The following is a 56406-nucleotide window of genomic DNA, read 5'->3' as shown; positions in this document are numbered from 1 at the left end:
AGCGACCTCCCCGTCGAGCACCGGAACAAGATCCCGAAGATCTCCGACGGCATCCAGTCCCTCAACCAGCTGAACGGCCTCTACCAGCTGGAGCAGCTGCACCAGGTGACCGACCTCGCCGCCCCCGTCACCGGACTGCTGCCCGCCATCGAGTACTGAGCCGTCCGGCGGCGGCCCCGACCGGTGCCGGGCCGTCGCACACCGGGCAGACTCCTCGCCCCTTCGCCCCTTCGCCCCTCGTCCCTCGCCGTGTGCGTCGCAGAGAGGCCCGGTGATGATCCGGTGGTCATCGGCCCCGCCCGGATGCGCGCGCGGGCGGTCCGGGCGAGGCTGAGGGCATGTCGGAACACCCCGCAGTACTCGTGCATCCGCCGCGCGGCGACGGCGGCCGGCGCGTGACGGTCCACGGCGAGCCGGTCGGCACCGCCATGAACCTCCCGGACATCGTCGAGTTCCTGCGTCGCGCCGGGCTGGAGTTCGACGAGAACGAGGTCACGGTGTCACCGCTCATCGAGTGGCGCGGCGGAGGTTCCTCGTACTGGGGGCCGGAGCCGGGACACTGACGTGAGCGCACGGGCCCCCTGCACGCCATCCGCGCAGGGGGCCCGTACTCACATCAGCAGATGCTCTGCGTGCTGTTGACCAGCGTGTTGTTGCGGAACGTCGTGTTGGTGCCGCACGGACTCTCCCTGATCGCGGAGTTCGTCACCGTCAGGTTCTGGACGACGATGTCCGAGTTGTTGGGGAACTCCGAGCGCGCGGCCAGCCGGATCTCCCCGCCACCCGTGACGCTGCCGCCCTGCGCGGCGAGGTTCACGTTGTAGCAGTTCTCGATCAGGATCGCGTTGTTGCCGGTGTTGGAGAGCGTGACCCGGTCGATGGTCGCGCCGCCGCTCTCCGAGACACAGAAGACGCCCCGGCCGCCACCGCGCGCGACGACCTCGCCGACCCGGACGTTGGTCGCGTAGCTGCTGCCGATCCGGCCGTTGCGGTTGGCCATCCGGAAGGCCGCGTAGCCGGTGCCGGTGCCCGCCCCGTCCGCGTCCACCTTGGTGACGGTGGCGTTGATCGTCTGGTTCAGCAGCAGGCCCGACTCGCCCACGTTGCGTGCGGTGACCGTACCGATGGTGATGCCGTCGACCCCGTACGTCTCCACGGCGTGGCTGCTCGCCCCGGACACGTACACGTTGTCGATACGGACGTTGCGGGTCCACTGGCTGGTGTCGCCGCGGTTGTCGATGCGGACGCCGAGACCGGCCGACAGGCGCATGTCGATCTGGCCGAGGACCACGTTGGTGACGTTGCGCATGAAGATGCCGTAGAGCGGGGCTCCGGTGACGTTCAGGTGCTGGACCTCGATGTCCTGTACGCCGCGTGCGTAGACCGGCGCCTGGTCGCCCGAGCCGGAACCGGTGACGTTGATGGTGCCGCACACGTCGAGCACGGTGTAGCTCGGCAGGGAGACCCTGGAGCCGGCGCCGATGCTGCCCGAGCCGCGTACGACGACCCGTTCCTTCGACGTGCGGCCCGCCGTGAGGCTGCTGACGGCCGCCTGCATCGCGGCCCGCATGTCGGTTCCGGTGTAGACGACGCCGGTCCCGCGCCGGGCGGTCCACGTACTGCCGCTGAGCGTGGCCTCGGCCTGGTACGAGCCCTCCCCGCACGCTGCCGCCGGGGCGGCGCTCGCGGGCGCCGCGGTCGCCGGGGCGGTGAGCAGGGCCGCCGCCGTGACCAGGGTCGTCGCGCAGGCGGCCAGGACACCTGTGCGCCTGAGGCGGGGTGGGTGGGGCGGGCGGGGCGGACGGGGCCGTGGGGTCGAGCGAGTGAGGTGAGGTGCGGCTCTGCGTCCCATCTCGTCTTCTCCTGTGTGGGGGTGGATAGCAAGCGTTTTCTACTGTGGGGTGCGGTGAGTGTGGCAAGGGCTTTCTGGGGCGTCAAGGGGCTTGTGGGGGAAGGGAATCGGTCACATCTCGCGGCATACGAGGAAGTCGAGCAGCGCTCGCAGATCGTGGGTGCTGTGGGTGGTGCGGGTCGTGCGGGTGGTGTCGCTGGTTCGGGGCAGGTCGTTCAAGCAGGCTTCGACGGCGGCGATGTGGCTGCGGGCCTCCGCCGTCGCTGCCGCGCGCCCGCCGGCGTCCTCGATCAGGGCCGCGGCGCGCCGGGCGTCCGCCGGGTCGAGGGAGCCGGCGGAGTTCAGGAGGCGGGCTAGCGGCCCGGCGGCCGGAGTGCCGAGAGCGGCCAGTACCGGGAACGTCTTCTTGCCCCTCAGCAGATCCGCGTGGACCGGCTTGCCCGTCACGGCAGGATCGCCCCAGATGCCCAGGAGATCGTCGACCACCTGGAAGGCGACGCCCAGATGACGGCCCGCGCGGTCGAGTGCGGCGACCGTCTCGCGAGGGGCGTCGGCGAGTACGGCGCCCAGGGCGGTCGCGCAGCCCAGCAGCGCGCCGGTCTTGTGTTCCGCCATCGCGCGGTACTCGTCCGGGCGGACCGCCTCCGGGCCGGTCCATGGCCGGCTCTCGAAGAGCAGGTCGTCGGCCTGGCCGCGTACGAGGTCGTTGAGCGCGGTGGACAGGTGGCGCACGGCTGCCGGGATGTCGGTGCCGGGGGTGGCGGCGAGGGTCTCCACCGCGAGGGCGAACAGGGCGTCGCCCGCTAGGACGGCAGGGCCCGTGCCGTACGCCTTCCAGGCGGTGGGGCGCCCGCGCCGGGTCGGGTCGCCGTCCATGATGTCGTCGTGGAGCAGGGAGAAGGTGTGCACCAGTTCCACGGCGACGGCCGCGGTCACTCCGGTGCTCCGTGGGGCCCCGGCGGCCTCCGCGCCCAGCACGGCGAGGGCCTGCCGCAGCCCCTTGCCGCCCGCGGGCACGGACACGGGTGCGCCGCCCGGCTCGCACCAGCCGAGGGAATAGGCGGCCATCTCGCCCACCCAGGGATGCAGCCGCGCGATCGCTTCGGCCAGCGCGGGGCGTACGAGGGCACGGCTGTGCTCCAGCAAGTGGGACGCGCGTTCGCCTGCGCGCTGGCCTGCGGCGGGCCGGGCGGGGGAGAGCGCGGAGGACGTCGTGGTCATCGCCGGTTCCCCGCGTCGGTCCGGTCGGGCATGGGCGCGGCGGCGCGCCGGGTGTCCGGGGGAGTTGCGTGCGCGGGTACGCGGACGAGGGGCGGCGGGGTGTCCGCGCCTGAGCAGGACTCGGGCGCGGCGGCCTGGCCCGACACGCCCGGTGAAGCACCGGGCCCGGTCCGGGCGCCCGCACCAGTGCCGGACTTCGCCTCGGCTCCGGCCTTGGCCCCGGCCTCGGCCTCGGCCTCGGCCTCGGCCTCGACTCCGGCCTTGGCTCCGGTTCCGGTCCTGGGCGCGGACCGGGACTTGGCCCCGGCCTCCGCCCTGGACCCGGCCCCGGCCTTGGCCTCGGCCCCGGCCCTGGACTCGGACCGGGACTCGGCCCCGGCCTCGGCTTCGGTCCTGGGCGCGGACTGGGACTTGGTCTCGGCCTCGGCCTTGACCCTGGACTCGGTCCCGGCCCTGGACTCGGTCCCGGCCCTGGACCCGGTCCCGGCCTCGGTCCTGGACCGGGACCTGGACTTGGTCCCGGCCTCGGCCCCGGCTCCGGCCCCCGCACGGGACTCCGCACGGGACTCGGTCTCATCTCCGCCCCCGTCCCCGTCCGCGCCCCCGTCCCGGTCCCCGTCCCCGCCCCCGGGCTCGATGCCCAGTTCGGTCTGGGTCCGGGACACCATGTGGTGGGCGTGGCGGAGGCCCAGCTGGTTCAACGTCCGGGCCAGGGCGGCCAGTTCGGTGGCCGTTTCGGTCAGGTCGTGGCCCAGGCGGGCGCGGGACTTGGCCAGGCCGAGCCGGGAGAGCGCCTCCCCGCGGGGCTCGCTCATCTCCCGGAACTCCGAGAGGGCCAGTTCGTAGAGGTCCCGGGCCTGCGCGTAACGCCCGGCGCGGTACAGGACGTTGCCGCGCATCTTGTGGTTGTACGCCAGCGCGCTGGACAGGTTCATCTCGCGGCACGTCACCTCGGCCTCGGAGAGCAGCGCGAGCGCGCGGTCCGCGTCCCCGTCGCGCACGGACACGATGTCGGCGAGCCCGCGCAGCGCCCACGCGTGACCACGCCGGTCGTCCGCCCGCCCGGCGATCTCCGCGGCCTCCTCGAACATCGCGTACGCCGTGTCGTACGAACCGGTGTTGCGGTGCATCTGCGCGATGCCCTCCAGGGCCCACACCGTGTGCCGCGCCTCGCCGCGTTTGCGCGCCTCCGCCAGCAGTTGCTTCGTGCAGCGCGCCGACCGCCGCGTAGTCGCCCTGGATACGGCCGGTCTCCGCCATCCCAGCCAGCGAGTAGCCGCGTACGACGATGTCACCGCCGCGTTCGCCGAGTTCGGCCGCGAGCCCCAGCAGCCGCCAGGCCAGCGGGAACGCGCCGCGCTGGCGGGCCAGCGTGCCGCCGCTCCACAGAGCCCACGCCATCGCGGCCGTGTCCTTCGCCTCGCGGGCCGCGCGGTAACTCGCCTTCCACGCCCGGTCGGCGTCGCCCACCTGCCCGAGCCGCCGGTGCGCCTCCGCGACCGCGAGGCCCGAGCGGGCCGCCTCTCCGCGCGCCCCGGCCCGCTCGGCCGCCCGCAACTGCTCGGTGCCCGCGGCCAGTACGTCGACCAGCGAGGAGTTCACGGACAGGGTGGTGAGCGCGCCTTGGTACTCGGGCGCGAATGCCTTGCCGTACATGGGTGCCTTTCGGTCCGCCGGGTGAGGTGGGCGCGGTGGGCGCGACGGACCTGGCTATACACAGCATGTATACATGCTGTGTATAGTGCCCCGGTTCCTCGCCTCGATCACTGTCCTGGGGTTGGCGGGTCACCGGCGCCGCCGCGCCACCTCGTTGTGGATCAGGACGAGGATCGCGGCGGCGGGGTTGCCTCTGAGGCGCACATCACAGCGTGGGGCGGTCGGGCGGGCGGCGCTCAGTCGGCGGTCGACAGCCCTCGCGCGTAGGCGGCCTGGCCCACGTGCTGCAGGTCGTCGGAGAGCACGCTGACCAGGCGGGCGCCCAGGGTGACGGCCGGGGTCCAGTTCTCGTCGACGATACGGTCCAGGTCCTCCGCGCGCAGACCGCTCAACGCCCGCAGGGTCTGCTCGTGCACGGCGTCGTAGTAGCCGGTCAGGAGGTCGCCCGAGTCCACCCGGACCTCGCCGACCTGCCGCGCGTCATGCCCGTACCCCGTGTCGTCCTCGGAGAGCGGCAGTGCGAAGCGGTCCGCCCAACCGCCCGAAAGCCAGACCTGCTTGAGGCCGAAGGCGTCGGCGACGTGGTCGTCCTGGACGCGGGCGAGATGCCAGATCAGCCAGGAGATCGAGTTGGCCGTGCCGCCGGGCCGGGCGTTGAGCTCGTCGGGGGAGAGGCCGACGACGGCGGCGTGCACCTCGTCCTTGATGCGTCCGTAGGCTTCGACCAGAACGTCCTGGGCGTGCATAGGTTCCTCCGGGCTCTTCTTCCGTGGACATGCGTCCCGCCCAGTGTCCCCCGTGGTGCTGCGGAGCGCCTCAGTGCCTGCCGGACCAGGACCCGGCGTACGGCCCGGAGAAGGGCTCCTCGCAGAGCTTGAACACGGGCTCGTGGCGCACCGGATCCGCCGACGTGGTGAGCTGGACGCGGTCGCCGGTGCGGATCGCGACGAGCGGCCCCGAGACCCGGCCCCTGACGGTGAACCCCTCCGCCATCTCGACGAGCGACACATTGCGCGCGCCGGGCGTGTTGCGCTGTACGACGGTCGCGTGGCGGATGACGCCGAGTCCCGCGCTGCGCTCCGTCCGCAGATCACTGCCCGCGCAGACAGGGCAGAGCAGCCGGTGGAACGTACTGGTCCCGCACCAGCGGCAGCGCTGGTAGAGGAGCCCCTCCTCGGCGGGTCCGGCAGCCGTCGCCGCCCCTGTCCCCGCAGCCGTCTCCGGGTCGAGTAGGCCCGTCGTGGTCCCGCTTCCTCGGTGGAACACGATGTCATCTCCCTGCGCCTGGCCGGAATCTGAAGGTGCGCGCAATGCCGCGCACAGCCTTAGGATATGGCACGCAGTGCCACGTGTATAGGCACTCAGTACCCTCAATTGGCGAGGAAATCAGGCGGGATCGCGGCCCAGGGTGGTCTCGATCTCCTGGACGACCCGCCACAGCGGGGCGCCGCGCCGGGACACGACGACGACCACGTCGTCGTCCTTGCCGCCGCCCCAGGCCCCGTTCCCGCCCCCGTTCCCGTCCGCTCCGGGCCCCCGCTCCGGGCCGTCCGTCGCCCGCTCCGGCCCGAACACCCCCTGGACGTGGGCGAGGGCGTGGTCCACCTCCGCGCTCGCGTCGCCGCGGCCGTCCGAACGCAGCCAGGAACGCAGCCCGTTGTTGTGTGCGGCGACCACGGCCGCGGCGATGACGTCGGCCCGCAGTGTCCCGTCCGGCCGGCCCGCGAAACGTCCGCGCAGATACTCGGCCAGCGCCCGCTCGTACCGCCAGACCACCGAGAGTTCGTACGTCCGCAGCCCCGGGACCTTTCTGGTGAGGCGGTAGCGCTGGACGGAGAACGCAGGGTTCTCGGCGTACATGCGCAGCACCAGGCGTGCGGCGTCGCAGACGCGCTCCACGGGTTCGTGCGTGGGGCCGCTCCCGCCGAGGAAGGCGGTCATCCGGGCCAGGCAGCCCTCGTGGTCGGGGAAGACCACGTCCTCCTTGGAGGGGAAGTACCGGAAGAAGGACCGGCGTCCGACACCCGCGAGCGCCACGATGTCGTCGACGGTGGTCTGCTCGTACCCCCGCTCCACGAACAGCTGGAACGCCGCCGCCACGAGGGACTCCCGCATCGGCGGCTTCGGGTTGCTCACGTCGGCCGCCCGGTCGGGACGGGGTGCCTCGCTCATGGTGGGGAACCTAGCACCGCGGGAGAGGCCGATGGCACTCAGTGTGCTCCGGATGGGGAACCGAGTGCCATCGCGCTTCGGGGGTGGGCGACCGGTTCAGTGGGCCTGGCGTGCGCCGTGTCTCTCCACGAGTGCCTGGGTGAGCACGCGGACGCCCCGGGCGAGGTGGTTCAGCTGCGTCAGCTCGGCCGCGTACAGCTTGATCGTGTGCTCGATCACGGACTCCGGCATCCCCATGGCGGGCAGCTCGGCCCGTGCGCTGTGCAGTGCGGTGCGCACGACGCGGATCTCCTGCTGGAGCTGGATCTGCGCGTGGCGGGCCAGCAGGACGGGCTGACGGATCAGCAGCGGATAGCTGGCGTAGCGGGTCGGTACCAGCTCGCGCAGCCATTTGGCCGCCGATCGTTCCCAGTCGCGGCTGCCGGGCGTCTTGACCTGACAGGGCCAGTCCGTGCTGATGGGCGAGTACGTCAGGGACATGGGGATCGCTTCCGAGATGGCCGGCGGGCGGTTCTGGTCGTTCTTGGCGGCCCCGGCCCAGGGGATTGACCGGGGCCGCCACGGGCGTGCGTGAGCGGTGCCCGTTCCTGCGCCCGGGGGCGGCGCGAGGCGGGTGCGCCGTGGTCCCGGGCGACCGGGACCCCACCGGATCCCGATCAGCGAGAAGTATTCATATATACCGTCTGGTAAGCAAGGGTATGTAAAAATTCATGTGCCTGTACGGCTGAATTTCGCCTTGCGGGATGCTGGCGTCATATGCCAGTACGGGGCCCGGGAGGGCCGCGGAGATCAGTCCTTGAGGAAGAAGACGTGCTCGTCCGCGACCTGCTCGTAGTCCTCAAGACGGGCCTGCGTACGCTCGGGATCGGCGTCGGTCATCGCCTGGAGCAGAGCCGCGGACAGGACGACGGGCGCGGCGTACGAGTCGAAGACCAGCCGCGCCCCGGTACCGGTCGCGAAGACGACGTCGGCCTCGTCGGCCAGCGGCCCGAGCCCCAGATCGGTGACCAGGGCGACGCGCAGACCGGCCCGCCGGGCGACCCGCATGGCTGTCAGCGTCTCGTGCGCGTGCCGGGGCATGGTGAAGGCCAGCACCCAGGTGCCGCCCGCCTCGCGCGACTGCAGCAGGGCGTCGTAGGCGACGCTCCCGCCCCGGGTCACCAGCCGGACGTCGGGGTGGATGCGCCGGGCGGCGTACGCGAAGTATTCGGCCAGCGAGCCGGAGATGCGCAGTCCGAGGACGGTGAGCGGTGCGGACCGCGACAGCGCGCGGCCGGTCTCGATGACCTGCTCAGGATCGGCGAAGTCGCGGCGCAGGTTCTCCAGGTTGTCGATCTCCGCGTCGACGGCGGCCTGCAGCTCGTTGGGCCGGGCCTCCTCGTCGGCGTCGGGTGAGCCGGCGAGCTTGCTGAGCGCGATCGACTGGAGGCGTTCCCGCAGGGCGGGGTAGCCGCTGAAGCCGACCGCGGTGGCGAAACGGGTCACCGAGGGCTGGCTCACGCCCACGCGCTCCGCGAGATCCGTGATCGAAAGGAAGGCCGCTTCGGTGATGTGCTCGATCAGGTACTGGGCGATGCGCCGCTGTCCCGGGGAGAGCCGGGGGCCGTCGAACAGGGCTCGCAGCCGGGTCGTGGGAGCGGCTTCCGCCTCCGTGACCGGTTTCCCCGAGCTGATCGCGGACGCCTGCGCGCGGGCCTGCTGCGGCGATGGCACCGGTGCGCCTCCTTCGTGTCCCACTGAGGTTCAACATAGCCCACACCCCGCGACGGACGACCTGCCCTTGAGAGGGGCGCGGGGAACGGCGCGGTCTTCTGTCTTCGAGGGGCGCGGGGAACGGTGCAGTTCTTTGTCTTTCAGGGGCGCGGGGAACGGCGCGACAAGCCACGACGCACCCGCACATACACACGCACCCAACCCACTGCTCATTACGGGAACGCACCCCTGGCATGATCGTGCCCATGGCTGAACGCGTGATCGCCGCATGTGACGGGGCGTCGAAAGGAAACCCGGGCCCCGCAGGCTGGGCCTGGGTCGTGGGGGACGGCACGGGAACCCCCACCGAATGGGAGGCGGGCCCTCTCGGCACCGCAACCAACAACGTCGCCGAACTGACCGCCCTGGAAAGGCTGTTGACGGCCGTGGACCCGGGCGTGCCGCTGGAGATCCGGATGGACTCCCAGTACGCGATGAAGGCCGTCACCACCTGGCTCCCGGGCTGGAAACGCAAGGGCTGGAAGACGTCCGCGGGCAAGCCCGTGGCCAACCAGGAACTCGTCGTACGCATCGACGAGTTGCTCGACGGCCGCTCGGTGGAGTTCCGGTACGTGCCCGCGCACCAGGTCGACGGCGACCCCCTCAACGACTTCGCGGACCGCGCGGCGAGCCAGGCCGCCTTCGTCCAGAAGCCCGCGGGCAGCGAGCAGGGCTCTCCGGAGCCGCCGAAGTCCCCGGCCGCCAAGAAGGCGGCCCCGAAAACGGCCTCCGCGAAGAAGCGCACCTCCTCCGTGTCCTCGGCGGCAGCCTCCTCCTCGCGCACGCTCAAGGCCAAGTTCCCCGGCCGGTGCCGCTGCGGCCGCTCGTACGCGGCGGGCGAGACCATCGCGAAGAACCCCGACGGCTGGGGCCACCCGGAGTGCCGTACAGAGGCCCAGTAGCGTCCCCGGAAGCCGCCCTGACTCGCCCTGACACGCCGCCGACCTGCCCGTTTCCGCCCCGGATGCGAAACCCGGCACCTGCGGTGACCCTGGATACGTAGGGGTGAACCGATCAGGAGGATGACTCATGTCCGTTATGGACAAGATCAAGGGCATGCTTAAGGGCCACCCGGAGCAGACGAGCAAGGGCGTCGACAAGGCCGGCGACTACGTCGACGGCAAGACCGGGGGCAAGTACAGCGGTCAGGTCGACACCGCCCAGGACAGGTTGAAGGACCAGTTCGGGTCGGGTCGGGACGAGAATCCGCCGCGGTCCTGACACCGCGGCAGAGCGCACGACGGGCCGGTCCCCTCAGGGGCCGGCCCGTCGTCCTGTCCACTGCTCTACGAGGTCAGCGCCCCGGGGCCGCCGAGGGGTGGCAGACGACCGTGGGCCCCGCCAGCATCCCGCCGGTGTAGAGGCTCTGGCCCCGCGGAGTCCAGTACCCCAGCTTCGAGACGACGCTCGTGCAGGCGTCCGCGACCCTGGCACGGACGACCACCGTGGACGGGTGGCCGGGCTGGAGGTCGGTCAGGGCGCAGTCCAGCGCGTACATGCTGCGGGCCGTCGACGGATGGCGGCCGGTGAGCGGGTTGACGCAGCGGGCGTCGGACGTGGTCAGCTCCACTCCCGACGCCTCCTCCCCGATGAGCCCGAACCGGGCGCTTCCGTCCCCGGCGTCGCTGTCGCGCGAGACGGTGTACGTCAGCGTGGCCGACGAGCGCGGTCGCAGTGTGTGCCGGTCGACCTCGATGCGGTGGGTGGCGACGGGCTTCGGGTCGGTGAGCGTCAGCGTGGTGCGGACCGTCCCCCGCAGGTCCACACCGGCGGGCGACGAGCGGACCTGCACCGTGCCGCTGACCTCGTACGTTCCTGGCCCCGGGGTCTCCCGGCCGCCGGGCAGCGGGCCCGTGGCGACGGTCCGGCCGTCCCGCCGCAGGGTCCAGGTCCCCGAGGTCAGACAGGCGTACCGGACGGTGGTGCCGGAGCGCCGGCAGGTGGCCGGGGCCGACAGTGACGTGCCCGCGCCTCCGCCGTTCGCGCAGAGACTGACGGAGGCCCGCTGTCCGCCGGGGCCCTTCAGGGTGCCGGCGGGTGAGCAGACGGTCGCGGCGGCCACCGCGGGTGGCGGTTCCGGTGCCCGGTGCGGCGGTGCAGCCGGTGCTCCCACCGCGGTCCAGCCGGTGACGGCCAGTACGGCCGCCGCGGTCAGCGACAGGGGTGTCCTGCGGAACCTGCGGAATGGGGGGCGTACCGGCACGGAATCTTCTCTCTCGTCGGGGCGGCGAGCGGCCGGTGCCGTTCGCGGGTGTCGAGGAGAGGATGCGGAACGCCGGGGAGCCCGGACGGTTCCCACGCCGGGCGGGACGGGTCAGGGCCGGTACGCGTCGCCCGGATGGGCCAGGTCGTACGGGCGTGGGTACACGGCGGGCCGATAGGCGGTGAAGCGGGCCGGAGTGGTCGGATCGGCCTGCGCGGCACGCGAGTTGAGGGCCGCCGCCCCCGTGTCGCCCCAGCGGCCCGTGTCGACCCGGTGCTCCAGCGTGCCGAGCGCGGCGAGCTGTTCGGCGGGGCTGAAGGTGCAGTGGCCCGCGTTGTCGACGTACGCCTGGCGGAGCAGGTGCCGGGAGCCGCCCGCGGTGGCGGCCCGCAGATAGGCGCTCTCCGTCTGCACGGGGACGAGGGCGTCGCCGGTGGTGTGGAGGGTGAGCTGCGGCTTCGTGAGCCTGCCGGTGAAGGCGCTGGTCCGGCTCATCCAGTCGACCGCGGGCCTGTCGGCCTTGAGACGCGGGGTCTCGTTCAGTGTCCTGAGGTCGTCCGTGAGGGAGCGCCCCGCGGCCTTGTACAGGCCCTTGACCTCCTCGTACGCCGAGGACGCTCGGAGCATTCTCGTGTAGTCGACGCCGGTGTTCCAGGACGAGTTGCCGCCCGCCAGTGTCTCCGTGTCCTGCCGCCAGCTGAAGGCCGCCGTCGCGAGGAGCCCCCGGACGGCGGTGTACTGGTTGGCCTGCTGGGCGGCCCAGTCGGTGGGGGCCGGGCGGCTCTGGGAGGGGTCGTTCCAGCCGGGGATGTTGTGCAGGGCCGCCGCGAGGGCGATACGGGCGCGGCCGGCCGCGGAGTTCTGCGCCTCGGCGACGACCCCGCTCAACGCGCCGGCGGCGGCCGTGGCGGTCGCCCGGTCCGGGAAGCCGGCCAAGGGGATGGCGGCGTCGGGCGCGAGGAGGGCCTTCAGGGCGAAGACCGGGTCGAGGGTGTTGTTCCAGTTGGCCACCCCGCCGTGGACGAGACCGCAGACGGACAGGGTGCCGTCGACGCGGCCCGCGTGGCGCTCGGCGATCCGCGTGGTGACGAGCCCGCCGTAGGACTGGCCCCAGGCGAGGGTCCGCCGGGCCGCCCCGAACCGTTCGGTGAAGGCGTCGAGCGTCGCCAGCTGGTCCGGCACCGCATGCTCCACCGCCCACCCGGTGGTGGCGTACGACGAGCCGATGAGCGCGTACCCGTCCTTGAGGAGAAGGCCGCGGGTGGCGGCGTCGGTGACGTTCTGGGCCGGGTTGGGCGCGCCCCTGGGCCGGAAGCCGTGGCTGAAGAGGAGGACGGTGCCGTTCCAGCCGGCGGGCACGTCCATGACGTACGTCGCGCCGGAGGCGAGGGTGCCTTCCACGTGCGCGTCTTCCGCGCGCACGCCCTGTGCGCCCATGTCCTCCGCGGTGACGGACGCGGTGACGGAGCCGGCCGGGGTCGCGGTCGCCAGCAGCAGGACGGCGACCGGGAGGAGGAGGCGGCGTTGCATGACGGGATCCCTTCCGGGGCGGGGGAGGGGGCAGGGACTGGATGACCCCAGTGAAGTTAGGCAAGCACCTGTCGACCGTCAACAATCTGCGCAACATCAATGCGTGCCGTGCGGGGCGGGAAACTGTTCGTGACTCGGCGCCCGCCCCGTAGCCATGAGGGGCGGGCGCCTGACGGTCGTGCTCGGGCAAGTGATCAGGAGCCGGTGATCAGGAACCGGTGGGGCAGGTGTTCCGGTACTCGCTGATCTGGGTGCTCGTCGCGGGCGCCGGGCACAGGAACCTGTCGTAGCGCACGTCCTCGTCGACGAAGCGCTTCAGCCAGGCGATGCCGTACTTCGCGATCGTCACGTCGGAACCGAGTGCCACGTTGTGGTCGGCGCCCCGGAGTTCCAGGTAGGCCTTCTCCGGCGCGGCGGTGAGGCTGTTGTAGAACACCTCCGCGTGCGAGCCGGGCGAGGCGATCGCGTCGTTCTCAGCACCGATGATCATCGTGGGCACCCGGTCGGTCTGCCAGGTCTTGTCGTTGCTCCAGGGCATCAGCGGCACGGCCGCCTTGAGCGAGGGCCGCGACTCGGACGCCTTGAGCGAGCCGCCGCCGCCCATCGAATGACCCATCACCGCAAGGCGGTCGGGGTCGATGCGGCTCCGTACGGAACTGGACTGGACGAGGTGGTCGAGTGCGTTGAGCATCTGGGTGGCACGGTCGTCGGGCTGGTCGAAACCGGAGTTGGTCTCCAGCGTCAGGACGACGAAGCCCTGGGACGCGAGCCGCGGGCCGTACCAGCTGATCAGCGCCTCCGGCGTCACGAAACCCGGGCTGACGACGACGGCCCCGAACGTGCCCTGGCTCGTGTCGGTGGGGTAGTAGGCGGTGCCCTGCTTGAAGGTCGGCCCGTCGACCGTGGTCTGCGCGGTGGCGAAGGGGCCGCGCTCGGCGGTGATGGACTGTTCGGTGGGGTCCGGGCCCCGTTGGTAGTCCCCGGGGCCGGCCTGAGCCTCCTGGGGGAGGACGCTCACACTCACCACCAGGGCGGCGGCGCCGGACAGGAGACCGAGGCGTTTCGTGGTGCGGGTGCTCACATGTCTCATGCGGGCAGAGCATGCTGACGACCGGTCGGAACCGCTTCTGGTTCAACTGCTGAATTCCGTACGGAAGTTTGTCAGGGCAGCACGGAACGGCGTACGGACCTGCTGCGCAACGCGAGCTGCGCGTCGAAACGGAACGCCGGGTCGGCCAGCTTCTCGCCGTACAGGGCCGTGAGCTGGCGGAGCCGGTTGCGGGCCGTCTGCGGATGGATGCCCAGCGCGGCGGCCACCTCCGGGGCCGTGCGCCCGCCCGAGGCGAGCAGTGCTTCGAGTGTGTCCGTGAGCCGCTCAGCCTTGCCCGGCGGCAGGGCGCGCAGGGGATCGAGCACCTGGTCGCAGAGCAGGACCCCGATCGGCGCACCGTGCAGAAGGTGCAGCTCCGCGAGATGCTCCTCGGCCCTGCGCCGCCCCAGGCGCCGGGCAAGCCGGGCGCAGTGCAGCGACACCCAGGCCTCGGCAGGCGCGACACTCGGGCCGACCGCCGCGTGCGCCCCCTCAAGCACGCTCAGCAGTCTGTCGTCGGGCACCACGAGACGCAGTTCACCGCCCCGGCTCACCCGCAGCACCTCCTCGTCGACCGCGCTCACATCGGCGGAGGCGGGCAGGACCGCGCACCGGACGCGTTCCGGCAGGGGCCAGGCGGCGCGGCGGGCGAGGCCGGGCAGGGGTTCCGCGAGCGGATCGCGCCGGCGTTCCATCAGCCGTGCCGCCAGCAGCCGGCGGGCTCGCAACACCTCGTCGGCCGCGCCCGCCCGTGCCTCCTCGAAACCCGTCACCGACTCCTCGGCCAGCGCGTGGATGTGCGTGAGGACGGCCTCGCTCAACGGGACGGCTATGTCGCCGGGGAACGCGGCCTGCCGTGCCACGTCCACATAGCGGCGGCACGCGACCCGGGCGCCGATGCGGTATGCGGCCTGCAGTCCTTCCGTGCCCCGCCCGTTCAGGTACTCCAGTCTGCCCAGCCGCCTGAACCGCGGCACATAGTGCTGCTGCGGCCCGTCGGGCTCCTCGACCAGCTCGGTGAACTGCGTGGCCGCCAGCCGCACGGCCTCGGCGAGATCCTGCGCGACGGCGGAGCCGATGGGCTGCCGGTAGCCGCGTACCTCTCGGCGGATGGCCTGGACCATCTCCGTGGTCAGCTCCGGAAGCCGGGCCCTCAGCAGCGGAGCGAGCCCCGGAGGCAACTCACGCCAAGGACGCCTGGATAACAGCGGATCAACACCTGCCACGTCCAACTCCCTTGAAAAACAGGGGCCATCAGGCCCCGCAAGGGGCGCGGGGAACTGCGCGCCCAGCCCCCACCGGCCCGCGGAGAACAACCGAGCCCCCAGCGGAGCGTGTAGCACCGGACGGTGGGTCGCCGTGGTCCGGAGTGTAAGGCGCATGACACTTTCGCAACCGGTTCCCGCACGGAATCTGGCGTACCTCACACGCGCCCCGCAGTCTTGCCCAGCCCCACGGGAACCCACGGGAGGTGCCATGACCCCCACGCACGCACGTGCCTTGGGCCCACAGGACACCGCACCGCTTCCGCGCGAGACGCGCCGGATGCTGCTGCGGCGCATTCCTGCCGCGATCGACGAGATGGAGGAGGCGGTCCGCACCGGTCTGCCGCACTACACGCACGCCGTCGAGGGCACGCACGGCTACTCGGTGCGCCACATCATCGACCGCACGGTCAGCTGCTTCGTCTCGATCCACGACGCCACCCGGACGGGGCAGGCCGCCACGGCCGAGGTCATCGCCCTGTACGAACGCATCGGCGCCCGGCACGGCCTCCTCGGCTGCCCGCTCGACGTGCTGCGCGACGCCCTGGACCTGGCGGGGCGGGTGGCGTGCCGCCGGCTCATCGAGGACGCGTACCGGCTGCACTGGCCGGCGCCCCTGCTCGCCACCCTCACCGAGGACACCTTCACCCTGATCGGCACGGCCATCGCAGCCGCCTCGCGCGGGTACGCCGAGGAGTGCCACCGCGCCCCGCTCGACGTGCAGCGCGACCGGCTGCGGGACGCGCTGGTCACCGACCCCGACGACAGGGCCCGGCCGCTCGCCGAACTGGCCGCCGCGGCCGACTGGCGGCTGCCCGGCACGCTCGCCGTCCTCGCCCTGCCGCCGGGCGACCATCCGCAGACCCGGGTGCTGCCGCCCGAGGTGCTCGCCGACCGCAGCCCCGCCGCGCCCTATCTCGTCCTGCCCGACCCCCGTACCCCGGGGCCGCGTTGGCTGCCGAGGACCATCGGGGCCGTGCTCGGGCCCGCCGTACCGCCGGGGCGGGGCGCGGTGTCGCTGCGCTGGGCGCGGCGCGGTCTGGAACTGATCGAGCGGGGCCTGCTGCCCGCCGCCGCCCCGCTGCGCTGCGCCGACCACCTGGCCGCTCTGACGGCGTTCCGGTCGGGCGACCTCCTGGAGGCAGCGGCGGCGGATCTCCTTGGGCCACTCCTCGAACTGGCGCCCCGGCGCCGGGAGCCGCTCCTGGAGACCCTGCTGGTGTACCTGCGCTGCGGTGACAACGCCGTGCTCACCGCGGACCGTCTGCACGTCCACGAGCAGACGGTCCGCTACCGCCTCCGCCAGATCGCCCAGCTCACCGACGGGGCCTGCCCCGACCCCGAACGCCACCTGGAGACCATGCTCGTCCTGACCTGGCTGCTCTCACCGGCAGCCGCCTAGACGCCCGGGGCCGGTGTCCGTCAGGCCGCGTCGATGCCGTTGGTGCAGGCGGCTCCCGGCTCGGGGGTCTGCGGGCCCTGCACGTACTTCGTGAGGAACTGCTGGACCCGCGGGTCGGACGCCTTCTCGACGGTCAGCTGCTTGCCCCACGCCGACAGCATGAGAGCCCCGGCCTGGTCCTCGACCGGACTCATCAGCGTGTAGGGCGTCTTGCCGACCTTGTCGGCGAGCGTCTTCACATCGGCGTCCGCCGCCTTGTCGTTGTACGTGATCCAGACCGCGCCGTGCTCCAGCGAGTGCACCGCGTTCTCGTTCGGTATCGCCTTCGTGTAGACCGAGCCGTCACACGTCATCCACGCCTGGTTGTGGTCACCGCCCACCGGCGGATTCATCGGGTACGACACGGGCTTCGAGACATGGTTCTGGGTCAGCTTCTTCGCGTTCCAGGACTTCTCGCCCTTGACCGGCTTCTTCGCCGCCGCCTGCTGCTGCTCGTCCTTGTCGTTCGCCCGGTCGACGTAGTACGCGCCGAACCCGACGAGCCCGACGACGATGGCCGTACTGACCGAGATGGTCAGGATGCGGTTCCGGCGCTCACGGGCCTTCTCGGTGCGGCGCATCTCCTCGATCCGCGCCTTGCGTGCCGTGGCGGCCGACTTCTTGCTGGTTCTGCTCATGGGAATGCGTTCCTTGTCCCCGCCGCGCCGGATCGTCCGGGCGGGCGGCGATGGGTGAGGGGTCGGACGGACGTCGTGACACGGACGCCGGTCTAGATCCGCTGCACCTGGAGGACATGGAGATCGGGAGCCCCGCGGACGGGCGGCGTCGCGGGCACGCGTGCCGCCGTGGCCGCGGGCGCCACGACGGGCATCCGCGGTGCCACCGCGGGCAGCGGGTGGGCGCCCACCGGCAGCACGGCCCGCGCCTCGTGCGTGGGCAGCCCGCAGCACTGGTCGTGCTCGGCGGGGGAGGCCAGCCGTTCGTGCGGGACGGAGACGGTGACCACCGGCGCGGCGGCCGGAGCGGTCCGGCCGTGCGCCGGCACGTAACCGAGACAGGCCACCAGTACCGCGAGCAGCACGCCGAGCGGCACGGCCAGGGCAGGACACAGCGCCGCGCCGCGGGTGACGCGGCGCGCTCGCTGGGACGTCCGGCTGCTCATCCCCGTGATGGTATGCGCTGCCTGTGACAGCGCTCCCGGTACCCCACACAAAGACGAACCGCCCACCCGCATCGGCGAGTAGACACTGTCTACGCGCCACTGGTAGACAGTGTCCATGAGCGAACGAGAAGCGGAACCGGGCCAGGGAGAACGTGGCCAAGGAGAACCGGGCCAGGCAGAAACAGGGCTGCGGGCCCGGCTGGTGGCCGTCGGCGTGGAACTGGTGACGCGGGAGGGCGTACAGGCCCTGTCCCTGCGGGAGATCGCCCGCCGGGCAGGTGTCTCGCACGGCGCGCCCCGCCGCTACTTCCCGACGCATCTGGAGCTGCTGTCCGCGATCGCGCGGGAGGGCTTCGCCGAACTCGGGGCCGAGGCCGCCGCGGAACTGCGCGGCAACCAGCAGGACCCGCGGGCCCAACTCGCCGCACTGGCAAGGATCTACGTCGACTACGCGCTGTCCCACCGCGGCATGTACGAGCTGATGTTCCGCCACGACCTGCTGGAGAGCAACCGCCTGGGCCTGCGCGAGACCAGCCTGCCACTCTTCGGGACCATGGTGGACCTGGTGGGCCGGGCCCGCCCCGACGTACGGGCCCCGGAGGTCGCGGGCGCGCTCTGGGCGAACCTGCACGGCGTCGCGCAGCTGTGGGCCTGGGGCAGTCTCCGGCTCGCGACGGGAGCGGACGGCGTCGAACCCTTCGTACGGGCCGCTCTCGACGCCCATCTCGGGCCGGAGCGGTGAACGCGGCGCTCCGGCAACGCCTCACCCTCGTCGCCGGTGTCACGGGAGCCGCCGTCGTGGCCCTCGACGGAACCGTGACGACCGTCGCGCAGCCCACCCTGCGCCGCGACCTCGACGCCTCGTTCGTGCAGGTCCAGTGGATCAGCACCGGCTATCTCATCGCGGTCGCCTGCCTGCTCGTCTTCGCCGGCCGGCTCGGCGACCGCCACGGGCACCGACGGGTCTTCGCCCTCGGCGTGTTCGGCTTCGCCCTGGCCTCGGCCGCCATCGGCCTGGCGCCCGGCATCGGCTGGGTCATCGCCCTGCGCGTCGCCCAGGGGATCTTCGGGGCGCTGCTGCAACCGGCCACCCTGGGCATGCTCCGGGCCGCGTATCCGCCCGACCGGCTGGGCATGCCCGTCGCCCTGCGTACCAGCGCGATCGGCGCCGCCGCCGCGCTCGGCCCCCTGGCGGGCGGCGCGCTGATCTCGCACTTCGGCTGGCGGTGGGTCTTCTTCCTGAGCGTGATACCCGCGCTGGCTGCGGGCGCTCTCGCCCTCGCGGTCCGCCTGCCGGCGCCCACCTCGGACGTACGCCTGGACCTGCCCGGCGCGGGCCTGCTGGCGGTGACGCTGATCTGCCTGGTCCACACGCTGGTCGGGCTGCCGGGCTCCGGCGGGACCGCCGCCACCGTTCTCGGCGTCCTCTGCACGATGGTCGCCTGTGCCGCCTTCGTGCGCCACGAACGCCGTACGGCCGGACCGCTGATCCCGCCCGACGTGTTCCGCTCGACGACGGTCACCTCGGCGCTCGGAGCGCTGGTGGCGGTGTCGGCGGCGATGTTCGGCACGCTGTTCCTCGGCACGTACTACCTCCAGGACGTGCGGGGCCTGGATCCCCTGGAGAGCAGTCTGCACGCGCTGCCGCTCGCCCTCATGATGGTGGCCGGCGCGCCCCTGTCCACGGTCCTGTTCCGCCGCTTCGGGCCACGCCGAACCGTCATGACGGGCGCGGCACTTGTCGCCCTCGCCACCCTGCTGATGGCCTGTCTCGACCGGACGTCGGGCGCCGTGACGATCGGCTGCTGCTTCCTGCTCCTCGGGGCCGGTTTCGTGGCCGTGATGGTCACCGCCACCGCGGTCCTCGTACGCGCGGCGTCCGTGGAGGCCGCGGGGGTGTCGGGCGGGCTCCAGCAGACCGCGATGAACATCGGGCCGATGCTCGGGGTGGCCCTGGCCACGGTGTTCCGGCCGGCCGACGTCTCGACGACCGGCGTCGCGCTGCTCGTCCTCGCCGCCGTCGCGACGCTGGGCGCGCTGCTGGGCGCCGGGCTGCCCGCCACGTCGGACGACGGAAGGGCGGCGGTCAAGGTCTGACCAGGGTCGGAGCGTGACCGGCTCAGGGCCCGACCTGGATCAGGATCTGACCGGGATCAGGGCCTGACCTGGATCAGGATCTGACCGGGATCAGGGCCTGACCGGACTCAAGATCTGACCTGGCTCAGGGCCTGACCTGGATGAGGGCATGTGTCCCGCTCGTGCGCCAGGACTCCGTGCCCGCGTCCAGTTCCGCCAGAGTGCCGGGAGTCAGCCCGGTCACGACGTCGCACTTGAGCGTCCGCAGGGCCGCCACCGGGCCCGGGAAGTACGCGGTGGCCTCGGCGAACGGCGTCGTGGCCGGCCAGTGCCGGTCGCCCACCAGGCGGCGGTAGTTGAGGTCGCCCTTCATGACGGTGAGCGCGGCGGACGCGAAGTCCTCCCGGAGATCCGCGGGCATCCGGTCGTAGCCGTGCGGCGCGCAGGAGAACGGGTGGCTGCGCAGGACCAGCCGCCCGGCGCCGAGGGCGTCCCGCAGCCGTGCGCCGACCGCCGCCGCACGGCCGGACGCCGCGGTCAGCCGGTCGAGACAGGCGAGCGTGTCGGTGGTGGTGGCGTCGGAGACGTAGTACGGATACGGCTTGAGGTGCAGGACGACGGAGTCGGCCCGGCCGGTGGCCAGCAGATGGTCGGCGAGGACGAGGTCGGGGAGCAGTTCGGGGCCGGCGTTGTCGGCGACGAGACAGACCTTGCCGGGACTGCTGGGCCCACCTGGCTCTCCGGGGCCACCTGTCACTCCGGCCGCGAGGATGTCCCACAGCGCGGCCGAGTCGTCGGCCACGAGCCCCTGGACCCGGTCGCCCAACCCGGCCTCTCCCGCGGACAGTTGGAAACCGAGGTCGGCCCGGTTGCCCCAGAGGGAGGAGAGCAGGAGCGTACGGTCCTGCTCGTCCGGGGGCAGATCGGGGAGGCGGTCGAGCGCGGACAGCTCGTCGTCGACCTTGGAGCCCGCGAGTTCGGCGTTCTTGAAGGGGGCGAAGGGGTCGATGCCCAGCCAGGGTCCCGGCGCGAAGTGCCCCAGGGCGGCCAGGAGTTTGCGGTAGAAGAAGCTCTCCGCCCAGAGGAACGGCACGTCCGCCCAGCGCTGCCCGTAGTACGGCTCGTCCCGCCAGAGATCGGCGCCCGGCTCGTCGTCGGCCAGCCGCTCGATGGACCCCTTGGTGATCTCGTCGAGGAGGGCGTCCAGTGCGCGCCGCTGCTCGGGCGGATACGGGGTGGCCCGCCGGACGCGCTCGATGAGGGCCGGGTGCCGCTTGTCCAGCACGCCGCGGGCGAAGGAGCCCGGGGTGCCGGTGACCACGGGGGCCGGGGCGGAGGGGGCGGCGTCGGTGGGGGCTCGGCCGGTGTCCTGACTGGGGCGCGTCATGTCCCCAGTAAACCGTCCGTGCCCGCCGCCCGCGGCCCGCGGGGCGGGTGTCAGCCCCAGCTCTGCGCGTACTGGTTGCGGTAGCGCTTGCGGCCGCGTTCCGAACGGATCCGTATCGCCACCAGCGCGAGCAGACTCCCCGCGATGACGAACAGCCCGGGGCCGAGATTGCGGTACTCCCCGAGCCGGTCCAGTGCCGAGGCGGCGTTGTCGGTCTGCCCCTGGGGGGCCGTGCCCGCGGGTCCCATGGCGCCGGGCAGGGCCGCGCCGGGAGCGGTCGAGGACGTGGCGGGCGGTACCGCCGCGGCCGCGTCGTTGCCCGTGCCGCCGTCGGCGCCGGACGAGGGCGCGCCCTGACCGGCCGCCGCGGGATCGACCGTCAGCTTCACACCGAGCGAGGTCAGTGCCTTGGTGACCGGCTGGAAGAACGTCGTACCGCCGGCCTGGCAGTCACCGCTGCCGCCCGAGGTCACGCCCATGGCCAGTCCGTCGGCGAACATCGGACCCCCGCTGTCGCCCGGTTCGGCGCACACCGTGGTCTCGATGAGTCCGGTGACCGTGCCCTGCGGGTAGTTCACCGTCGCGTTCAGTCCGGTGACCTGGCCGGACTGGAGGCCGGTCGTGCTGCCGCTGCGGAAGACCTTCTGGCCGACGGCCGGATCGGCCGCTCCGATGATCCGTACGCCCTGGCCGTTGCCGACCGTCACGATGTCGGCGCCGCTGAGGGCGGTGCCGGCGTTGTACTGCACGAGCGAGAAGTCACCGCCGGGGAACGAGCCGGAGACGGTGGAGCCGACCGACTCGGCTCCCTGCTGGTCGGAGAACCAGGAGGTGCCCACGGGGCCGCAGTGGCCGGCCGTGAGGATGAAGTCGTCCTGGCCGTCGGTCACGTTGAAGCCCGCCGAACAGCGGCCCGAGCCCGCGAAGAGCGCGTCGGCGCCGTTCAGCCGAGGGGTGAACGTGCCCTCGGTCCGCTCCATGCGCACGGAGGCGCCGATGTCCTCGGCGACCGCGGTCAGCCGTGCCCACTCGGCCTTGGAGACGGTGGTGTCGGCGCGCACCACCACCTGATTGGTCGCGTAGTCCATCGCCCAGGAGGTGCCGGCCACCTTGGGCGCGTCCTTCAACGCCTCGGTGGCGGACTTCAGGTCCCGCATGGTGTAGCGGACGACCTTGGCCACGGCGCCGCCCTCGCGTACGTCGGCCGCGGCCTTCTCGTCGGTCACCGCGACGACCGGGCGCCCCTTGGCGTCGATCCAGCTGCCCGCCGTACGCGAGGTGCCCAGCTCGGAGACCAGTTCCTGTCCCGTGCGGGCGGCCCGGGTCTCCGCGTTGGGAGCCTTCGTGCCGTCCGACGAGGTCTCGCTCGCCATGGCCTGCGTGACCATCAGCCCTCCGCAGGCCAGCCCGCCGATGGCGGCGAACCGTGCGATTCGCTGAACATTCCGTCGTGCATGCCTCATCCACGGCTCCCGTGCGACTGTCCTGACACAGCGTCACTTCTGTTGCGGGCGTACCCGCGAGTGCTGCGGGCGTACCCGCGAGGTGAACGCCCTCCTTCAGTACGTGCCGTCGCACGGTCCGGTTCACCGAGCCGCCCGGCCGCTTGGAGTCGGCGTGAACCCACCGGTCGTCCGGACCGTGCCGCGCGACACGGTTTGCCGAAACGGCAAGGTCTCTCGCCGCTCGGCGGGAGCGCCCGCATGATCGACGGCAGAGCGCTGAGCGGTTCGGCAGCTCAGCGGTCGGAAAGCCGGCGCAAGGAGGACGTATGTCGCAGGAAGTCAGCCCGTTCACCCCGGCGGGCGCCACACATCGGACGGTGGACGTTCCCGGTCGCCGGATCCACCTGGTCGAACAGGGCGCCGGCCCGCTCGTCCTGCTGATCCACGGCTTTCCCGAGCTGTGGCACTCGTGGCGCCACCAGCTCCCCGCGCTCGCCGCGGCGGGCTACCGGGCGGTCGCCGTCGACGTACGCGGCTACGGGCGCTCCCCGGCGCCCGACGACGTGGCGGCGTACCGGATCGGAGCCCATGTCGAGGACAACGTTGCGGTCGTCCGCGCGCTCGGCGAGGAGACCGCGGTGATCGTCGGCCACGACTGGGGCTCGACCATCGCCGCCGACTCCGCGCTGCTCAGGCCGGACGTCTTCACCGCCGTCGGACTGTTCGGGGTGCCGTACGCGCCCCGGGGCGGGATGAAGCCGACCGACGCCTTCGCCATGATCGGCGGGGACGAGGAGTTCTACGTCAGCCACTTCCAGGAGCCGGGCCGCGCGGAGGCGGAGATCGAGCCGGACGTACGGGGATGGCTCGCCGGCTTCTACGCGACGCTGGCCGGTGACACGATGCCGGCGTCGGGCGAGGGCGCGGTCTTCTTCGTACCGAAGGGCGGCCGGCTCTCGGACCGGTTCGTGCAGGAGAGCCCGTCCTGGCTGACCGACGAGGAACTCGACTTCTGCGCCGCCGAGTTCGAGCGGACCGGCTTCACCGGAGCGCTGAACCGCTACCGCAGCATGGACCGGGACTGGGAGGACCTCGCCGACTTCGAAGGCGCCCCCCTCACCCAGCCGTCGCTCTTCGTCGCCGGTGAACTCGACGCGTCCATCGCCTGGTTGGCCGACGCGGTCAAGGCGTTCCCCAGTACGCTCCCCGGCCTGTTCTCCTCCCACCTCGTCGAGGGGGCCGGCCACTGGGTCCAGCAGGAGCGCCCGGACGAGGTCAACCGGCTCCTGACCGACTGGCTCGGATCCCTCAACGGCCCGACGCCACCAGCCCCGACTCGTACGCGATGATCACGAGCCGCACCCGGTCCCGGGCGTCCAGCTTGGTGAGGAGTCGCGACACATAGGTCTTGGCGGTGGCGACGCTGATCGAGAGCCGCTCGGCGATCTCGGTGTTCGACAGCCCGGCGCCGACGAGCGCCAGGACCTCGCGCTCCCGGCCGGTGATGCCGCCGACCGTGCGTGCGGAGGGGGCCGCGTCCGGAGTCGCGGACGCGGGGCGGTCGGCGAAGTCCCGGATGAGGCGGCGGGTGACACTCGGCGCGAGCAGGCCGTCCCCGGTGGCGACGACCCGGATCGCGTCGAGGATGTCCTCCAGCGCCATGTCCTTGACGAGGAACCCGGCCGCGCCCGCCCTGAGCGCCCCGTAGAGGCAGTCGTCGTCATCGAAGGTGGTGAGCACGATGACATGGGTGACATGGGTGACATGGGTGGCGTCGACACGGGTGACATGGCCGGCGTCGGGCCCGCGCGTGATCAGCCGGGTGGCCTCGATGCCGTCCATGCCGGGCATCCGGATGTCCATCACCACGACGTCCGGGCGCTCCTTCTCGGCGAGGGCCACCGCCTCGGCGCCGGTTCCGGCCTCCCCGACGACCTCCAGACCGGCCTCGTCGGCGATCACCAGGCGCAGTGCGGTACGGACGAGGGGCTGGTCGTCGGCGAGTACGACGCGCACGGTCACCGCACACCTGCCGGTACGGACAGCGGAGGACGGGGCGTGACGGGCATGCGCCGATCGTAACCACCCGGCTCCGGCGGGACATCCGCCCGTGGGTGTACATCCCCGGCCGACACCGCCCCGCCCGATTGTCGGCGCCGGCCGGATGCCCGACCACCCTGCTCCCGGCCACCGTTGAGCACATGATCGAAGTCAATGAACTGACGAAGCGATACGGCGGCACCACCGCCGTCGACGGTCTGAGCTTCACCGTGCGGCCCGGCCACGTCACCGGGTTCCTCGGCCCGAACGGCGCCGGCAAGAGCACCACCCTGCGGATCGTCCTCGGCCTGAACGACCCGACCGGCGGCTCCGTCACCGTCGACGGCCGCCGCTTCCGGGACCGGCCGCGCGGACTGCGCCACGTCGGCGCGCTGCTGGACGCCCACGACGTGCACGGCGGACGCACCGCGCGGACGCATCTGTACGTACTGGCCCGGTCCAACCGCATCCCGCGCCGCAGGGCGGACGAGGTGCTGGAGGAGGTCGGCCTCGCGGGCGCGTCCCGACGCCGGATCAGCGGCTTCTCCCTCGGCATGAAACAGCGGCTCGGCATCGCGGCGGCACTGCTCGGCGACCCGCCGGTGCTGCTCTTCGACGAACCCCTCAACGGGCTCGACCCGGAGGGCGTGACGTGGCTGCGGGGACTGCTGCGCCGACTGGCCGGCGAGGGCCGCACCGTGCTGGTCTCCAGCCACCTGATGTCGGAGATGGAGAACACCGTGGACCACCTGGTCGTCATCGGCCGCGGCTCGCTGATCGCCGCCGAGAGTCTGGCCGGATTCGCGGCCCGCGGCACCCGCCCGAGCGTGACGGTACGGACCCCTGACCTCACGGCGTTCACCGAACTGCTGACGGGGGAGGGAGCGCGGGTGCTGCAGCAGGGGCCGGACACGCTGACGGTGACCGGACTGGACGCCGACCGGATCGGTGAACTCGCCCTACGGCACCGGGTGTTGCTGCACGAATTGACCGCCCGGAACGCGTCCCTGGAGGAGGCCTTCATGGAACTGACCGCCGACAGCGTCGGCCATGTCGCGGGAGCGGACCGATGACCGACACGGCCGCCGCTCACACCAAAGCCAATGCCAATGCCAATGCCAACGCCTGTGCCGGTGCCACGGCTGCAGGCGGTCAGGACGCCGAGCCCCGCGCCCGGTTCCGTGACCTCGTCGCCGCCGAGTGGACCAAATGGTGGTCGCTGCGCTCCAGCGGCTGGGCACTGGCGGCCACCGCGCTGGCTGTCGTCGGCTTCAACGTGGGCATGGCCTATGACACCTACCGCTACTGGTCGGAGCGGGACACGGCGTCACGGGCCGACTTCGTCCGGGACGGGATCCCGCTGTCCATCGCGTTCTCCACGGACGCCGCCATGCTGCTCATGCTGGCCCTCAGCAGCATCGGCGCGACGGTGATCGTCGGCGAGTACCGGACCGGGCTGATCCGCACGACGTTCGCCGCCGTACCGGCCCGCCGTTCGGTGCTGGCGGCGAAGGTGTGCGTGGTCGCGGCCGTCACGACGGTGTTCGGGGCGGTTGTCTCCGTGGCTTCGTTCGGCCTGACCCAGGCCGTCCTGTCCGGCCGGGACGCCGGGGTGGCTCTCGATCACCCCGGCGCCCTGCGCCTCGTCGTGGCGTCCGCGCTCCTCGCGCCGGTGTCCGCGCTCGTCGGCCTGGCACTCGGCGCTGTCCTGCGGCACAGCGCGGCCACCATGACGGCGAACGTGGTGGTCCTCCTGCTGCTGCCGCTGATCTTCAGCGCCGACCGCCACTGGGCGGCCGTCATCGACCACGCTCTGCCCGCGGGAGCGTGGAACCGGCTGACGGCCGTCGGCCACCAGCCGGTCGCCCACCCGTGGACGGCAGGCGGCGCATGGACGGTCTACGCGGTCTGGGCCGTGGCCGCGGCGGTCGTCGCGGTGGCGTCCGTACAGCGCCGCGACCAGTGACGGGGCCGGATCGGGCCGTGCCGTCCTGCCGCTGTCGCCGTCCGCCTTCGGGCAGGGGCGCTAGACACGTGTCCCGTGCAGAGCGGTGCGGGCCACCCCGACGAAGTGCACGACCGACTCCCAGAACGGGGCGTAGCAGTCGTTGAACCGGCGGCCCGCGTCCTCCTCGCCGGCGATCATCGCGTCGAGCGCGCGGTAGTTGCCGCTGGTGGAGCGGCGCAGCCGGTCCGCGGCCGACGCGACCTCCGGCGGGCCCTCCAGGTCCGCGACCCAGACCCGCTGGCGCAGCACCGCGTACTCGCCGCGCAGTCGGATCCGCAGCTCGCGCAGGGCGGCCAGCCGCTCGTCGGGGTCACCGATCTCGTGTGCGTCGGTCACCTTCCAGTACAGGTCGCCCATGCGCTGGGCCTGTTCGATGAGGTCGACGTACGCCGCGCGGCGGGCGGCCCTGAGGCCGTCCGCCTGTACGGTCGCGGCGGCCGCGTCCGCCTGGATGCGGGCCGCGCGTGCGGTGCCGCGGCTGGTCACCCAGCTCGCGAGCACCGCGGTCGCGGCCGTCAGCGCGGCCACCCACAGAGTGCTGTCGCCCATACCGAAGCAGTCCCCGTCCCTCGCCCGTGGCCCGTCGCACCGCAGGAGTGTGGCACCGCAGGAGTGTGGCACGGACGACGCCAACTAGGCGTGGCGGGAGGGTTCCAGAGTCTTCGTCAGATGGGCGAAGACGACGACGTTGCTCTTGTAGCCGGACCGCCGGTCGTACACGCCTCCGCAGGTGATCAGCCGCAGTTCCGGACGCTTCCGCGCGCCGTACACCTCCTGGCTCGGGAAGCGCGCCTTCTCGTACACGCGGACGGCGTCCACCGTGTAGACGGCGGTACGTCCGTCGGCGCGCAGGGCCTCGACGAGCAGGCCCGGTTTGAGCGTGCTCAGGCCGGCGAAGACGGCGGGTCCGGTACGGGTGTCCAGGTGGCCGACCACCACGGCGGTGCCCTTCTCTCCCGGTGACGGGCCGCCTTCGTACCAGCCGGCCAGTTTGGGCTTGTCGAGCGGCGGGGTGGTGAGCTGCTGACGCCGGTCCAGGCCCAGCCCCATGAGCGGGGCCTGCAGGCCCAGATACGGGATGTTCAGGCTGGTGGGCTTGGAACGGGAGAGGATGTGCGGCTGCCGTGGCTGTTGCGGTTGCGGTTGCGGTTGCTGTGGTTTTCGCGGCTGTTGAGGCGGCCTGGCAGGTTGGGGCGGCCGGGATGTCTGCGGTGGCCGAGGTGGCTGGACAGGCCGAGGTGGCTGGGCCGGTCGGGGCGGTGGAGGCGGTGGAGACGACGGAGGTCGTGGGGGAGGAGGGGGGTGGTGGGCTGGGACGGCTGACGGGGGTTCGTACGGGAGCGGGGGTGCGCCGGGGCTCCGGTGCCGCGGCGGCGGGCGGACCCGGGGACGCCTTCGCGTCCCCGAGTTCCACCGCCGGGGCGGCGACCGGCCCAGCGGGCCGGCCGTCGTCCTCGGACCACCAGATGCCGCCCATCACCAACGAGAACAACAGAACCGCGGTTCTCGTCAGGCGGTAGGCACGCGTGCGGTACCAGGGCCTGGGCGCGCGCCTACGCGGCACCGTCGGACCGGCGACGCAGCTGCCGGAAGTAGACGAAGCCGGACACGCCGACCAGGCCCACCGCTCCGGCGGCGGCGACCGTCGACACGGTCGGCGTCTCGGCCAGACCGCCGCCGCCCGCGGGCACGGCGCCCTTGGGGGCCTGCGGCTTGGCGTCCGGCTTCGCCGCCGGCTTGCAGTCGACCTTGAACAGCTTCTCCTTGCCCGCGCCCGCTCCGCCCACGGGCTTCCAGGTGAGCTTGTAGTTGCCGTCGGGCAGCGCGAGCGTGTCCGTGTAGCCGGTGCCGATGGGGAGGTTGAGGGTGCCGTTGAGCGTGGCTGCGGCCGAGGCCGCCGGCTGTGGCTCGATGATGTAGGTGATCCCCGTGACGCCGACACCCTCGAAGTTGAAGGCGGCCAGGTAGAACTTGCAGACCTTGGTCTCGTCGCGCTGGTCGGTGGGGGACGTCGTCTCCGAGTGGATCTTGACGTCTCCGCTGTCGGGGGCGGCGTGGGCGGCCGGTGCCCCGAGGAGTGCGGCGCCGGCGAGGGCGACCGTGGTGAGGGCTGCGGCGCTGGTGCGGACGCCGACGGAACGGGTGAGCGGTGAGGCGGGCATACGAAGTCCTCCGAGCGGAATGATTGTCGTACAAATCGGTTGTGCATCCGACTCCCTTTCACGTCTGGAACCGGGAAACGCACCGCACCGCTGATACGACGTCAGAAATCCCCCGTCCGGAGCAACATTTCGCCGCTGCGCACCACCAAGAACGGCCCGGTGGTGTCACACGCCGGCCCCGCGGTCCCACGCGCCGGGCAAGCGGCCCTGCACGCCGGGCATGCGGTCCCGCACGCACGCCCCGCGGTCCCGCACGCCGGCCCCGCGGTCCCGCACGCCGGGCGAGCCCGCGCTCGCCGTTCAGGCGTGCCCGTGTCGCAGCCAGGTGTACTCGACCGGCTGGCCCGTGTTCCAGGACGCGGCCGACTCCGCGTCAACCGGTTCGAAGCCCGCCCCGCGGTAGCAGCGCAGGGCGGCGGTGTTCTGCGGATGGACCCGCATGCAGACCTCCGAGAGGCCGGCCGGTCGCGCCTCCGCGAGCAGGCCCCGGACCAGTGAGCGGCCCAGGCCCCGTCCGCGAACCCCGGGTGCCACGATGATCCGCGCCAGTTCGACCTCGTCCTCCTCGGCGTCGAGCCACAACTCCCCGTACGCGAGCGGCTGTTCGGTCTCCACCAGGACGTATGCCCGCACGTCCGGATCCCGCTGCCACGCCGCGACCGTCCCCTCCGTCACCGGGAACTCCTCCCGGCCGCACCACATCAACGCCTCCGTCGGCGTGGTCGGCCAACTAGCCACTGTGGAAGCGTGGCTGATGTCGAAGGGGCTGCATCGCATGGTGTGGCTCCGTCCTTGCGAGGTGTGGGCCGGGGTCAGCGCCAGGGCCCGCCGTCGTCGACCAGTACGGCCGCCCCGTCGAAGCGGCCCGCCTTGAGGTCCTTGAGCGCTTCCGGGGCCTGCGACATCGGGTAGGGGTGGACCGTGGCACGGACCCGGTGGCGTTCCGCCAGGGCCAGGAAGTCCCGGGCGTCCGCACGGGTGTTGGACGTGACGCTGCGGATCTCCTTCTCGTAGAACAGCTCACGTTCGTAGCTGAGCGGCGGCACGTCACTGAGGTGGATGCCCGCGATCGAGAGGATGCCACCCCGGTCCAGGGCGCGCAGCGCCACGGGCACCAGATCGCCGACGGGAGCGAAGAGGATCGCGCCGTCCAGCGGCTCCGGAGGCGCGTCGTACGCCCCCGCAGCCGACGTGGCGCCCAGGTCGAGGGCCAGTCGCCGGGCGGCCGGATCCCGGGTCAGCACATGCACGGTCGCACCCATCGCGAGTGCCACCTGCGCGCAGAGATGGGCGCTGCCCCCGAACCCGTACAGGCCGAGGCGCCCGCCGGGCGGCAGGGCGGCACGCAGCAGCGCGCGGTGTCCGATGATGCCCGCGCACAGCAGCGGCGCCAGAGCGATGTCGTCGGGGCCGTCGGGCAGCCGGTGGGCGAAGGCGGCCGGCACGGTCGTGTACTGGGCGTAGCCGCCGTCGGTGTCCCAGCCGGTGTAGCGGGAGTCCGGGCAGAGGTTCTCCGCCCCGCGCAGACAGTACGCGCAGGTGCCGTCGGTACGGCGCAGCCAGGCCACCCCGACCCGGTCGCCGAGGCTGTGTCCGGTGACCTCCGCCCCCATCCCCGCCACCCGCCCGACGACCTCGTGACCCGGTGTCACCCGCGCCCGCCGCACCGGCAGATCGCCTTCCCCGACATGCAGATCCGTGCGGCACACGCCGCAGGTGCTCACTCGGACGAGGAGTTCGTCGGGTTCCGGCACGGGGACCGGTTTCTCGACGAGCTGCAGCGGCCCGCTCTCGACCGGTCCGGGCTCGGCCACTTCCCAGGCGAACATCGTCGCCGTGTCCGTCATCACGTCCCCGGTCACGTCCCCGGTCCTGTCCCCAGTCATGTCCCCATTCTGCGAGGAGAGGCCGCGTGCCGCCCGGAGCGTGCCGTGAACGGGGGCGCAGGCACCTCCTGACGAACCGCTTTCACCTGCAGAACCAGCGGTCGGACGGCCACGTCGTATTTCTGCGGGACAACGGAAAGGATCGTTGACGCGGCGTGAGCGCGGTGCCAACGTGCTCGCACCAGTCCTTCCGGCCGGTCGGGACCAGGGGTGGCGTCGCGCGGACGCCACCCGTTGCACGGCGCGTCGAGCGAACGGAGGGCTTGTCGCCATGTCAACAGCCAGTGGAGATCCGACAACGGGGACGGCCGACTTCTCGGCGACGCCCCTGGCCGACACCTCCTTCCCCGAGGAGTGGGAGAGCGGTCAGGAAAGCGGTCAGGAGAGCGTCCGGGGTGACTACGGCACCGAAGCGGGCGCGACGGAACGCGTCCAGGGGGAAGGCCCGGGACGCGCGGCCGAGCAGCGCCAGGCCGCAGGCGGACCGGCCGCGCGCGCCGAATCCGGCGCCGCCCTACCGGCCCACCGCCCCACCCGTGGCCGCTACCGCGGCATCAGCGGCGGCTACGAACTGACCCTGCGCGTGGACGTCGACAGTGTTCCCGGCGGCCCGAAGGTCCTGCGGAAGGTCAGCGGCGACTTCTCCAGCACGGGCGGCGGTACGCAGGCGTACTTCGGCTCGTTCCTCGTGGACGCGCCCACCGTCTCCTGGACCTCGACCCAGGTCGTCATCAGGGGGATCGCCTCCTACACCTGGCAGACCGCGTACACACTCGTGCGGGTCACCGTCCCGCGCAGCAGGACGAACCAGCGGCCGGGCGCCGCGACCGTCGAATTCCTGCGCCCGCCGAACCAGTTGGGCGCCACCTACGTCTGCCCGTACGTCTCGCCGTACTTCCGCACCGTCGAGTGGGAGCAGGACTCCGTCACCGGGGCCGTGCCCTTCCTCTCGTACGACACCGGATCGCTGCCGCAGCCCGCCAACAGCCCCGCCCGGATCCTCACCGTGCCGCGGGCCTACGCCGAGGCCGGTATCGAACTGCTCGTCTCCGGCACCGCGAACGTCATCGCGAACAGCCGGAACGGCTGGACCAACACCGAACTCCATGCCGCCATGGAGACCAACTTCAGTCTCTGGCGCAACGCCCCGCAATGGAAACTGTGGCTGCTGGTCGCCAGCAGCTACGAAGGCATGGCAGGCGTGCGCGGCATCATGTTCGACGCCGCCGACTCCTTCCAACGACAGGGCTGCGCCGTCTTCTACGACCTGATCCAGGGCGCGGGCCCCGAAGAACAACGCTCCATGCTCCGCACGTACGTCCATGAGATCGGCCACGCCTTCAACCTGCTGCACTCCTGGCAGAAGAACCTGGCCACGCCTCCGGCCCCGCTCGGCGGCAACAACGGCTTCGCGGACCTGTCATGGATGAACTACCCGCAGAACTACCAGCCGCTGAACGGCAACGGCGGAGCGGCGGCCTACTGGGGCGCCTTCCCCTTCCAGTTCACCGACAACGAGCAGATGCACCTGCGGCACGGCTTCTACCGGAACGTCGTCATGGGTGCCAACGCGTTCGGCACCGGCGCCGCCGACATCGAACCGGCCCTCTTCGACGAGCCCCTCACCGACGAGTCCGGCCTGCGCCTCGGCCTGCGCGCCGACAAGAGCGGCCTGGCGTTCGGCGAACCCGTCGTCGTGGAACTGAAGTTGGAGACCACCGACCTGCGCGGCCGTGCCACGCACAACCACCTCCACCCCGACGACGAACTCGTCAGCATCGCCATCCGGCAGCCCTCCGGACGCACCGTGCTCTACCGGCCGTTGCTGCGCCGCTGCGTCGACCAGGACCAGACCGTCCGCCTGGACGCCGGCCGGCCCGCGATCTACAGCAGCGCCTACATCGGCTACGGCCGCGACGGGCACTACTTCCAGCAGCCGGGCACCTACCAGCTGCGCGCCGCCTACCTGGCCTCCGACGGGTCCCGGATCGTCTCGCCGGTGCTGCGGCTCGACGTACGGCATCCGGTCAGCCAGGCCGACCTCCGGCTCGCCGAGCTGATGACGGGCGAGGAACAGGGCAAGATCCTTGCCCTGCGCGGCTCCGACTCGCCGTCACTGCAGTCCGGCAACGACGCGCTCCAGGAGGTCATCGAACGGCACGGCACCCACCCCTTCGCCGTGTACGCGCGCCTCGCCAAGGGCCTCAACTTCGAGCACGAGTTCAAGAGCCTGAGCCCGGACAAGACCGAGCTGACCGTACGGCCCCCGGACCCCAAGTCCGGGATCGAGCAGCTCGCCCAGGTCGTGAAGGTCTCCCAGCAGGGCAAGGGCGTCGACAACCTGACGCTCAACCTGGCCTCACGGCGCCTCGCCCGCGCCTACGCCCGCCAGGGCGACCTCGAAGAGGCCAACTCCACGCTCGACCGGCTGGTCAAGCACTTCGACACACCCGCGTTCAAGCCGTTCGTCAAGGACGCCGTACGCGATCAGGTCGACTCCACGAAGGCGCGGCTCACCGAGGAGTTCGGCGGCTGACCCCGGCCGCCCCGCGCCCAGGAGGGCGCTCACGGGACACCCCTCTGCCCGTGAGCGCCCTCTCCGGCCGCCTCGCCTGTGGCAGCATCGGGCCCACCGGCCCCGGAACCCGGGGGCCGGGGAATCAGAGGCACGGGAGGGGAGCAGCCGAGTGATCGACCTCGTCCTGTACGGGCCGAGCGGCCCCCAGCCCCTCGGCCGCCCGGCCGCCGTGCGGGTGGAGCTCCGCAACACCGGCGACCACGACCTGTGGATCGCGGGCGTGCTCGACGGCTCCGAGAACGGCCTGCGCTTCCCGCACTACCGGCCGACCGTCACGCGAGCCGGCGACGGCGAAGGGGACGCTGAAGGAGAAGGCAGGGTCGCGTGCCCCGCCGAGTACGGCACCGTCGTGGCGTCCCCCGCGCCGGCCGAGGACCCCCTCGTCGGCCCCCTGCGCCCGTCTGACCTGCGCAAACTGTCGCCGGGCCAGTCCTGGGACCCGTCCTCGGGCCCTGGCTGCCTGCCCCTCATGACCTTCGCGCATTTCACCCCCCGACGACCCGGGCGCTACCTCTACACCCTCACACTCGACACCGACGCCGCCAGGCCCGAGGACTGGCTGGGCGGCTTCGGCGTGCCCGTCGGCACCGCGCGGGAGGACCTCCTGGCCCTCGTCGCGCGCGTGCCCCGTACCAGGGTGGCGGCGGACCCGGTGGAGGTGGACTTCCGCTGAGCGGCACCACGATCAGACCTGCCCCGCCAACCGCCCCGACGACCTCGCCGCCAACTCCTCCGACGACTGGACCAACGACACGGTGAACGGATGCGCGGGAGCCGTGAGGACGTCCCGCGCCGGGCCCTGTTCGACCACCTCCCCGCCGTCCAGCACCGCGATCCTCGTGGCGAGCCGGGCCGTGTCGAGGTCGTGGGTGATGAGGACGAGGCAGAGGTCGTCGCGGTCGCGGAGCAGCCCGGCGAGCAGGTCGAGGAGGCCCCGGCGGGTGACCGTGTCGAGCCCGGAGGTGATCTCGTCGCACACCAGGACCCGTGGCCGTGCGAGCAGCGCCCTGGCGAGCGCGGCCCGCTGAAGCTCACCGCCGGACAGCAGGGCGGGGAGTCGCGCCGCCGACTCGTCGCTGAGGCCGAGGCTGTTGAGAGTCGTCGACGCCGCCGCCCGTGCCTCCGACGTGGCAACCCCGCGCAGTCTCACCGCCGTGCGGGCCACCTGGTCCAGGACCGGCCGGTGCTCGTCGAAGGAGGCGCGCGCGTCCTGGAAGACGTACTGCACGGCCGCCAGCCGGTCCCGCCCCCGGTCCCGCAGACTGCGCGGGAGCGGGACCCCGTCGAGCAGCACCTCTCCCTCGTACGTGCGATGGAGTCCGGCGAGACAGCGGGCGAGCGTCGTCTTGCCGCTTCCCGAACGGCCGAGCACGGCGAGGCATTCGCCGGGGTGCACGGCGAGTTCGGGGACGCGCAGCACCTCGACGCCGGGCCGGTGCCGGGCCCGGAGGCCCTGGACCCGCAGTACGGCCTCCGGGCGCGGGCCCTGTCGAGCGGCGTCCGCCAACGGCTCCCGCACTGCCAGGAGTTGGCGTGTCCAGGGGTGGGCGGGAGCCCGCCACACCCGCTCCACCGGGCCCGCTTCCACGACCTGGCCGTCCCGCATGACCAGTACCTCGTCGGCGAGCGCGCGGACCGTCTCCAGATCGTGGCTGAGCAGGACCACCCCGATCCCGCGCGCGGCGACCGCCGCCAGCTCGTCCACGACCCGGCGTCTGGTGAGCGCGTCCTGACCGGTGGTGGGCTCGTCCGCGACGACGACCCGGGCGCCGAGCAACAACGCCTGGGCGAGGACCAGCCGTTGCTGCTGACCGCCCGAGAGCTGATGCGGGTAACGTCGCAACAGAGCCTCTCCATCGGGGAGTTGTGCGGCTTCCAGGGCGGTGAGGACTTGCTCCCGGGCCGCCGGGCGCCGGTCACGGCGAGGCAACTCGCGCACCTGAGTGCGCGCGATGTCGTGCAGCAGCGCCCCCACCCGCCGCGCGGGATTGAGCACCGTCGCCGGATGCTGCGGGACGTAACCGACCAAGGCGTCCGCCACCCGTACGGAACCCTCCACGCGCGCCCCTGGCGGGAACTCGCCCAGCAGCGCACGCCCCGTGGTCGTCTTCCCGCTGCCGGAGGCCCCGACCAGCGCGGTCACCTGTCCGGGCAGCACCCGCAGGCTCACTCCGTCGACGATGTGTCTGCCACCGACCTCCACGGTCAGCCCCTCGATCTCCGCCACCGCCAAGGGCTCGCCCGTCTCGCCGGTTCCGCCCGATTCACCCGGCCCGTTCATGAACGCGGCCCCTTCCTGAGTGCCGCGTCGCAGAGCAGATTGCTGCCCATGGTCAGGGCCACGATGAGCAGCGCGGGGACGACCACGGCCCAGGGCTGCACGAACAGCCCTGTTCGGTTGCGGTCGACCATCACCGCCCAGTCGGCCGCGTCCGGCGCCACCCCGATGCCCAGGAACGCGGCCGTCGCCACCAGATACAGGACACCGGTCAGCCGTATCCCCGCGTCGGCGGCGAGCGGGCGCAGGATCGACCGGCCGACATGGCCCACGGCGATACGCCACCACGACTCGCCCTGCATCCGGAGCGCCTCCACCGCCGGCCGGGAGGCCACGTCGGCGGCTGCGGCCCGTACGATACGCGCGGCGTCCGGGATGTTCACGAGTGCCACCAGCAGCGCCAGCCCGGTGGCGCCGGGCGAGAACACGGAGGCCACCAGCAGGATCATCAGCAGGGACGGTACGGCGAGCAGCACGTCCAGCGGCCGCATCAGTGTCTCCTCCAGCCAGGTCCGGTGCGTCAGCGCGCTGATCAGCCCGACCGGAAGCGCCACCAGATACGCCAGCGCCGTCGCCGTGAGCGCGACGACCACCACGGGCCGGCCGCCGAGCAGCACCTGCCGCCACACGTCACGCCCCACGAAGTCCGTGCCGAGCCAGTGCCCGTCGCCGAGCGTGAACGAGGCGGCCCGCGGCCCCGGACCGCCCACGGTCAGCGGCCCGAGCAGAGCGAGCGCGAGCGGCACACCCACCAGGACGGCGCCGAGCGCGAAACGCCCGAACGGCAGCCTTCTCTTGAGTACTTGCACGCGGCCAAGCGCTCTCACGCGGCCACCTCCGCCCGCGGCGCGAACCGGTGGGCGACCAGATCGGCCCCCAGGTTCAGCACCACCGTGATCAGTCCGAAGACCACCGCGAGGCCCTGCACCACGGGCACATCACGCTCGGCAACGGCGTTCATCAGCACGGTTCCCAGGCCGGGGATCACGAACAGGGCCTCCACCACGATCACCCCGCACAGCAACCAGTCGACGGTACGGGCGAGTTGCTGAGCGGCCGGCGCGACCGCGTTCGGCAGGGCGTGCGCGTACCGGACCCGGGCGCCCGGAATCCCGTACCGCCGGGCATGCGCGACGTACGGCGAGGCGAGCGCGTCGATCATTCCGGCGCGTACGAGCCGGGACAGTGAGCACACCGGACGGGAGAGGAGGACGAGCACCGGCAGGACCAGGGCGGCCGGATGCGCGAGCAGGTCGGTGCCGTAGCCGACCGCCGTCGGCGGCAGCCAGTCGAGCCGCAGCGCGAACACGGTCACGAGCAGCACCCCGAACGCGAACTCCGGTACCGCGTACACCCCCAGCGTCACCGCACTGACCAGCCGGTCCACGAGCCGCCCCTCGAACCGCGCTGCCAGCACCCCGAGCCCGACCCCGACCGGCACCAGCAGCACCACGGTGAGCCCGGCGAGCAGCAGCGTCGGCCCGAAGGCACCGGAGAGGTACGAGGTGACGGGCCGCCCGGAGGCCAGGGAGGTGCCGAAGTCGGCGTGCAGGAGCCCGGCCGTCCAGTCGGCGAGCCGTTCGTACGCGGGCCTGTCCAGGTCCATCGCCTCGCGGATGGCGGCGATCCGCGCCGGGTCGGGCTGGTCCCCGGCGAGGGCCACCGCCGCGTCACCCGGCAGCGCCTCGGTGAGTGCGAAGACCAGCAGCACCACGGCCACGGTCTGCACACCACCGAGCAGCAGCCGCCGGGCCGCCCAGGAACCGAGTCCGCTCACGCCAGCCAGACCTTGTCGAACCGCGCCCAGTCGAGCGTGTTGGCGGGCGCCTTGCGGTCAACTCCCTTGACAGTACGAGCGGTTCCGATGATCCAGTCGGCGAACCCCCACACCAGGAAGCCGCCCTCGGCGTACAGCCTGCGCTGCATCCGGCCGAACACCGCGGCGCGCTCCTCGCTGTCCTTCGTGGCCTGCGCCTGCTGGTAGAGCGCGTCGAAGTCCTTGTGGTGCCACCTGGTGGCGTTGGTGGTGGAGTCGGTGAGCAGCCGCTGCGAGATGTGCGCCTCGATGGGCATGGCTCCGGAGCGGTAGCAGCACAGGGTCCCGGAGTCGAGGATGTCGGCCCAGTACGAGTCCTTGCTGCCCATCCTGACCTCGACCGTCACGCCGGCCTCGGCGGCCTGGTCGCGGAAGATGCTGGCCGCCTCGGTGAACCCGGCCGCGACCGCCGAGGTGTCCAGGGTGACCTTCAGCTTCTCGGCGCCCGCCTGCTTCAGGAGGGACCGCGCCCGGTCGAGGTCCTGCTCGCGCTGCGGAAGCCCGTCGGCGTAGTACTCGTACCCCTTGCCGAAGAGGTCGTTGCCGACCACGCCTGCCCCGGACAGCGCCCCGTCGACGAGTTCTTGGCGGTCGGCGATGAGGAAGAACGCCTCCCGGACCCGCTTGTCGTCGAAGGGCGCCCGGTCGGTCTTCATGGCGAAGGCCTGCATGGCGCTGTTGCGCAGCCGTACGATCTCGATCTGCCCCTTGCCCTCGTGGGCGCGGGCGGTCGTCGGGTTCAGTTCATGGGCGTACTCGACCTGTCCGCCGAGCAGGGCGTTGACCCGCGCGGACTCCTCGTTGGCGACGACGAACTCCACCTCGTCGAGGTGCGGGGCGCCGTCCCAGTGGTCGTCGTTGCGCCGGAAGACCGCCGAGCGGCCGGGCGCGAACGACACGAAGCGGAACGGTCCCGAACCGACCGGCTTCTTGTCGAAGTCGGCCGCGGAGGACCCGTCGGGAACGATGTACGCGCCGAACGCGGCCAGCACATTGGGGAACTCGGCCGTCGGCCGCTTGAGCACGAACTCGACGGTCCGCTCGTCCACCGCCCGGCTCGCCTTGAGATCGATCGGTTCGAGGGACGCCTTCGCACGGAACGTCTTCTCGGGATCGGCGATCCGGCGGTAGCTGAACAGGACGTCCTCGGCGGTGACGGGCTTACCGTCGTGGAAGTCGGCCTTGCGCAGGGTGACCTTCCAGCGGTCGAGCCCCGCGTTCGGCTCCCAGCCGGAGGCCAGGCGCGGCTGGGCGGACAGATCGTCCCCGTAGTCGGCCAGCTTGTCGAAGAGCGCCTTGGCGCGGGCCACGTCGGCGAACAGGTTGGCCAGATGCGGATCGAGCGTCTCGCTCGCGCCGCCGCCCGCGAAGGCGGCCCGCAGCCGTCCGCCGCGCCTGGGCTTCCCGTCGCCGCCTCCGTCGGCTCCGTCGCTGCCGTTGCCTGAGCCCGAGCCGCCGCAGCCGACGAGCGTGAGGGCGCCGATACCGGAGGCCGCCGCGAGAAGGCCCCTGCGACGGAGGCCGGGATAGTCCTGCATGTGGTTGTCCTTGCTGTGTGAGGTGCGTGCGGTGCGTGAGGTGTGTGCGGCGCGGTCAGCCGGCGAGGCGTGCCACCACGTGCAGCCGGTCGGCATCGGCTGCCGTGCCGGGCAGGTCGCCCTCCTGCCACGGCGGTTCGGTACGTGGCCCCGGACCGTCGTGCAGCTCCAGCACGGTGAAACCGTGCGCGGTCAGGAAGTGGCGCAGTTCCTGCGGGAGGAGCAGCCGCCAGGCCGAGCGCTGTTCGACGGGGGCCGAGCCGTCGTCGGTGGTCCAGACGCGGGTACGGCGCAGGAGTTGCGCGGTGCGGTCGATGCGCAGAGTGGTGGTGGAACGGTAGGAAACGCCCTGCCAGGTCAGGGAGTTGTCCCTGGGCGTGTCCAGCAGGTCGTTCCGGCCGAGGAAGTAGGCGCCGTTGCGCATCTCCGCGACGAGGAGCCCGCCGGGAGCCAGGTTCCGGCGGCAGGAGGAGAGAAAGCCGTCCAGTTCGTCGTTGGTGTGGCAGTACAGCAGCGCACTGTCCAGGCACACCACCGCGTCGAAGACACCGGGTGCGCCGGGTTCGCCGGGTGCGAGGGGTACGAGGGGTGCGGCGGGCCCGAGGGAGAAGTTCCGCAGATCGGCGCGTACGTACCGCGGGCCGGGGTGCCGGTCGCGGGCGTACGCCAGCATCTCCTCGGAGAGGTCGGCGCCGACAACCGACCTGCCCGCGCTGTGCAGTTGGGCCGCGTCGCGCCCGGTACCGCAGCCCAGGTCCAGGACGCTCGGCCCGGCCGCGTACCGGCGCAGACAGTCCTCCGCCCAACGCCCGGCCAGCCGTTCGGGATCGGGGAACCTGGCCTCGTACAGCTCCGGGTTGTCGGTCAGCAGGTTGCCGCTCGTCATACCGTCGCCTCCACGGCAGGAGCGGGACGCACGGGCAGAGCTCCGAGGCGGCGCAGCCAGGTGAATCCGGCCGCCGACGCCAGCCCGAACACCAGGCAGCAGGCCCAGGGCAGCCAGGCCGCGTCCTGCCGGTCACCGGCGTCCATGGCCCAGCCCACGGCCGTGTTGCCGACGGCCGCGGCGATCCCCGACACCATGTAGAAGATGCCGAAGTAGGTGCCGGTCAGCTCCGGTCGTCCGAAGCCGGGGATCAGCTCCATCACGAAGGGCTGCGCGACCATGACACCCACGTAGAGGAGCAGCACGCCCACGAGGACGGGAACGGCGTGCCACAGCTCGGGGGAGCCGGCCCCCGACACCAGCATCGGCGGCAGGAAGGCGAGTCCCATCAGGGCGAGTCCGGCGCCGATCGCCCTTCTGCCATAAGGCTTGAGCGCCCGGGTGAGCCGCATCTGCAGGGCGAGATTGGCGAGCGTGCCCACGAGGAAGACCAGTCCGGCCGCACCGTCCCAGCCCGTGGCCCGGCGGGCCCCGTCGGGCAGCAGCAGATACAGCTGGTTCTCCAGGGTGAACATGCCGACCATGGCCAGCGAGAAGGCGAGGAAGGCGCGGTTGCCGACCACCTCGCGCCAGTCCGCGAGCACACCGCCCGCACTCGGCGGCACCGCCCGCGCGGGCAGCACCAGGGCCTGCGCCACGGTGAGCACCGCGAAGATCCCGGCGGCGGTGAGCGCGGACGCCCGGAAGTCGACCAGCAGCAGCACACTGCCGAGCAGCGGCCCCACCAGCGCCCCGGTCGTCGCGAACACGTTGAACAGCGCGAACGCCTCGGCCTTGCGCTCGCCCGCCTCCTGCGCGAGGTAGGTCCGCACGGCCGGGTTGAACAGCGCCCCGGCGAGCCCGCTCAGCACGGACGCGGCCAGCAGCACCGCGAGCCCGTCGCCGAGCGCGAACAACGCGAAGCCCGCGGTACGCACCCCGCAGCCGGCGATGATCACCCCGCGCGCGCCGAGCCGGTCCGCGGCCGAACCACCGATGAGGAACAGTCCCTGCTGGCTGAGGTTGCGCACCCCGAGGACGATCCCGACGACGGCCGCCGACATGCCCAGGTCCTCACCCAGATGCGTGGCCAGATAGGGGATGAGCAGGTAGAAGCCGGTGTTGACGCCGAACTGGTTGACGAGGAGGAGCCGGATCGCGGGCGAGAAGCCGCGTATCTCGTACAGCGTCTTCACGGACCCTCCGCCTCTCCGGCACGCCGCCGCTGCCCGTCCGTCTCGCTTCCGTCCGTTTCGTTTCCGTCCGTCTCGTGTTCGTCCTTCTCCCGTACGCCGAGTCCGGGACGCCGACTCGCCCGTACGGCGCCGTCGGTGCCGCCGATCCCGGTCCACGGGTCGTGGGCGAGCAGCAGATGCCCGTCGAGGTCGGCCCAGCGGGCGCGGTCGGCGAGGTGCACTGCGGGCGCCAGGCCGAGCGTGCTGGCGGTGAGACAGCCGAGCATCAGCTCGGTGCCGCTCCCGGCGATCAGCTCGGCCATGCGCAGCGCGGCCCGGGGGCCACCGCATTTGGCGAGCTTCACGTTCACCCCGTGCACCCGGCCCGCCAGACGGCGTACGTCTTCGAGTCCGACGGCGTCCTCGTCGGCGATCACGGGCAGCGGTGAACGCTCGGCGAGCCGTGCCAGGGCTTCCGGATCACCGGGGGCGAGGGGCTGCTCGACGGCCTCGACGCCCAACTCCGCGTACCGGGGCAGGAGATGGCGGGCCTGTTCGGTGGTCCAGGCTCCGTTGGGGTCGAGCAGGAGCCGGACGTCGGGCGCGGCGGAACGGATGGCGCGTATGCGGGCGAGGTCGTCCTCCGGGTCCGGGGTGCCGGCCTTCGCCTTGAGGAGGGTGAATCCGGCGGTCACGAGGGCGCGGGCCTGGGCGGCGGCGTGCGGGACCGGGACGATGCCGATGGTGCGCGCCGTGCGGGCGGTGGGGACGGTGGTGGCGTCCGGAGCATGCCGATCGCTTTCGGCCCCGAGCAGTCGGAACACGGGCGTGCCGGACCGCTTGCCGCACAGGTCGAGCAGCGCGGCCTCCACGGCGGCGGTCACCGCGGGCGGCCGGTCGTCCGGCTGCCCGTCCCGCGCCGACCACTCGCGCAGCGCGCTCTCGGGGTCGGGGAAGCGGCCCAGGTCGCGGCCGGACGCGTACAACCGCTGTTGCAGGGTGTCGGTGTCGAGGCCGTAGTAGACGCTGGTGACGGCCTCGCCGTGGCCGTGCAGGCCGTCGTGCTCGATCGTGAGCCAGACGGCGTCGCGGGCGGTCGTCGTGGAACGGGAAATGCGCAGCGGCTCGGCGAGCGTGAGCCGTACGGTGCGCAGGGTGGCCTTCACGGGCTCCCCTCCAGGGTGGTGAGCAGGGGGTCGGTCACCGTGGTGCAGCGGACCCAGCCGGTGGCCTCGACGGCGCGTGCGTGCGGGATCTCGACGGGGCGGGTGGCGGCGGTGGCCGGGTCGAGGCCGTGGGCCGCCGCGAAGTCGTCGTTGTAGACCGAGCCGAGATAGCGGTGGGGTCCGTCGGGGAAGACGGTGGCGACCACCGCGCCGGGATGGACCCGGGCCGCCCATGCGGAGACCAGCGCGACCGCGCCCGTGCTCCAGCCGCCGCTGACGAAACTGCCGCGGGCGAGCCGTCGGCAGGCGTCCGCGGCCTCGGCCGGGCCCACCCAGTGCACCTCGTCGAAGGCCTCATAGGCCACGTTGCGCGGATGGATGCTGCTGCCCAGGCCGCGCATCAGCCGGGGCCTTGCGGGCTGGCCGAAGATGGTGGAGCCGGTGGCGTCCACACCGATCAGTCGCAGTTCCGGCCAGTGCCTGCGCAGCGGCCCCGCGATCCCGGCACTGTGGCCGCCCGTGCCGACACTGCACACCAGGACGTCCAAGTGGTCGAGCTGGCAGGCGAGTTCGGCGGCGAGAGAGGCGTAGCCGGCGATGTTGTCCGGGTTGTTGTACTGATCGGGCCAGTACGCGTCCGGCAGCGTCCCCAGCAGCTCGCGCAGCCGGGCCAGCCGGGCGGCCTGCCAGCCGCCCGCACCGGCGGGGCGGTCGACGAGTTCGAGGCGGGCTCCGTAGGAGCGCAGCAACTGCCGCATGGACGGTTCGAGTTCGGTGTCGCCGACGAGCACGATCGGGTGCCCCAGGGCCTGCCCGGCGAAGGCGAGCCCGACCCCGAGCGTCCCTGAGGTGGACTCCACCACCGGCGCGCCGGGGCGCAGTTCACCCCGTTCACGTGCGCCGAGCAGCATGGACACCGCCGCGCGGGCCTTCATGCCACCGGCGGCGAGACCTTCCAGCTTGGCCCAGAACCCGGGCTGCGGGCAGGGCAGATCGGTGGTCACCCTGGCCAGCGGGGTACGGCCCAGCAGGGCGAGCAGATCGGGGTTGGCGGCGAGGGGACGCAACGCGGTCGTGGTCACAGCCCGGCCTCCGTACCGCGGTAGCGGTGGATGACACCGGGACCGCCGTCCAGCCAGAAGAAGGGGTACGGCTCCGCGCACACAGCGCTCACACCGGCACCGAGGAACCAGGGCAGTACGGCACTGCCCGTCTGCGCGAACATCACCAACTGCTGTCCGCTGCGCAGCACATGTGTCCGCAGCGGCTCGAAGGACCCGTTGCCGAGAGTCATGCCGGAGGCCAGTACGGCGTCACAGCGCCCGAGTTCGGCGTACAGGTCGGTCGCCACGGGCTCGCCCCACTCCGTGGTACCGCCCTTGAGGTCACACGGTATGTACGAGATGTCACGCGAACGCAGCGCCTCCAGCAGGGAGTTGACGACACCGACGACGAGTACGGTCTGCCCCGGCCGGACGTCCAGCAGTTCGACGACGGCCCGTGCCCGTGCCCGGGACTTCTCCAGGGAACTCCCGGCGGACAGGGAGCAGGGGAGTGCCCCGAACTCCGGCGTGTGCGGGCGCACATGCATGAGGTAGGCGTCCAGTGCCGCCACGCGGACCGACGGGAGCGGATGCGCCAGCAGCCGAGCGATGGCGGCTCCGGCGCAGTCCTCCACCGCGCCCTCCGGCAGCGCTCCGGGTTCGACCGCGCACGAGCCGACCGCCCGGCCGAGGCGCAGACTGAGCACCTCGTTGCGGTAGCCGCCGCGTCGCCCCTCGTGCCGTACGGCCTGAGTCGTCGTGAACGCCACGGCGACGCGCAGCCCTCGCGGATCCGGGCCCAGCTCACCGGCGAGAACCCGCCGCACGAGATCGTCGTACGAGACCGGCGCCTGTACGGGTGCCTGTGCCGGCGCCCTCATCGGGTGGTCACCCGCGGTCGCAGCCCGGACAGCAGGGACTCGACCCGGGCTCGCGCTCCGAGCCCTTCGGCGTCGCCCGCCATCACATGGCCGAGGTATTCGTTGTTGCTGCCCGCGGCCTTCACGGCCCGGCCCGGCTCGGCGAGCTGCACTTCCAACACGCCCTCTGCCGACCGCACTTGGGCAGCCCCTTCGATCGACTCCAGCGTCCCCTCCGTCTCCGGCACGAGGAATCCCACAGCCGCGCTGCGCAGTCCGGTGGCCCGGGGCCGCAGGTCCGGGGCGCGGTCGAGCGCCACGTCGACGCAGGCGGCGGCCAGGTCGACACCGGTGACATGACGGATCAGCTCGGTGATGCGGTTGCCGGCCGGGCGCGGGTTGACCTCGACGACGCGGGGTCCGGCGGCGGTCAGCCTGATCTCGGTGTGGGCCACGACGGAGTCCAGCCCGAGCGCCTTGATCGCCTGGACCGCGGTGTCCTGGGCGGCCTCGGCGTGGGCCGGGGCGAGGCCGGCGGGGAACATGTGGCCGGTCTCGATGAAGGCGGGCGCCCCACCGAGGCTCTTGTCGGTCACGCCCACCACATGGGTCGTCCCGGCGAACGACACGGTCTCCACGCTGACCTCGGGCCCGTCGAGGAGTTCTTCGAGGAGGAGCACGGGTGCTCGCAGCTGACCGCGGGCGTTCAGCGGGAAGTCCGCGATGGCCCGGCAGGCCTCGGTCAGCTCGCGCTCGTCGTCCACGCGTCGTACGAACATGCCCGCGCAGAGGTCGACGGGCTTGACCACCAGCGGGAAGCCCAGCTCCCGGGCGGCTTCCTCGGCCGCTGCCCGGTCCGCGCAGACGGCGAAGCGGGGGCCGGGGATGCCGGCCTCGCCGAGGACACGACGGGTGGTGTCCTTGCGGCACGCGTTCTCCACGGCCTCGGGCGTCGGCCCGGGAAGCCCCAGCCGTGCGGCGATCCGCGCCACGGTGGGCAGGTAGTAGTCGCAGGACGTGACCACTCCGTCGAAGCCGAGTGCCTCGTGCAGCCGCTCCACGTGCGGGAGCAGGGTGTCGATGTCGTTCGTCTCGGCCGTCGTGACGGTGCGGGCCGCGAGCAGGGGATGGGCCGTGCCCTCCGGTGCGGAGCGCAGATAGTGGTGCAGGTCCCGGGTGAGGAAGGTGAACTCGTGCCCACCCTCCCGGATCGCCCGTGGCAGCAGCCTGCTCATCGACCCGACCCAGCTTTCGACCACCAACAGATGAGCCACAACTCCCCTTTCGCGCAAGCCGGTTGAGCTTCAGGGCACGCCGAGGGCGCCCCATGGCGGGGCGTGGACGACGTGACCGACGCACACGCTATCGACAATCATTTTCATTGTCATCCGATGGGCCGGACTTTGTTGCCACATCGGCAAAAGCAGCCGGGGCCGACAGGAACCGTCGGACCCGGCAGTGATGTCCAACCCGGCAGCGACTGCCGGACCCGGCGAAAACCGTTGGACCCGGCGAAAACCGTTGGACACGTGAGGGCCGCCGATCTAGCCTCGGCCGGTCCGAGCGAGTGACGGTCCCTGTCGAGTGAGGTGCGGAAGATGACGGTGCGAACGAGCGCGGCCACGTACGACGGGCCGCGTGATCCGGCCCCCGTGACCTTCACGACCCTCTCGACCTCCTCGGACCGAAGGAATCCCAGAAGTGGATCTCCCACGTAGCTTCACCGTTCGCGAGAGCGGACACCGCATTCACAACCCGTTCACCAGCGAGAAGCTGGCCGCCCTGGGCCGGGCCCTCGACCCCGTGCCGGGCACCGCCGTGCTCGATCTCGCCTGCGGCAGCGGCGAGCTGCTGTGCACCTGGGCGCGCGACCACCGGATCACCGGCACCGGAGTGGACATCAGCACCGTCTTCCTGGCGAAGGCGCGGGCCCGCGCAGGGGAGTTGGGTGTCGCCGACCGTGTCGACCTCCTGCACGGGGACGCGTCGGGGCATGTCGCCGACGAGCCCGTCGGTATCGCCGCGTGTGTCGGTGCCACCTGGATCGGCGGCGGGGTGGCGGGCACCGTCGAACTCCTGCGCAGAAGCCTCGCCCCCGGCGGGATCATGCTCATCGGCGAGCCGTACTGGCGCCGGGAACCCCCGGACCGGGCGACCGTCGAGGGGTGCCACGCCGGCAGCAGGGACGACTACCGCTCGCTCCCGGAACTGGTCGAACAGTTCGGCGCGCTCGGCTGCGACCTCGTCGAGATGGTCCTCGCCGACCAGGACAGCTGGGACCGGTACGTGGCCGCGCAGTGGCTCAGCACCCGCCGCTGGCTGGACGCCAACCCGGACGACGAACTGGCCGACGAGATGCGCGAGGACCTGGCGACCGGGCCCCTGCGTCATGTCCGGTACCAGCGCGAGTATCTGGGCTGGGGCGTGTTCGCGCTCATGAACCGCTGACGCCCGCCGGGTGCGGACCGGCCGGGGCGCGCAGGCGCACCGACGGTCCCACCCGGCTCGGCCCCGTGCGCCGGAGTGCCGGGCGCGCGCCGCTCCGGCATCGCGCTCCGGCCCGGCGCCCCGCCGTTGAACCGCCGGGCGGCGTGACCCGTATCCCTTCTCAGTAACGCCGGGAGGGAGAGCAGGTTGTCGACACCGTTCGGCCCCGAGGAGTCACCGCGTCGTTCGGCGCTGGAACCGACCAACGTGCTGCGCCGCCGACAGCCGGGGTCGCTGGCGGATCTGCTGCGGCAGGTGCAGGAGAGGGAACGCGAACCGGACGAGGGCTACGAGGTCGTGGCCGTCGCCGTACCGGCGCCGGAGGGCGTCGCCGAGCCCTGGGTCACGGAGGACGACACACAGGAACTGCCGCCCGTGGTCGAGGGCGACAGCAGACCGGCGCCGCGCGGGCGCCCGGCCGGAAAGGGGCCGGCCCACGGCCGCAGCACCTTCGTGCGCAGTACGGTGCTCGGTGTCGCCGCGACGGTCGCCGCGCTGGGCGGATTCAGTGCCGCCCTGCTGCTCACCTGGAACGAGGACGACGGCCCCGCGCAGGCGCGGCCCCCCGTCGCGTCGTCCGCGCCGACCCCTGCGGCGCCCGCGCCTCCGGCGCCGGGGGGCGCCGACCCGGACGGCCCCGGCACCCTGCGCGAGGGCGACAGCGGCCCTGCGGTCAGCGACCTGCAGCAACGGCTACTGCGCATCCCCGACGTGTACAAGGAGGGCACACCCAGCGGCGTATACGACGCCACGCTGACAGCGGCGGTGGCCCGCTTCCAGCTCTGGTACGGAATCCGGGGGGACGAGACGGGGGTGTACGGCAACGACACCCGCACGGACCTCGAATCCCGCACCACCTCCTGAGCCGCCGCCCCGCCCCGCCCAGCCGCTGCCCTCGCTCAGCCGCCGCCCCCGCTCAGTCGGCGGACCGGCCCACGAACTCCCAGCCCCCGTGCGCCACTTCGTACACGACGAACCCGGGCTCCACCCGCACGTACTTCGCTCCGCCCGGAGCGCGTACCGCCGATCGCGCCGCCGCCGGCACATGCACCTCGGCCGTGGACCCCACCGGCACGCGCACCGAGAGCCGTAGCGAGCCGTCCACGACCGACCAGGCCGCCGAGGCATCGCCGCGGACGGTGCGGATCGAGGTGCGGGCCCAGTCCACACCCGTCCGGCCGTCGGGGCGCACGGTGAAGGTGCGGTACCCGGCGTCGCCGGGGCGCAGTCCGGCCACGTTCTCGTACAGCCACTGCACGACCGTGCCCTGGAAATAGTGGTCCCTGGAGCGTGAGTCGACCGGCCACATCTCCCACATGGTGTCGGCGCCGTTCTCGAACCAGTAGCCCCAACTCGGGTACGTGCGTTGGGTGGCGATCGCGTGGGCCACCTCGGGGTGTCCCTGCGCCGACAGCTGCCGCAGCAGGACACTGGTGCCGAGCGCGCCGGTGTTGAGGTGGTTGCCGCGCTCCTCGATGTCGGCGAGCAGCGAGTCGACGACGGAGGCCCGCGCGCCCGGCGGGACCAGCCCGAAGGCGAGCGGTATGCAGTTGTTCGTCTGCCGGTAGCCAGGATCCTTCGCTGTGCGGTAGTGGCCGTCCGGGCCCAGGAAGGCCACGTTGAAGGCCTCCTTGAGCCCGGCCGCGGCCCCGCGATATCGAGTGGCGACCGCCGAGTCGTCCAGCAGGTCGGCGAGTTCGGCCGTGTCGGTGAGCGCCCGGTGCAGATACGCCGTCGCGGTGAGCCGGGTGTCCTCGGGCGGGTTTCCGCCGTACCCCGGGGGCAGATAGTCGCCGAGCGCGGTCACGGCCAGCCCGTCCCTCAGCCGGGAGATCTCCCAGTCCAGATAGCGGGTGAGGGGCGTCCAGTGGTCGCGGGCCAGCCGTTCGTCCCCGTACACGCGGTACATCTCCCGCAGCAGGAACGGGTACACGGTCGTCCACTCGGGGGACGGCCCGAGGTCGCCGTAGCCCCAGCCGCCGCTCGGTACGATCACCGGGAGCTGTCCGTCCGTGTTCTGACTGTCCTTCAGGTCACCGAGCCACTTGGACAGGAAGCGGTGCACGCCGAGCGCGTACGCCATGACGGGCGCGCCCAGCTGCGCGTCACCGGTCCAGCCGTTCTTCTCGTACATCGGGGTGTCCGTCGGGATGCCGTGCAGGTTGTTCAGGAGCGTGCGCCGCATCGCGCGCTCCAGCTGCTGGTAGAACGGCACGGAACAGGCGAAGGATCCCGTCGCCTCCACCGGCGTGTGCACGACCCGCCCCAGCACCTGCGCCGGCTCGGGCTTCGCGGGCAGCCCGCTGACCTGCACGTATCGGAACCCCTTGTACGAGAACTTCGGCTCCCACACCTCCTCGGCGCCGCCGCCCGCGCACACGTATTCGTCGGTCTGGAACCGGCCGGGGACGTGCCCGGTCTCGGCGTGCACGCTTCCGTCGGACTTCAGTTTCTCGCCGTGGACCAGGCGCACGGTCGTCCCGGCCGGGGCGCCCACGGTCAGCCGCGTCCAGCCGGCCATGGTGCGGCCCATGTCGACCACGTACACGCCCTCGGTCAACTCCTCGACGGCGACCGGGCGTACGGTCTCGATGATCTGGATCGGGTCGTGGGGTTGAGCGTGCAGCGTGCCCTTGGGGGCGTCCCGGCGCACGGTCTCCTGCCAGCCGCTGTCGTCGAAGCCGGGGCGGGTCCAGGCCCGGGGTGCCTTGCGGGCGTCGTAACTTTCGCCCGCATACAGGGAGTTGGAGCGGGTCGGGCCCTCTGTGATGCGCCAGCCGCCGTCCGTGGCGACCGTGGTACGTGAGCCGTCGGGGTGGTCGATCTCCAACTGGCCCAGCAGGCGCGGCTCGTCGTGCCATGGCGGGCGGTGCCAGTTCCAGACGTTCGGTGTCGTCATGCCGAAGAAACCGCGGCCCAGGGTCACGCCGATCGCGTTGGTGCCCCGGCGCAGGCGGTCCGTCACGTCGTGGACGGCGTACAGGACGGTCTCGTCGTAGTCGGTGAAGCCGGGGTCGAGAACCTGGCGGCCGACGCGTTCACCGTTGATCTCGGCGTCGTAGTAGGCGAGTCCGCTGATGTAGAGGCGGGCGCGGGAGACGGGCTTCGTGACGGTGAACTCGCGGCGCAGCAGCGGGGCGGGCTGCTCGGGCGCCGCGATCGACACCCCGGAGCCCCAGGGGCCCTGCCCGTACGGGGCGAGCACGGCCGCCCCGGCCCACGCGGAGTCGTCGAACTCCGCCTGCTGCCAGCCCTGTTGCTCGGTGTCGGCGCTGCGCCAGCCCTCGCCCGTGACCAGCTCCGCCGTCCCGGCGTCCGCCTCGGTCCCCGCCTCCGTCCCGAGTTCGACGAGGAGCCGTACGAGCAGGCCGCCGGGGTTGACCGACGCGTTGCCGCGGTTCGTCGCGAGGGCGGCGACCACCAGGCGTCCGGAGCCCGCCGCCTTCACCTCCTCGGTGACGTCGAGGAGATGGCCCTGCCGCCAGGCGTCGGTCTGTTCGGCCTGGTGCATCACCTGCACGCCGTCGAGATACAGGGTGAAGTCGTCGTCGGCCGTCGCCAGCAGCGTGGCTCTTCGGGCCTCGGCGCCCGCGGGTGGAGTGAACGCGCCACGGAACCAACGCGGCCCGTTCGGGGCGTCGTTGGAGGTCGCCCCCGGCGACCAGATCCAGGACGCGCCCTCGAACGTCGGCGGCTCCGGCGCGGCGGCCGCGCCGATCCAGAACCCCTGCCAGGAGTCCTTGGACAACGTTGTCTCCCACCAGCGCGGCGCACTCCACGCCGACGCCCGGCCCTCACCGTCCCAGACCCTGACCTGCCAGTGGTAGCGGGTGCGCGGCTTCAGGGCGGGGCCCGCGTAGACGATTCCGACGCTGCGGTCGGACGTGACCCGGCCGGAGTCCCAGACCGCGCGCCGCCCCTCCCGCAGACCTTTCTCGCTCAGCGCGACTCGCACGTGGTACGCGCTCTGCCGCGCGCCGTGCCCGTCGGCCGCCAACTCCCAGGTGAGGCACGGCTGTTCCACCTCCGTGCCGAGCAACGTCTCGGCGTACTCGACGGTCGTGCGCCCGATGTGCAGCCGGCCCGGCCGCGCGGCGCCGGCGTCCGGGGCCGGGCCGGCGGCTGCGGCGGTGCCGGAGGCGAGAGCGGCTGAGGCGCTCGCTCCGGCTACCGAGGTCCGGAGGAAGGCGCGGCGGTTCCAACCCTTGGTCATGTGGTGTCCCTTGGTTGCGTACGTGCGCGGGTGCGGGTGACGGAGCGAGGGTGGGGGCGGGAAAAGTCAGGGGGCGGGAGTCGTGAGAAGAGGCGTGAGGGGGACGCGTGAGCCGTTTGAAACGTTTCACACATTCTTGAACGATCCTATGGGTGCCGCTGTGGGGCTTCAAGAGGCGTGCATGTGCCAGCATGGCGCCGTGGATGGGGGGATCCTCGAACGGGAGCACGAGCTGGACCGGCTGGCCTCGGCCGCCAGGGAGGCGGCCGACGGAGCCGGTTCCGTCGTGCTCGTCCACGGCGAGGCGGGCATCGGCAAGTCCAGCCTGGTGAAGGCCATGCCCGGAGTGCTGCCCACGGCGTCGCGCGTCCTGGTGGGGGAGTGCGACGACCTCGCGACGCGCCGCCCGCTCGGCCCCTTCCGTGACCTCGTCGGCGGCGTCGGCGCGGAACTGGCACGGGCGCTCACGGCGGGCGGTGACCGCCCCCGGGTCTACGACGCGCTGCGCGCGGAACTCACCGCGGCCCCGCACCCCGCCGTCCTCGTCGTCGAGGACGTGCACTGGGCCGACGAGGCCTCCCTCGACGCGCTGCGGTTCCTGGTCCACCGGGTGGAACGCCTGCCGGCCGTACTCGTCCTGACCTACCGCGACGACGAGCTGGACCGCCGCCACCCCCTGCACCACCTCCTCGGCCAGGTGTCCCGGGCCGAACGCGTACACCGCCTGCCCCTGCCCCGGCTCTCCCCGGGCGCCGTGCACCGGCTCAGCGCGGTGAGCGGCCTGGACCCGGCGGAGGTGTACGAGGTCACCTCGGGCAACCCGTTCTTCGTCGCCGAGGTGGTCGCGGCCGGCGGCACCGGCGCCGTACCCCCGACGGTGGTCGACGCGGTCCTCGCCCGGCTGCGCGACCTGGACGACCGCACCCGCGACGCCCTGGAACAGCTCGCCGTCGTGCCCTCCGCGGTCGAACGGCCGCTGGTCGACGCGCTGTTGCCGGACGGCGTCGCCGAGCTGGCGGTCGCCGAACAGCGCGGCCTGCTCACCGTGACGCCCGAACGGGCCGGATTCCGGCACGAGTTGATCCGCCGCGCCGTCGTCGACTCGCTGCCCGCCGCACGGCGCATCGAACTCAACCGCCAGGTCCTGGCCGCACTCGTCGTGCAACCGGGCTCCGACCCCGCCCGTGTCGTCCACCACGCGGCCCAGGCCGGCGACTAGGAGGCGATCGCGCGGTACGGACCCGACGCCGCCCGGGACGCCGCGGGCGCGGGCGCACACCGGGAGGCCGCGGCCCATCTGCGGCTGGTCCTGCGCCGGCGCGACCGCTTCGACGCCGCCGCGCTCGCCGATCTGCTGGAGCGGTTCGCCATCGAGAGCTACACCATCGCCGACTCCGCGGCCGCCGTGGACGCCGAACGGGACGCGGTCGCGCTGCGCCGCTTCCTCGGCGACACCCGCGCGCTCGGCGCCGACCTGCGCTGGCTCTCCCGTATCCACTGGTGGGCGGGGAACGCCGACGAGGCGCAGCGCGCCGCGTGGGAGGCCATCGCCGTCCTGGAGGAGGCGGGCGACGAACGGCTGCTCGCACTCGCGCTCAGCAACACCTCCCAGCTCCACATGCTGTCCGAACGCACCGGACCCGCCATCGACTTCGGTGAACGCGCGATCGTCCTGGCCCGCCGCACGGGTGACAAGGCGATCCTCGCGCACGCCCTCAACAACGTCGGCACCGCTCGCTGGCGTGCCGGAGACCCGCTGGGCCGCGCCCAGTTGGAGGAGAGCCTGCGGGTCGCGCTGGCCGCGGGCGAGGTCGAACACGCCTGCCGCTCGTACGCCAACCTCATCTGGACGCTGCTCGAACGCCTCGAACACGCCGAGGCCGACCGCTACCTCGCTCCCGGGATGGAGCTGGCCGACCGGGCCGAGCACGTCGGCTTCCTCAGCTATCTCCATGTGGCCATGGGGCTGCGGAAGTTCGCCGCGGGCGCCTGGGACGAGGCGGAGCGCCACGCCGAGATCGGCGCCCACGACTTCGTCCCCGCCCGCTGCCCCGCGCTGACCGTCCTCGCCCGGGTGCGGGTCCGGCGGGGCCGCGAGGGCGGCGACGAACTGCTCGACGAGGCATGGGAGATCGCGGTGCGCACCCGTGAACTGCAGCGCATCGGTCCGGTCGCCGCCGCCCGAGCCGAGGCCGCCTGGCTCCGCGGCGATCACGCGGCGGTGGCCGAACTGGCCGGCACGGCCTTCGAGCAGGCACGCCTGCTGAACGCCGTCCCGCACCGCGCCGAACTCGGCCACTGGCTCACCAGGGCCGGACACCCCGTACCGCCGGACGGCTCGGACCACCCGTACGCCCTCCAGACCGCCGGCCGCTGGCGGGAGGCGGCCCGGCTGTGGCAGACGGCCGGCTGCCCGTACGAGCGGGCCGCCGCCCTCGCCGAGAGCCCGGACCCGAGCGACAAGCTCACCGCCCTCGCGGGCCTGGACGCGCTCGGCGCCGAACCCCTGGCGCGGCTGGTCCGCTCCGAGCTGCGGCACCTCGGCGTCCGCCACATCCCACGCGGACCGCTCGCCACCACCCGGGAGAACCCCGCAGGACTCACCGAGCGGCAGCTGCAGGTCGTGCGGCTGCTGGCCCAGGGCCTGACCAACCCGGAGATGGCCGAGCGGCTCGTCGTGTCGGTCCGTACCGTCGACAACCACGTCGCCGCCGTCCTGGAGAAGCTCGGTGCCCGCTCGCGGCGCGAGGCCGCCGCCCGTGCCACGGAGCTCGGAATCCTGCCGGGCCGCGAACCCTAGGCGGGGGTACGTTGGATGCAGGCGTACCTGGACAGACGCAGCGTGACCTAGGTAGGTGAGGACGCCGAGCTGAGTGGTGGGGACGGATAGCTGCCTCCGGGCCGCCGGACTAGAACAGGCCCATCGGAGGGGCTCGGCGAACGGGCCCCGGATCGGGGGATGCCATGTCCGTCACACCCGCACAGGCGGCCCGCCAGGAACTCACGGCGTTCGAGGGGCGGCTGACCGGCCCGGACGACCCCGGCTACCAGGAGGCACGCGCCGTCTACAACGCGATGATCGACCGGCGGCCCGCCCTGGTGGCACGCTGCGCCAGTGCCGAGGACGTGGCCCGGGCCGTCGGCTTCGCCCGCGACCACGACCTGCCGCTCGCGGTCCGCGGCGGCGGGCACCACGGAGCGGGCCTCGGGACCTGCGACGACGGCGTGGTCGTCGATCTGTCGCCGCTCAAGGACATCGAGATCGACCCCGGCGCCAGGACGGCCCGCGTCGGCGCGGGCTGCGTCTGGGGCGAGGTGGACCGTGCCACCCACGCGCACGGCCTGGCCACCCCGAGCGGCATCATCTCCACGACCGGCGTCGGCGGCCTCACCCTGGGCGGCGGCCTCGGCCACCTCAGCCGCAGGTGCGGGCTGACCATCGACAATCTCCAGGAGGCCGACCTCGTACTGGCCGACGGCACCCAGGTGCGCGCGAACGCCGACGACAACGCCGACCTGTTCTGGGCGATCCGTGGCGGCGGAGGCAACTTCGGCGTCGTCACCTCGTTCCGGTTCCGGCTGCACGAGGTGAGCACCGTCGTCGCGGGGCCCACCTTCTGGCCCGTCGAATCGGCCGCCGAAGTCCTCACCGCCTACCGGGACTTCATCCCCCACGCACCCCGCGAACTGAACGGCTTCTTCCTGTTCGGCGCCGTCCCGCCGGCCCCGCCGTTCCCCGAGGAGATCCAGGGACGCAAGGCCTGCGGTGTGGTGTGGTGCTACGCCGGGGACGACGCGGACACGGCGGCCCGTCTGATGGCGCCCCTGCTCGACGCGCTCCCCGAACCGATGCTGCACGGGCCCGCGCCGATGCCGCACCCCGCGATCCAGTCGGCCTTCGACGGGCTCTACCCGCCCGGCGACCAGTGGTACTGGCGTGCCGACTTCGTCAACGAGATCCCCGGTGACGCCATCGACCAGCACGCCAAGTTCGGGGCCGGACTGCCCACGCTCAAGTCGACGTTCCACCTGTACCCGATCGACGGCGCCGTCCACGACCACGCCCCGACGGACACCGCCTGGAGCTACCGGGACGCACGCTGGGCCTCGGTGTACGCGGGGGTGGACCCCGACCCGGCCAACGCCGACCTCATCAGGCAGTGGACCGTCGACTACTTCGAGGCCCTGCACCCGTACTCGGCGGGCGGCGCGTACGTGAACATGATGATGGACGAGGGACAGGAGCGGGTGCGCGCCAGCTACCGCGACAACTACGCGCGTCTGGCCCGCATCAAGGCCGACCACGACCCGGGCAACCTGTTCCGGCTGAACCAGAACATCCAGCCGGCCGCACGCTCCTGACCGCCCGCACGAGCTCACCGACCGTCCGCGGAAGGGCCCTGGCGCCGACGGGGGCGTCAGGGCTTGCGGGCGACGCCTCCGTACACGTCCGTCGGCTGCGGGTCGGTGCCCGGCTCGGGACGCCACAGCGGGCAGGAGACGATGCCGGGCTCCAGCAGCTCCAGTCCCTCGTAGTACGCGGCGACCTGCCGGGGACTGCGCAGCACGTACGGTACGGCGCCGGTGTCGTCGTACCCCTCCTGGGCGCGCTTCAGCTCGGCGTCGGTGTCGGTGCTGTCGTAGTGCACGAAGTAGCTGCCGGACGGCAGGGCGGCCTGGAGGCTGCGCGTGATCGACCTGGCCTCCTCGTAGTCCTGGATGTGACCCAGGATGCCCATCAGCATCAGCGCGACAGGCTGCGTGAAGTCTAGGATCTTGCCCGCCGCCTCGATGATCGCCTCGGGCTCGTGCAGGTTCGCGTCGATGTAGTCGGTGACACCCTCGGGCGTGCTGGTGAGCAGCGCCTGGGCGTGCCGCAGCACCAGCGGGTCGTTGTCCACGTAGACGATCCGGGCCCGGGGCGCCACGCGCTGGGCGACCTGGTGGGTGTTGTCGTACGTGGGAAGACCGGTGCCGATGTCCAGGAACTGGCGGATGCCCAGCTCACCGGCGACGAACGTCACGGTACGGATCAGATAACCGCGGGACGCGCGGGCCATCGTCTCGATGTTCGGCGCGATCCGGCGATACGCGTCCCCCGCCACCCGGTCGACCTCGTAGTTGTCCTTCCCGCCCATCCAGTAGTTCCAGATGCGGGCCGAATGCGGCACCGAGGTGTCGATCTTCGACAGGGCGTCCTGGTCGGGGATGTGCTGGCCGTCTGCCATGGGGATCTCCTGCCGTGCGTCGGCGGTCATACCCAACGTAGCGTCAACTGCGCTGTGTGAAGGCTCTGTTGACGCGTCCAGCGTGCGCACACCGTTCGGGCGGGCGTACGGGAGTGCCGACGCGCCCCGGCCGGTTGCCGAGCGCGGGTCAGTCGACGAGGAAGTCGGCCCGGCCGGACTTCGCGCCTTCCAGGAACGAGATCATCTCGTCCCGGCTGTAGACCAGCGCGGGCCCGTCCGGATCCCTGGACTGGCGGAGGGCGACGCTCCCGTCGGGGAGCCGCTTGGCCTCGACGCAACTGCCGCCGTTGGTGCCGCTCCAGGGCTTCTCCCAGCCCTCGGTGCCCAGCTCATGGGCGGGCATGCCGCTGTGGACGGGATCCATGGACGTCATGGCTCACAACTCCTCACGCAGTTCGTCGAGAATGCTCCTGGTCCGGGCGACCGGCTCCGCCTGCACGGACATCCGGTCCAGCACTTCGAGGTACGTCACGACGTCGGCGGGCTGGTCCACATAGACCGAGCCGACGAGGCTCTCCGTGTAGACGACGTCGGGAAGCTCGGAGAAACCGAAGCGGAAGTAGTGGAACGGGCCGAACGCGCCGGGGTGCGCGCCCACCGAGAAGCGCAGTATCTGGATCCGGACCTTCGGCATGTCCAGAGCCTCGGTCAGCCGGTCGATCTGGGCCCGCATCACCTCGGCCCCGCCCACCGGCCGGCGCAGCACGGTCTCGTCCAGGACGGCCCAGACCGCCGGGGCGTCGGACTTGGCGAGCAGGTCCTGACGCCG

The 56406-nt window shown here is 72.4% G+C and carries 53 protein-coding genes and 1 pseudogene (2 of these 54 cut by a window edge); 18 read left to right on the top strand and 36 right to left on the bottom strand.

Annotated elements, in window-relative coordinates; all coding sequences use genetic code 11:
* Both C6Y14_RS04550 and C6Y14_RS04545 read left to right on the top strand, forming a co-directional pair.
* Positions 1-159: the 3' portion of a hypothetical protein gene (locus C6Y14_RS04550; RefSeq protein ID WP_107015080.1), read on the top strand. 141 nt of this gene lie to the left of the window's left edge; 159 of the gene's 300 nt are visible here — the last part of the coding sequence; its start codon lies beyond the left edge, outside the window; its stop codon occupies positions 157-159.
* A 179-nt stretch (positions 160-338) separates the two neighbouring features.
* A complete protein-coding gene (locus C6Y14_RS04545; RefSeq protein ID WP_107015079.1) occupies positions 339-563 on the top strand; it encodes a hypothetical protein in 225 nt (74 codons plus the stop codon).
* Positions 564-616: 53 nt separating this feature from the next.
* Here C6Y14_RS04545 and C6Y14_RS04540 read toward each other — a convergent pair whose 3' ends face one another.
* From C6Y14_RS04540 to C6Y14_RS04500, 8 genes and pseudogenes are all read right to left on the bottom strand, one after another.
* Entirely contained in the window at positions 617-1852 is a 1236-nt protein-coding gene (locus tag C6Y14_RS04540; protein ID WP_225890887.1) for a hypothetical protein, read from the bottom strand.
* A 111-nt stretch (positions 1853-1963) separates the two neighbouring features.
* The gene (locus tag C6Y14_RS04535; RefSeq protein WP_107015078.1) at positions 1964-3073 is read right to left on the bottom strand and encodes a polyprenyl synthetase family protein; all 1110 of its coding nucleotides are present in this window, start codon (positions 3071-3073) and stop codon (positions 1964-1966) included.
* Between the two features lie 635 nt (positions 3074-3708).
* Positions 3709-4729 (bottom strand): annotated as a pseudogene (locus tag C6Y14_RS04525) (tetratricopeptide repeat protein); the annotation flags it as partial.
* Positions 4730-4965: 236 nt separating this feature from the next.
* On the bottom strand, positions 4966-5475 hold the full coding sequence (locus C6Y14_RS04520) for a mycothiol transferase (protein ID WP_107015077.1): 510 nt from the start codon (positions 5473-5475) through the stop codon (positions 4966-4968).
* Positions 5476-5545: 70 nt separating this feature from the next.
* The gene (locus C6Y14_RS04515) at positions 5546-5995 is read right to left on the bottom strand and encodes a Zn-ribbon domain-containing OB-fold protein (RefSeq protein ID WP_107015076.1); all 450 of its coding nucleotides are present in this window, start codon (positions 5993-5995) and stop codon (positions 5546-5548) included.
* A gap of 120 nt (positions 5996-6115) precedes the next feature.
* On the bottom strand, positions 6116-6844 hold the full coding sequence (locus tag C6Y14_RS04510; protein ID WP_199854636.1) for a TetR family transcriptional regulator: 729 nt from the start codon (positions 6842-6844) through the stop codon (positions 6116-6118).
* A gap of 153 nt (positions 6845-6997) precedes the next feature.
* A complete protein-coding gene (locus C6Y14_RS04505) occupies positions 6998-7381 on the bottom strand; it encodes a hypothetical protein (protein WP_199854613.1) in 384 nt (127 codons plus the stop codon).
* A gap of 309 nt (positions 7382-7690) precedes the next feature.
* Positions 7691-8614 carry a MurR/RpiR family transcriptional regulator gene (locus tag C6Y14_RS04500; protein WP_199854612.1) on the bottom strand — a complete coding sequence of 308 codons (924 nt, stop codon included), beginning with the start codon at positions 8612-8614 and terminating at the stop codon, positions 7691-7693.
* A gap of 233 nt (positions 8615-8847) precedes the next feature.
* Here C6Y14_RS04500 and C6Y14_RS04495 point away from each other — a divergent pair, with 233 nt between their 5' ends.
* Together C6Y14_RS04495 and C6Y14_RS04490 are read left to right on the top strand one after the other, a co-directional pair.
* Complete coding sequence (locus C6Y14_RS04495; protein WP_107015072.1) at positions 8848-9555, top strand: ribonuclease H family protein; 708 nt, start codon at positions 8848-8850, stop codon at positions 9553-9555.
* Between the two features lie 127 nt (positions 9556-9682).
* Complete coding sequence (locus C6Y14_RS04490; protein ID WP_107015071.1) at positions 9683-9874, top strand: antitoxin; 192 nt, start codon at positions 9683-9685, stop codon at positions 9872-9874.
* Between the two features lie 73 nt (positions 9875-9947).
* Here the strand turns inward: C6Y14_RS04490 and C6Y14_RS04485 are convergent, their stop codons facing one another.
* The 4 genes from C6Y14_RS04485 to C6Y14_RS04470 all read right to left on the bottom strand — a co-directional run bounded on the left by C6Y14_RS04485 (position 9948) and on the right by C6Y14_RS04470 (position 14702).
* The gene (locus C6Y14_RS04485; protein WP_107015070.1) at positions 9948-10856 is read right to left on the bottom strand and encodes a hypothetical protein; all 909 of its coding nucleotides are present in this window, start codon (positions 10854-10856) and stop codon (positions 9948-9950) included.
* 111 nt (positions 10857-10967) lie between these two features.
* A complete protein-coding gene (locus tag C6Y14_RS04480; protein WP_199854611.1) occupies positions 10968-12386 on the bottom strand; it encodes an alpha/beta fold hydrolase in 1419 nt (472 codons plus the stop codon).
* Between the two features lie 208 nt (positions 12387-12594).
* Positions 12595-13476 (bottom strand): poly(ethylene terephthalate) hydrolase family protein, encoded by an 882-nt coding sequence (locus tag C6Y14_RS04475; RefSeq protein WP_107015069.1) that lies wholly within the window; start codon positions 13474-13476, stop codon positions 12595-12597.
* A 71-nt stretch (positions 13477-13547) separates the two neighbouring features.
* On the bottom strand, positions 13548-14702 hold the full coding sequence (locus C6Y14_RS04470) for a helix-turn-helix domain-containing protein (RefSeq protein ID WP_159074164.1): 1155 nt from the start codon (positions 14700-14702) through the stop codon (positions 13548-13550).
* A gap of 250 nt (positions 14703-14952) precedes the next feature.
* Here C6Y14_RS04470 and C6Y14_RS04465 point away from each other — a divergent pair, with 250 nt between their 5' ends.
* The gene (locus C6Y14_RS04465; protein WP_159074163.1) at positions 14953-16143 is read left to right on the top strand and encodes a helix-turn-helix domain-containing protein; all 1191 of its coding nucleotides are present in this window, start codon (positions 14953-14955) and stop codon (positions 16141-16143) included.
* 20 nt (positions 16144-16163) lie between these two features.
* Here C6Y14_RS04465 and C6Y14_RS04460 read toward each other — a convergent pair whose 3' ends face one another.
* Positions 16164-16820 (bottom strand): DUF3105 domain-containing protein, encoded by a 657-nt coding sequence (locus tag C6Y14_RS04460; protein ID WP_107015067.1) that lies wholly within the window; start codon positions 16818-16820, stop codon positions 16164-16166.
* A gap of 92 nt (positions 16821-16912) precedes the next feature.
* Positions 16913-17305 (bottom strand): hypothetical protein, encoded by a 393-nt coding sequence (locus C6Y14_RS04455; RefSeq protein ID WP_107015066.1) that lies wholly within the window; start codon positions 17303-17305, stop codon positions 16913-16915.
* Between the two features lie 115 nt (positions 17306-17420).
* Here C6Y14_RS04455 and C6Y14_RS04450 point away from each other — a divergent pair, with 115 nt between their 5' ends.
* Positions 17421-18047: a TetR/AcrR family transcriptional regulator gene (locus tag C6Y14_RS04450; protein WP_107015065.1), complete on the top strand. Its 627-nt coding sequence runs from the start codon at positions 17421-17423 to the stop codon at positions 18045-18047.
* Positions 18044-19402 carry an MFS transporter gene (locus tag C6Y14_RS04445; protein WP_107015064.1) on the top strand — a complete coding sequence of 453 codons (1359 nt, stop codon included), beginning with the start codon at positions 18044-18046 and terminating at the stop codon, positions 19400-19402. The genes C6Y14_RS04450 and C6Y14_RS04445 overlap by 4 nt, the downstream gene beginning before the upstream one ends.
* A 124-nt stretch (positions 19403-19526) precedes the next feature.
* Here the strand turns inward: C6Y14_RS04445 and C6Y14_RS04440 are convergent, their stop codons facing one another.
* A complete protein-coding gene (locus C6Y14_RS04440) occupies positions 19527-20768 on the bottom strand; it encodes a damage-control phosphatase ARMT1 family protein (protein ID WP_107015063.1) in 1242 nt (413 codons plus the stop codon).
* A 50-nt stretch (positions 20769-20818) separates the two neighbouring features.
* Complete coding sequence (locus C6Y14_RS04435) at positions 20819-22231, bottom strand: S1 family peptidase (RefSeq protein WP_107015062.1); 1413 nt, start codon at positions 22229-22231, stop codon at positions 20819-20821.
* A gap of 308 nt (positions 22232-22539) precedes the next feature.
* Between C6Y14_RS04435 and C6Y14_RS04430 the strand changes: the two genes are divergently transcribed.
* Positions 22540-23562 carry an alpha/beta fold hydrolase gene (locus tag C6Y14_RS04430; RefSeq protein WP_107015061.1) on the top strand — a complete coding sequence of 341 codons (1023 nt, stop codon included), beginning with the start codon at positions 22540-22542 and terminating at the stop codon, positions 23560-23562.
* Here C6Y14_RS04430 and C6Y14_RS04425 read toward each other — a convergent pair.
* Positions 23522-24235, bottom strand: a complete 714-nt coding sequence (locus tag C6Y14_RS04425) for a response regulator (RefSeq protein WP_107015060.1) — start codon at positions 24233-24235, stop codon at positions 23522-23524. The two genes, C6Y14_RS04430 and C6Y14_RS04425, sit on opposite strands and share 41 nt — an antisense overlap.
* Positions 24236-24414: 179 nt before the next feature.
* Between C6Y14_RS04425 and C6Y14_RS04420 the strand changes: the two genes are divergently transcribed.
* Together C6Y14_RS04420 and C6Y14_RS04415 are read left to right on the top strand one after the other, a co-directional pair.
* A complete protein-coding gene (locus C6Y14_RS04420; protein ID WP_107015059.1) occupies positions 24415-25326 on the top strand; it encodes an ABC transporter ATP-binding protein in 912 nt (303 codons plus the stop codon).
* A complete protein-coding gene (locus C6Y14_RS04415) occupies positions 25323-26219 on the top strand; it encodes an ABC transporter permease subunit (RefSeq protein WP_225890886.1) in 897 nt (298 codons plus the stop codon). The genes C6Y14_RS04420 and C6Y14_RS04415 overlap by 4 nt, the downstream gene beginning before the upstream one ends.
* A gap of 60 nt (positions 26220-26279) precedes the next feature.
* On the opposite strand, the gene C6Y14_RS04410 is transcribed toward C6Y14_RS04415, so the two are convergent.
* Positions 26280-26810 (bottom strand): hypothetical protein, encoded by a 531-nt coding sequence (locus C6Y14_RS04410; protein ID WP_107015058.1) that lies wholly within the window; start codon positions 26808-26810, stop codon positions 26280-26282.
* 84 nt (positions 26811-26894) lie between these two features.
* A complete protein-coding gene (locus C6Y14_RS44835; RefSeq protein ID WP_318658049.1) occupies positions 26895-27326 on the bottom strand; it encodes a class F sortase in 432 nt (143 codons plus the stop codon).
* A gap of 146 nt (positions 27327-27472) precedes the next feature.
* On the opposite strand from C6Y14_RS44835, the gene C6Y14_RS44830 reads away from it, so the two are divergent.
* Complete coding sequence (locus C6Y14_RS44830; RefSeq protein ID WP_225890885.1) at positions 27473-27781, top strand: hypothetical protein; 309 nt, start codon at positions 27473-27475, stop codon at positions 27779-27781.
* Positions 27782-27814: 33 nt separating this feature from the next.
* On the opposite strand, the gene C6Y14_RS04400 is transcribed toward C6Y14_RS44830, so the two are convergent.
* From C6Y14_RS04400 to C6Y14_RS04390, 3 genes are all read right to left on the bottom strand, one after another.
* The gene (locus tag C6Y14_RS04400) at positions 27815-28423 is read right to left on the bottom strand and encodes a hypothetical protein (RefSeq protein ID WP_107015056.1); all 609 of its coding nucleotides are present in this window, start codon (positions 28421-28423) and stop codon (positions 27815-27817) included.
* Positions 28424-28723: 300 nt separating this feature from the next.
* A complete protein-coding gene (locus C6Y14_RS04395; RefSeq protein WP_159074162.1) occupies positions 28724-29161 on the bottom strand; it encodes a GNAT family N-acetyltransferase in 438 nt (145 codons plus the stop codon).
* Between the two features lie 74 nt (positions 29162-29235).
* Complete coding sequence (locus C6Y14_RS04390; RefSeq protein WP_199854635.1) at positions 29236-30252, bottom strand: zinc-binding alcohol dehydrogenase family protein; 1017 nt, start codon at positions 30250-30252, stop codon at positions 29236-29238.
* Between the two features lie 328 nt (positions 30253-30580).
* Between C6Y14_RS04390 and C6Y14_RS04385 the strand changes: the two genes are divergently transcribed.
* Complete coding sequence (locus tag C6Y14_RS04385) at positions 30581-32845, top strand: zinc metalloprotease (RefSeq protein WP_107015054.1); 2265 nt, start codon at positions 30581-30583, stop codon at positions 32843-32845.
* Between the two features lie 151 nt (positions 32846-32996).
* Positions 32997-33560, top strand: coding sequence for a hypothetical protein (locus C6Y14_RS04380; protein ID WP_107015053.1), 564 nt, complete (start codon positions 32997-32999; stop codon positions 33558-33560).
* A 12-nt stretch (positions 33561-33572) separates the two neighbouring features.
* Here the strand turns inward: C6Y14_RS04380 and C6Y14_RS04375 are convergent, their stop codons facing one another.
* Genes C6Y14_RS04375 through C6Y14_RS04330 form a run of 10 tightly spaced genes read right to left on the bottom strand, consistent with a single transcriptional unit; the run spans position 33573 to position 44962 of the window.
* Complete coding sequence (locus C6Y14_RS04375; RefSeq protein ID WP_107015052.1) at positions 33573-35168, bottom strand: ABC transporter ATP-binding protein; 1596 nt, start codon at positions 35166-35168, stop codon at positions 33573-33575.
* Complete coding sequence (locus tag C6Y14_RS04370; RefSeq protein WP_225890884.1) at positions 35165-35974, bottom strand: ABC transporter permease; 810 nt, start codon at positions 35972-35974, stop codon at positions 35165-35167. The genes C6Y14_RS04375 and C6Y14_RS04370 overlap by 4 nt, the downstream gene beginning before the upstream one ends.
* Positions 35975-35988: 14 nt before the next feature.
* The gene (locus C6Y14_RS04365) at positions 35989-36942 is read right to left on the bottom strand and encodes an ABC transporter permease (protein ID WP_107015050.1); all 954 of its coding nucleotides are present in this window, start codon (positions 36940-36942) and stop codon (positions 35989-35991) included.
* Positions 36939-38519 carry an ABC transporter substrate-binding protein gene (locus C6Y14_RS04360; protein ID WP_107015201.1) on the bottom strand — a complete coding sequence of 527 codons (1581 nt, stop codon included), beginning with the start codon at positions 38517-38519 and terminating at the stop codon, positions 36939-36941. Before C6Y14_RS04360 ends, C6Y14_RS04365 begins: the two co-directional genes overlap by 4 nt.
* A 55-nt stretch (positions 38520-38574) precedes the next feature.
* Positions 38575-39405, bottom strand: coding sequence for a class I SAM-dependent DNA methyltransferase (locus C6Y14_RS04355; protein ID WP_107015049.1), 831 nt, complete (start codon positions 39403-39405; stop codon positions 38575-38577).
* A complete protein-coding gene (locus C6Y14_RS04350) occupies positions 39402-40640 on the bottom strand; it encodes an MFS transporter (protein ID WP_107015048.1) in 1239 nt (412 codons plus the stop codon). The genes C6Y14_RS04355 and C6Y14_RS04350 overlap by 4 nt, the downstream gene beginning before the upstream one ends.
* Positions 40637-41785 (bottom strand): dipeptide epimerase, encoded by a 1149-nt coding sequence (locus C6Y14_RS04345; protein WP_107015047.1) that lies wholly within the window; start codon positions 41783-41785, stop codon positions 40637-40639. Before C6Y14_RS04345 ends, C6Y14_RS04350 begins: the two co-directional genes overlap by 4 nt.
* The gene (locus tag C6Y14_RS04340; RefSeq protein WP_107015046.1) at positions 41782-42867 is read right to left on the bottom strand and encodes a PLP-dependent cysteine synthase family protein; all 1086 of its coding nucleotides are present in this window, start codon (positions 42865-42867) and stop codon (positions 41782-41784) included. The genes C6Y14_RS04345 and C6Y14_RS04340 overlap by 4 nt, the downstream gene beginning before the upstream one ends.
* On the bottom strand, positions 42864-43709 hold the full coding sequence (locus C6Y14_RS04335) for a Rossmann-like domain-containing protein (protein WP_107015045.1): 846 nt from the start codon (positions 43707-43709) through the stop codon (positions 42864-42866). Before C6Y14_RS04335 ends, C6Y14_RS04340 begins: the two co-directional genes overlap by 4 nt.
* On the bottom strand, positions 43706-44962 hold the full coding sequence (locus C6Y14_RS04330) for an ATP-grasp domain-containing protein (RefSeq protein ID WP_107015044.1): 1257 nt from the start codon (positions 44960-44962) through the stop codon (positions 43706-43708). The genes C6Y14_RS04335 and C6Y14_RS04330 overlap by 4 nt, the downstream gene beginning before the upstream one ends.
* A gap of 427 nt (positions 44963-45389) precedes the next feature.
* On the opposite strand from C6Y14_RS04330, the gene C6Y14_RS04325 reads away from it, so the two are divergent.
* Positions 45390-46136: an SAM-dependent methyltransferase gene (locus C6Y14_RS04325; RefSeq protein WP_107015043.1), complete on the top strand. Its 747-nt coding sequence runs from the start codon at positions 45390-45392 to the stop codon at positions 46134-46136.
* 186 nt (positions 46137-46322) lie between these two features.
* Complete coding sequence (locus C6Y14_RS04320) at positions 46323-47039, top strand: peptidoglycan-binding domain-containing protein (protein WP_107015042.1); 717 nt, start codon at positions 46323-46325, stop codon at positions 47037-47039.
* Positions 47040-47091: 52 nt separating this feature from the next.
* On the opposite strand, the gene C6Y14_RS04315 is transcribed toward C6Y14_RS04320, so the two are convergent.
* Complete coding sequence (locus tag C6Y14_RS04315; RefSeq protein ID WP_107015041.1) at positions 47092-50388, bottom strand: glycoside hydrolase family 78 protein; 3297 nt, start codon at positions 50386-50388, stop codon at positions 47092-47094.
* Between the two features lie 199 nt (positions 50389-50587).
* On the opposite strand from C6Y14_RS04315, the gene C6Y14_RS44825 reads away from it, so the two are divergent.
* The 3 genes from C6Y14_RS44825 to C6Y14_RS04305 all read left to right on the top strand — a co-directional run bounded on the left by C6Y14_RS44825 (position 50588) and on the right by C6Y14_RS04305 (position 54750).
* Positions 50588-51607: an ATP-binding protein gene (locus C6Y14_RS44825; protein WP_225890883.1), complete on the top strand. Its 1020-nt coding sequence runs from the start codon at positions 50588-50590 to the stop codon at positions 51605-51607.
* A 186-nt stretch (positions 51608-51793) separates the two neighbouring features.
* Complete coding sequence (locus C6Y14_RS44820; RefSeq protein WP_225890882.1) at positions 51794-53188, top strand: helix-turn-helix transcriptional regulator; 1395 nt, start codon at positions 51794-51796, stop codon at positions 53186-53188.
* Between the two features lie 164 nt (positions 53189-53352).
* Positions 53353-54750 carry an FAD-binding oxidoreductase gene (locus C6Y14_RS04305; protein WP_107015040.1) on the top strand — a complete coding sequence of 466 codons (1398 nt, stop codon included), beginning with the start codon at positions 53353-53355 and terminating at the stop codon, positions 54748-54750.
* Between the two features lie 56 nt (positions 54751-54806).
* Here C6Y14_RS04305 and C6Y14_RS04300 read toward each other — a convergent pair whose 3' ends face one another.
* From C6Y14_RS04300 to C6Y14_RS04290, 3 genes are all read right to left on the bottom strand, one after another.
* Complete coding sequence (locus C6Y14_RS04300) at positions 54807-55616, bottom strand: SAM-dependent methyltransferase (protein ID WP_107015200.1); 810 nt, start codon at positions 55614-55616, stop codon at positions 54807-54809.
* Positions 55617-55764: 148 nt separating this feature from the next.
* A complete protein-coding gene (locus tag C6Y14_RS04295; RefSeq protein ID WP_107015039.1) occupies positions 55765-56010 on the bottom strand; it encodes a DUF397 domain-containing protein in 246 nt (81 codons plus the stop codon).
* A gap of 3 nt (positions 56011-56013) precedes the next feature.
* Positions 56014-56406 carry the final stretch of a helix-turn-helix domain-containing protein gene (locus tag C6Y14_RS04290; protein ID WP_107015199.1) on the bottom strand. The gene runs 429 nt beyond the window's last position, so 393 of the gene's 822 nt are visible here — the last part of the coding sequence; its start codon lies off the right edge, out of view — the gene reads right to left on this strand; it ends in the stop codon at positions 56014-56016.

The sequence above is a fragment of the Streptomyces dioscori genome, from assembly GCF_003024195.1.
In the GTDB taxonomy this organism is placed as follows: domain Bacteria; phylum Actinomycetota; class Actinomycetes; order Streptomycetales; family Streptomycetaceae; genus Streptomyces; species Streptomyces dioscori.
This window is presented reverse-complemented; position numbering and strand designations above follow the sequence as displayed.

Bases quoted from the DNA above. Each gene is read 5' to 3' on its own strand.
- C6Y14_RS04545 (WP_107015079.1), top strand. From the start codon at position 339: ATGTCGGAACACCCCGCAGTACTCGTGCATCCGCCGCGCGGCGACGGC.
- C6Y14_RS04540 (WP_225890887.1), bottom strand. From the start codon at position 1,852: ATGGGACGCAGAGCCGCACCTCACCTCACTCGCTCGACCCCACGGCCC.
- C6Y14_RS04535 (WP_107015078.1), bottom strand. From the start codon at position 3,073: ATGACCACGACGTCCTCCGCGCTCTCCCCCGCCCGGCCCGCCGCAGGC.
- C6Y14_RS04520 (WP_107015077.1), bottom strand. From the start codon at position 5,475: ATGCACGCCCAGGACGTTCTGGTCGAAGCCTACGGACGCATCAAGGAC.
- C6Y14_RS04510 (WP_199854636.1), bottom strand. From the start codon at position 6,844: ATGCGGGAGTCCCTCGTGGCGGCGGCGTTCCAGCTGTTCGTGGAGCGG.
- C6Y14_RS04505 (WP_199854613.1), bottom strand. From the start codon at position 7,381: ATGTCCCTGACGTACTCGCCCATCAGCACGGACTGGCCCTGTCAGGTC.
- C6Y14_RS04495 (WP_107015072.1), top strand. From the start codon at position 8,848: ATGATCGTGCCCATGGCTGAACGCGTGATCGCCGCATGTGACGGGGCG.
- C6Y14_RS04490 (WP_107015071.1), top strand. From the start codon at position 9,683: ATGTCCGTTATGGACAAGATCAAGGGCATGCTTAAGGGCCACCCGGAG.
- C6Y14_RS04480 (WP_199854611.1), bottom strand. From the start codon at position 12,386: ATGCAACGCCGCCTCCTCCTCCCGGTCGCCGTCCTGCTGCTGGCGACC.
- C6Y14_RS04475 (WP_107015069.1), bottom strand. From the start codon at position 13,476: ATGAGACATGTGAGCACCCGCACCACGAAACGCCTCGGTCTCCTGTCC.
- C6Y14_RS04465 (WP_159074163.1), top strand. From the start codon at position 14,953: ATGACCCCCACGCACGCACGTGCCTTGGGCCCACAGGACACCGCACCG.
- C6Y14_RS04460 (WP_107015067.1), bottom strand. From the start codon at position 16,820: ATGAGCAGAACCAGCAAGAAGTCGGCCGCCACGGCACGCAAGGCGCGG.
- C6Y14_RS04455 (WP_107015066.1), bottom strand. From the start codon at position 17,305: ATGAGCAGCCGGACGTCCCAGCGAGCGCGCCGCGTCACCCGCGGCGCG.
- C6Y14_RS04450 (WP_107015065.1), top strand. From the start codon at position 17,421: ATGAGCGAACGAGAAGCGGAACCGGGCCAGGGAGAACGTGGCCAAGGA.
- C6Y14_RS04440 (WP_107015063.1), bottom strand. From the start codon at position 20,768: ATGACGCGCCCCAGTCAGGACACCGGCCGAGCCCCCACCGACGCCGCC.
- C6Y14_RS04435 (WP_107015062.1), bottom strand. From the start codon at position 22,231: ATGAGGCATGCACGACGGAATGTTCAGCGAATCGCACGGTTCGCCGCC.
- C6Y14_RS04430 (WP_107015061.1), top strand. From the start codon at position 22,540: ATGTCGCAGGAAGTCAGCCCGTTCACCCCGGCGGGCGCCACACATCGG.
- C6Y14_RS04420 (WP_107015059.1), top strand. From the start codon at position 24,415: ATGATCGAAGTCAATGAACTGACGAAGCGATACGGCGGCACCACCGCC.
- C6Y14_RS04415 (WP_225890886.1), top strand. From the start codon at position 25,323: ATGACCGACACGGCCGCCGCTCACACCAAAGCCAATGCCAATGCCAAT.
- C6Y14_RS04410 (WP_107015058.1), bottom strand. From the start codon at position 26,810: ATGGGCGACAGCACTCTGTGGGTGGCCGCGCTGACGGCCGCGACCGCG.
- C6Y14_RS04400 (WP_107015056.1), bottom strand. From the start codon at position 28,423: ATGCCCGCCTCACCGCTCACCCGTTCCGTCGGCGTCCGCACCAGCGCC.
- C6Y14_RS04390 (WP_199854635.1), bottom strand. From the start codon at position 30,252: ATGTTCGCCTGGGAAGTGGCCGAGCCCGGACCGGTCGAGAGCGGGCCG.
- C6Y14_RS04385 (WP_107015054.1), top strand. From the start codon at position 30,581: ATGTCAACAGCCAGTGGAGATCCGACAACGGGGACGGCCGACTTCTCG.
- C6Y14_RS04375 (WP_107015052.1), bottom strand. From the start codon at position 35,168: ATGAACGGGCCGGGTGAATCGGGCGGAACCGGCGAGACGGGCGAGCCC.
- C6Y14_RS04360 (WP_107015201.1), bottom strand. From the start codon at position 38,519: ATGCAGGACTATCCCGGCCTCCGTCGCAGGGGCCTTCTCGCGGCGGCC.
- C6Y14_RS04355 (WP_107015049.1), bottom strand. From the start codon at position 39,405: ATGACGAGCGGCAACCTGCTGACCGACAACCCGGAGCTGTACGAGGCC.
- C6Y14_RS04335 (WP_107015045.1), bottom strand. From the start codon at position 43,709: ATGAGGGCGCCGGCACAGGCACCCGTACAGGCGCCGGTCTCGTACGAC.
- C6Y14_RS04315 (WP_107015041.1), bottom strand. From the start codon at position 50,388: ATGACCAAGGGTTGGAACCGCCGCGCCTTCCTCCGGACCTCGGTAGCC.
- C6Y14_RS04305 (WP_107015040.1), top strand. From the start codon at position 53,353: ATGTCCGTCACACCCGCACAGGCGGCCCGCCAGGAACTCACGGCGTTC.
- C6Y14_RS04300 (WP_107015200.1), bottom strand. From the start codon at position 55,616: ATGGCAGACGGCCAGCACATCCCCGACCAGGACGCCCTGTCGAAGATC.
- C6Y14_RS04295 (WP_107015039.1), bottom strand. From the start codon at position 56,010: ATGACGTCCATGGATCCCGTCCACAGCGGCATGCCCGCCCATGAGCTG.